This window comes from Pseudomonas sp. KCJK9111 (assembly GCF_046231935.1).
In the GTDB taxonomy this organism is placed as follows: domain Bacteria; phylum Pseudomonadota; class Gammaproteobacteria; order Pseudomonadales; family Pseudomonadaceae; genus Aquipseudomonas; species Aquipseudomonas parafulva_B.
In genome coordinates this window covers 1-54455 of sequence record NZ_JBJJMO010000015.1, presented here as the reverse complement: position 1 = coordinate 54455, position 54455 = coordinate 1, and the positions used below count along the sequence as shown (strand labels likewise).

Here is a 54455-nt window from a genome sequence, read left to right as displayed (position 1 = left end):
AAGCGCTGTCATGCAGGGCGCCAGGCGCTGGACGACATCGCGCTGGATGACCGGACCTTGGCCAGTATCACCGAGCGCTGTTACGCCGCTGGAGTTGATGGACTGCGGGCTGACCTGGTGTGGTTGCGCGCCGCCCGCGCTCACTGCGCATGGCGCGGGGCGGCGGCCATCGAGGCGTCTGACATCGACGCGGTGGAAGATTTCGCCTTGCGCCATCGCAGGCAGTCGCCTGCCCAGGCTACACCGCCCGCAGCCCCCGAACAGCCCCAGGCACAGACCGGCAGCAGCTCGGCCGAGAAAGGCGGGCAGGGGGATTGGGGTGCTTTGGCCCCACAGCCTGTGGCAAGCGGGCCAAGGCGTGAGGTGCCGAGCTGGGCAAAAAAGCCCTGAGCACCCGTCAGCCGGCCAGGACGACGGGTGCGCAAGCAGGCAAGGGCGCGCGCGCAGGTGCAAGCCGCGGTCGGGCCCAGGCTGCCAGTGCTGGCCAGGTCGCCTGGCTGCAGAGCCTGTTGAAGGGCCGGCCCCGGCACCGCGACGACTTGTGCTGGCACACCCGCAGAGGCGCACCGGCTCAGTTATGGCTGATCATCGTCGATGCCTCCGCTTCGACGCGTCGCCATCAGGCGCTCGCGCACACCAAAGGGCTGTTGGCGACATTATTCGACCATGCCTACCGCCAGCGCGCACGGCTGGCTTTGTTGACGGCATGTGGCAGTGCACCGCAATGGCAGCGCCATGGGCTCAAGGCTTCGGCCGCGCTGCAACCTTGGTTGCAGGCGCTGGGGGCGGGAGGGGGCACGCCGTTGCTGCCGGCGCTGGAGCAAGCCAGGCAGTGGCTGGGCAATCGGCGCAAAGCCTATCCGAACGAGGAAGTACGCTGCCTGGTGTTCACTGACGGTCGTCTGCAGCAATGGGACCCTGTCGAGCCCTTGCCGTGCCCCACCTTGCTGGTGGACATGGAGCTGGCCCCGGTCCGGCTGGGCCGTGCTCGCCGGCTGGCGCAGCAACTGGCAGCAGACTATCAACACCTGCTTAGTTTCGAAGCGATGAAGTAATAACGGCGGGGTGCGGCAACAAGTCGCACATTAGCAGAATGAAATACGCAGGGCCGCAAGTACATGTGCGTGGCAGAGCACGCACATGTCAACGCTGTTCATTTACTTGGGCATCGACCACGGCTGCAGGTGGTAGCCTTTTTCACAAAGTTCTGCGCGTACTTCCTCGATCAGGTTAAGCCACTGAGCTTTGTCGGAATAAGTTTGCGAGTTTACCTGTTTGCTGCCGATGCGGGCGCTGGTACGGTCGATGACCGCCAGGCTCAGGTCGCCAGTGCCATTAGGGGCGTCCCAGGCCACGCAGTGGAAGGGTTCGAAGGCGTGGTCGGCGATCAGCAGTGCTTCGTTGACACGGAGCGGGGCATTCATGGTTCGGTCTCTCTGTGGTCCCAAACATTCAAGTGACGTCCGCGTTGCTTCAAGGTCGCCTCATGTATCGCGAATGGCAGCGCGGGGTTATGTGTACTGATGCTCGACAGTCGGCATTGAGTCACATGGGTGCAGCAAAATAATCAACGATTATCCATTTTTGTTTCAACGCGCCCCATGTGAGGACGTTAACCATCGAAAATTCCCTGGCGAAATTAGGAAAAGCAGTATTGGCAGACAGACGGTCATAGGCACCGTCAACTTAATTGCTACTGTTATTCGGGCGCCACAACTTACTGTTTTATCTCAAGAAACCAATACTTGGCGCCAAGGATCGGTCATGCAACAAACCGCAGTGCAACGCCGCCTGCTCATCGTCGATCCTTGTGACGATTGCCACCGTCTGACGCCAGGCTTGGTTCAGGCCGGGTGGGATGTCGCCAGCTGCGCTTTGGCGCAGGCGTTGGAGCATCGTTGCGATGTGGGTGTACTGCGCCTGGATGAAGCGCACCTCAAGCACCCGGACCTGGTCAAGGACATGATCAAGCGCAGCAACACCGAGTGGATCGCGGTGCTGAGTGCTGAACAACTGCGCTCCCCGGCCTTCGGCGATTTCGTCTGTGAATGGTTCTTTGATTTCCATACATTACCCTTCGACGAATCGCGGGTGCAGGTCACACTGGGCCGGGCCTTTGGCATGGCGCGGCTGCGTGGCAAGGGCACGGTCAAGGCATTCGACACCCAGGACGAACTGCTGGGTGAGAGCCGGCCCATTCGAGAATTGCGCAAGTTGTTGGGTAAACTGGCGCCGACCGAGTCGCCTGTGCTGATTCGCGGCGAAAGCGGCACGGGAAAGGAACTGGTGGCCCGTACGCTGCACCGCCAGTCCCAGCGCAGCGCGCATCCTTTCGTGGCGATCAACTGCGGGGCCATCCCCGAGCACCTGATTCAGTCCGAACTGTTCGGGCACGAAAAGGGCGCGTTCACAGGTGCCCACCAACGCAAGATCGGTCGCATCGAAGCCGCTAACGGCGGCACACTGTTTCTCGATGAAATCGGCGACCTGCCACTGGAACTGCAGGCCAATCTGCTGCGCTTTCTTCAGGAAAAGCACATCGAGCGAGTGGGAGGCAGCCAGCCAGTACCGGTGGATGTACGGGTGTTGGCCGCCACTCACGTCGATCTGGAAAAGGCCATTGAGCAGGGCCGCTTCCGGGAAGACTTATACTACCGCCTGAACGTCCTGCAGGTGGTAACCGCCCCGTTACGCGACCGCCATGGCGATCTGTCGATGCTGGCCAATCATTTTGCCCATTTCTACAGCCTGGAAACCGGCAGGCGGCCACGTTCTTTCAGTGAGCATGCGCTGACGGCCATGGGCCAGCACGATTGGCCAGGTAACGTGCGTGAACTGGCCAACCGGGTGCGGCGTGGGCTGGTGCTTGCCGAAGGGCGGCAGATCGAGGCCAAGGACCTGGGTTTGCAGCCGTTTGCACAACAGCCGCCGCTGGGCACGCTGGAGGAGTACAAGCACAAGGCCGAGCGCCAGGCGTTGTGCGATGTGCTGGACCGTCACAGCGACAACCTCAGCGTTGCAGCCAAGGTGCTAGGCATCTCGCGGCCGACCTTCTACCGTCTGTTGCACAAGCACCAGATACGCTGAAACCGCAGGTGTCGCGCGACGCGCCTCAGTGAGGCGCGCGGACGATGGTCTTGAGCAGGTCTTCCGGGCTGATCTGGCCTACGACCTGGGCCACGGCGCTGCCAGGGGTGGGCAGGTCGATGATGTGGTTCTTCATCTTGCCGATCACGTGCATCTCGCAGGGTTTGCAGTCGAACTTCAGGGTCAGTACTTCATCCCCTTGGACCAGCTGCATCGGCGCCACCTTGGTACGCACCCCGGTCACCCCTTTGGCCTGCTTGGGGCACAGGTTGAAGGAGAAGCGCAGGCAGTGCTTGGTGATCATCACCGGCACTTCACCGTGTTCCTCATGGGCTTCATACGCCGCGTCGATCAACTGCACACCATGACGGTGGTAGAAATCCCGGGCTTTCTGATTGTAGACGTTGGCCAGGAACGACAGGTGCGACTCGGGATACACCGGCGGTGGCGAGGTTTCCGGCTTGCGCCGGCCATGGGGGTGCGCCTGTATGCGTTGCTCGGTCAGCGTCTCGATGGCCTGCCGGCGCAGGGCCTTGAGCTGCGAATTGGGAATGAAGAACGCCTGCGGGGCATCCAGTTCGATGCTGTCGGCGTGGTAGAGCGTGGTGCCGAGCTGGCCAAGCAGGTCGTGCAGTTGGTCCAACGCCTGCTCGGGCTTGTTCGCCGGGCCGAATGGGCCATCCAGGGCGACCTGCACCTGCACGCCTTCCTCGCTGGTCACGTGCAAGGTCAAGCGCTCCTGGCGCAGCACCGCCTGCCAGCGTACACCGATGCGGCGTTCGGCCGAGGTACGCTGCAGGGCCTGCTGCCAATTGTGGTCCAGGTTGCGCGAAAGCGGATGGTTTGGCCTTAGCTTGTGCAGCCCGGCAGGCATCTCGTTCGGTTCAACCCGGTAGCGGAAGCGCTTTTGGCCGTCTTCTTCGAACTCGCCCCGTGCCTCGGCAATGTTGGCCCTGAAACCTACCACTTCACGCTTGACCAGCACATTGAGGCCATCCCCGTTGGTCAACGGCACGTCGGTGACGACCTGCAGGTCGCGCTTGCCCACTTTCTCCACCACACCCACTGGCAGGCCGGTGAAGGTAGGGGAGTCGAAAGCGCCGATATCGACCTTGCGGTCAGTCACGAAGTAATCGGTGCTGCCGCGGTGGAACGTCTTGTCCGGGTCCGGTACGAAGAAGTGTGCGGTACGACCGCTGGAGGCACGGGCCAAGACAGGACGGTCTTCCAGGATGGCGTCGAGCTCCTTGCGGTAATGGGCCGTGATGTTCTTCACGTAGCCCATGTCCTTGTAGCGCCCCTCGATCTTGAACGAGCGCACACCGGCATCGACCAGGTCGCGCAGGTTGGCGGTCTGGTTATTGTCCTTCATCGACAGCAGGTGCTTTTCGAACGCCACCACGCGGCCTTGGTCGTCCTTGAGCGTGTAGGGCAGACGACACGCCTGGGAGCAGTCGCCCCGGTTGGCGCTGCGACCGGTCTGGGCGTGGGAGATGTTGCATTGCCCGGAGAACGCCACGCACAACGCGCCATGGATGAAGAACTCGATGGCGGCGTCGGTTTCGGCTGCGATGGCCCGGATCTGCTGCAGGTCCAGCTCGCGTGCAAGTACCAGCTGAGAAAAGCCAGCCTGGTCGAGAAACTTGGCCCGCTCCAGGGTACGAATGTCGGTCTGGGTACTGGCATGCAGCTCGATGGGTGGGATGTCGAGCTCCATGACCCCCAGGTCCTGCACGATCAGCGCATCGACGCCAGCGTCGTACAGCTGGTGAATCAGCGCGCGCGCCGGCTCCAGCTCGTTGTCGTGCAAGATGGTATTGATGGTGGTGAATACGCGTGCATGGTAGCGATGGGCGAACTCGACCAGCGCGGCGATATCGCCGACCTCGTTGCAGGCATTGTGGCGTGCGCCAAAGCTAGGGCCGCCGATATAGATGGCATCGGCGCCATGCAGGATGGCCTCGCGGGCAATGGCCACGTCGCGGGCAGGGCTGAGCAGTTCCAGGTGATGCTTGGGAAGGGACATGTCGTTATGGTTTCGGCTGTCACGGTATAGCCGGGCATTGTACCGACGATTGTGCTGGGCGACACCCTCAGGCTGCGCTGGCCGGATGAATGTCTCCTTTCACGCTGGGCCTGTGTTTCAACGACCTGATATTTAGGGCAGTTGCCTATCTTAGGTGCTCTTGACAGAGTAGGGCTGACTAAATCAGTGATAGTAGGAGGTGTGTAAAACATGGACAGGCCGACATCCGCCTCAAGACGAGACCGCTCAAGCCCTGTTGCGCCTACGGCCTACACCCCGTATGGCTACAGCGCCATCGCACGCTCTTCCCAGACTGGTTACGTCGGCGCAGTACAGGAGGCGCTGCGGGGCTGTTATGGATTTGGCCAGGGCTATCGGTACCTCAACAGTGTCTTGATGCGATTTGAAACACCCGATTCGTTGAGTCCCTTCGAACAAGGTGGCCTTAACGCCTATGCGTATTGCGCAGGCGATCCAGTCAATCGCGTCGACCCGACTGGGCACATGCCCATATTGTTCAAGTTTTTAAGGCGGTTTATACGGCGCAAATCTGCGCCCACGACGGTGGCAGAGCCGGCAACCGAACCTAAATTGACGCAGTCCGCAGAAACAGTCAAGCGCACTGCCGCTTTCATGCTGCGCCCAGAGAACAGTGCTGATATGCGCAGCCTTCTCAGCGCGTGGTTGCGCGATAACTACTACAGAAAATCCGCAGTGCCGGTACTTGGCACCGATGTGCTCGATCGGCTGGAATCCAACCAAAAGGCTTGGGAGACCATCGCCCCCGGTGAATATCGGGAAAGGCCCCTCACCCAAACTCAGGAACGTGATGCTGCCTTACTGAGACGCTACACCGCCGCAGTCGATACCCTTCCCGCCGCTGCGGTCTCACCGCGATCCTTTGATAGGCAGCGCAGAGTTTATCAATATGCTGCAATGGGACAGCTTGACCATTCTGTTTGGCTTGAACTCAGAAACATCAGACAGCAGCTTTAGCTCATGGTCTTGCACTGTTGCTGTCGGCCCAAACAGAGGCCAGCGACTGCGTTGCATCGCGAGCCACTGGTGAGAGCTCAGCGCGATCACTGCCGGCTGCCACCAGTGTGCCGCATCGAGTACGCATCTGCCATCTGCCAGTAGGTGGCTAAGGCGTCAGTTCTTGGCCGCCATCGCCGTCACCTCCACGCGCATACCCTCGAACGCGAGCGCCGCCACGCCTACAGCAGCGCGCACTGGCCAGGGTTTGGCGAAGAAACGCTGGTACACCTGGTTGAAGGCGGCGCGGTCGGCCATGTCGGTCAGGTAGATGGTCAGGTGCAGCACCCGGTCCATACCGCTGCCGGCTTTCTCCAGAGCATCCTTCAAGGCCTGCAGCGTGCATTCGCTTTGCTCGACGATATCTCCCAACGCCAGGCTACCGTCAGGGTGCACCGGGACCTGAGTGGTCACCAGCATCCCGTTGTATTCGGCGACATCGGAGGAAATGGATTCTGGGTCGCTGTCTGGGGTGTAGACGATATCAGCATGTGCCATGAGGTCTGCCTTGCACGTTAGAAAAGCCCCAAGCCTACGCGAGCGGCCTGCGCCGGTCGAGAGGCCGGTTTTTTGCAAAGCGCGGCATTCACGGTCAGAATCGCCGCCATTGCAGAGAGGCTTACCGTGAACGAACACACCTTGTCCATGCGCCTGGAGCGTGTGGCCACCCATGTGCCCCAGGGCGCGCGTCTGGCTGATATCGGTTCTGATCATGGCTACTTGCCCGTAGCGTTGATGCTTCGCGAGCGCATCGAGTACGCAGTGGCCGGGGAGGTGGCCAGCCCCCCTTATGCGGCCGCTCAGCGCAACGTGCGCAAACAGGGGCTCGAGTCGCGCATCGCCGTGCGCCTGGCCGATGGTTTGGCGGCCTTCGTCCCTGAGGACCGCATCACGGCCGTGAGCCTGTGCGGCATGGGCGGCGAGACCTTGTGCGAGATTCTCGAAGCGGGCAGGGCTCGTTTGGCGGGTGTCGAGCGCCTGGTACTGCAACCCAATGGCGCCGAGCCGCAGGTGCGACAGTGGCTGATGAGCAACGGCTACCGTATCGTCGCTGAAGAGGTGCTGCGCGAGCACCGCTTCGACTACGAAATCATCGTGGCAGAACCCGGTCATGCGGCCTACAGTCCTCAGCAGTTGTATTTCGGCCCCCTGTTGATGCGGGACCATGGCCAGGCATTTCACGTGAAGTGGCAGCGCATGCTCGGGCAAAAAAAGCAAACCCTTGCCAATTTCGCCCAGGCCCGCGTCGCAGTGCCGCCGGCCAAGGTCGCCGACTTCGAACAACAGGTGGACTGGATCACTCGTCTGCTGGCCGAACGCCCCCACCTCGAGGACTAGCTTTCATGGACATGCTGCAGGCCATGCGTACCTTCGTCCGGGTGGTGGAGTGCGGCAGCTTCGCCGCGGCGGCCAACGCGCTGGACATCTCTGCCGCGCAGGTCTCGCGCATCGTGGCGGAGCTGGAGAATCAGCTGCAAACCCGATTGTTGCACCGCACCACCCGACGCTTGCGCATGAGCGAGGCGGGGGAGCGTTTTCTTGAGCGCGCACGGCAGATACTGCTATTGACCGACGAGGCAGTGGGGGAGGCACGTGGTGCTCACCTCACGCCCCGTGGCCGGCTGCGCGTGCATTGTCCCCATGGGCTTGGGTTGCTGTTGATGCCATTGGTGGCAGGCTACAACGCGCTTTGTCCCGAAGTGGTCATCGAGCTGACGCTGTCCCAGCGCAACCCCGACCCACTTGCTGAAGGGCATGATGTGGTCATCACCGTCGACCAGGCATTGCCAGACTCACAGCTGATTGCCGTGCCCCTGGGCGCGATTTTCAGCATCGCCTGTGCCGCGCCCGGTTATCTGCATGAAAAAGGCGTGCCTGCACGCCCCGACGACCTGCACCAGCATCGCTGCCTGCGCATGGCCTACCCGCTGTACGAGGGTGACTGGGTGTTCCCGCAGGCAGGTGGCGATTGCGTCATCGCACCCCAGGACAGCTTCATGACCAACGTGGCGGACGCCATGCTGGTCGCCAGCGAGCTGGGCATGGGTATCGGCCTGTTGCCGTTCTACACCGCCAGCCTGGCCATGGAGCAAGGGCGCCTGTGCCGGGTGCTGGCGGACTACCGGCTGCGGGAAAACGCCTTGTATGCGATTTACCCCTCGCGGCATTACCTGGACGCCAAGGTCCGAACCTGGATCGACTACCTCAAAGAGCGGCTGCCGCCGATTTTCGCCGCCCACGCCCGGGTGGTCGAAGACCCCCGTTATTGCCGCTGACGGCCGCGGGGCACAAGCCCCGCCGCCCGTCCAAGCCTGGCCAGGAAGGCCGGGCCTTACAGCGCGTAGTGTTTAAGCTCACGTGCGATCAGCATCCGCTGGATTTCGCTCGACCCTTCATAGATCTGGGTGATGCGCGCATCGCGGTAATGCCGCTCGACCGGATAATCCTCAAGGTAGCCGTAGCCACCATGGACCTGTATGGCCATCGAGCACACCCGCTCGGCCATCTCAGAGGCAAACAGCTTGGCCTGTGACGCTTCGGACAGGCACGGTCTGCCAGCGCTGCGCAGGCGCGCGGCGTGCAGGATTAGCAAGCGCGCCGCATTGATCTGCACCTGCATGTCGGCCAGCAGGTTGGCGATGCTCTGATGTTCGTGGATTGGCTTGCCGAACTGAATACGTTCCCGGGCGTAGCCCAGCGCCGCTTCGAAGGCAGCCCTGGCGATGCCCAGTGCCTGGGCCGCAATGCCGATTCGCCCGCCTTCGAGGTTGGACAGGGCGATCGCCAGCCCCTTACCGCGCTCGCCCAGCAGGTTGGCAGCCGGAATGCGGCATTGCTCGAGCGTCACCGCGCAGGTATCGGAGGCGCGAATACCCATTTTGTGTTCGGTGCGATCGACCTTGAAGCCGGGGTTGTCGGTAGGTACGAGAAACGCCGACAGCCCTTTCTTGCCAAGCTCCGGATCGGTCACGGCGAACACGACGGCCAGCCCGGCGCGACGGGCATTGCTGACGAACTGCTTGCTGCCGTTGATCACCCATTGCCCGTCGATCAATTCGGCGCGCGTGCGCAGGTTATGGGCTTCGGATCCCGCCTGGGGCTCGGTCAGGCAGAAGCAGCCAATGACCTCGCCACTGGCCAGCCGCGGCAACCACTGCTGCTGCTGTTCGGGGCTACCGTAGGCCAGCAATGGGCCGCACCCTACCGAGTTGTGGATGCTCATCAAGGCCCCGGTGGAGCCACACCCGACTGAAATCTCTTCAACCGCCAGTGCATAGGCCACGTAGTCGGTATAGCTGCCGCCGAAGTCCTCGGGGACCACCATGCCCAGCAAGCCAAGTTCACCCATGCTGCGCACGACGGCGTCATCGATCCAGCCAGCCTTTTCCCACGCCTGGGCGTGGGGCGCGATCTCGCCGCGGGCGAAGTCGCGGGCCATGTCGCGGATCATGATCTGCTCTTCGCTCAGTTCCACGTCTTGCATCTGCTGCTCCCAGGCTCAAAGGCCTTCGAAGAATTGGTCGATCCGCTGGCGCTCCAGGCCCTGCAAGGTAGGGGGATTCCACCGCGGTTGCTTGTCCTTGTCGATGATCAAGGCGCGCACGCCCTCGATGATGTCGCCGTGCTGGAACCACTGGCGATCCAGGTGCAACTCCATTGCGAAGCAGTCTTCCAGGCTTAACTGTCGACCGCGGCGCAACATCTGCAACGTCACGGCCATGGCCAGGGGGGATCGGGTTTCCAACAGATCAGCAGTGGCCACGGCCCAGGCATGGCTATCGCCGATGCTGACGGCGCGCAACTGCTCGACGATGGCTGAGATATCGGGCAAGGCGAAGAAATGATCGATCGCTGGACGGAGCGCGGCAAGTGGCGGACCTTCCAGCGTCTGGGTGCCCAGGCGCGCCAACAGGTTCTGCAAGTCCTTGAGCGGATTGTCACTCAGGGATAACTGGTCCAGCTCCCGATCAAGGGCCTCGATCTTGTCGCTCGTTACATACCAGTTGGCCAGGCCGCAATACAGGGCATCGGCCGCCTGGACTTGTGTACCGGTTACGCCGAGGTAGGTCCCCAGCTCGCCCGGCAGGCGTGACAGGAAGTAGCTGCCCCCTACATCGGGGAAATAGCCGATGCCTACCTCTGGCATGCCCAGGCGGCTGCGCTCGGTGACCACGCGCAGGTCGCAGCCCTGTGCCAGGCCCATGCCACCGCCGAGGGTGAAGCCGTCCATGAGCACCAAAATGGGCTTGCGGTAGCGGTGTATCAGTAAGTCCAGGGCATATTCTTCGGCGAAGAAAGCCTCGTGCAGGTCGTCGCCGGCTTTGTAGCTGTCATGCAGCGAGCGGATGTCGCCACCGGCGCAGAAGCCCTTCGGGCCTTCGCCGCGCAAGACGATGGCGCGTACGTTCGGGTCGTTAGCCCAGGCGTCCAGGTGCTTGCGCAAGCTGCGCACCATGTCCAAAGTCAGGGCGTTCAACCCGGCGGGGCGGTTGAGACGCAGGTGGCCGATCTGGTTGCGAACTTCGCTCAGGATGTGTTCGGTAACCGGCGTCTGAATAAGCGCTGTCATTGCGGTCTCCCTGCTTGTTATTGATTTTCCATGTGAAATCTGGAGTTCGCTGGATGATCGCTGGATCCTGGCATGCGAATTTGCCTCGTACAATCGACAATTGTGCAGGGGCATCGTGCATTTTTGCGCCGGTGCCCATGGTGATGTGAGTCCGCGTCGGTTGGAACCAGCCTTGAGGCTTCATAGCCGTTCACTGTAGCTGCGAATCAGGCGCCAAGGGTGCGTTATCGGCGCCACGCTATGGCTATTACAAGTGTTACAAGCGGGGCTCTTGGCTTGAAAGCACCGTGGGAGAGGGTTAGTCTTCGCGGGCTGTTGTAAATCCAGCAGCCGGGTTTGGTCACCCGCAATCATCAAGGCGCATCAGCGCCGCTCAGCGAATCAGTCGGCGTTTTTTTGTGCGCGGCTGTCTCGTGTCATGGCGGCTGTGCGTGGGGCGCCTCCGTGCGCGCCGGTTTCCTTGATTCCCGGTTGACCAACCCGCGTACAGTCGCCACCCATTCGTTTGGTCACGTTGCGTGGCGGCTCCTGATGAATCAAGGAGAACACCATGACAAAAGGGTTACCTGATCCTCCTGCCAGTCTCACAACCGCGCCCACCTCATTCTCTACCTGTGAAAGTAGCCATCCGCCTTTGTTTTCAGTACGTCCGGGCGTAGATCTCGAAGACGCGCTCGTGCACCTGTCCACGCTGTTGCGTGGCGCCTACGCCGCCAATCTGAAGGCCATGGAGTTGGCCAGGGGGACCTGCTTCGACCTGTTGCTGGGTAATGACCATGGGCTGGAATCGGCCACCGCGGTGGTAGAGGCTTTGTTGAATGGGTTGGAGGCTCAGCGGCGGGTACCTGACCGCTAGTTGACGACGGCGGGGTGCCTCTAGCGAGTGGCGGAGTCAATGGCCTCGCTCCGCCCTTGGTTGTTAGTAAACTCCCAGGGTGAAAGCGGTCCTGGTCGATAGAAGGAGCGGCCTGGTGCCACCGGAGCGGTTGCCAGCCTTGCCTCGGCTTACTTGACCAAACCCGCAAGAGGACAATGCAACACCAACTTCGCCCCGCCTAACCGACTTTCACCAATCTCCAACCCAAACCCATGCAAGTCCACGATCGCCGCCACGATGGACAAACCCAAGCCGAAACCCGCATGCCGATGCCCCTCGTCACTGCGATAGAACCGCTTGAGCACCGCCGTACGCTCCTGTTCCGCAATGCCAGGTCCTGTGTCCTCCACAGCCAGGTGCACGCCAGTGTCATCTTGGGAAGCTGTGATCTGCACCTGCCCACCTTCGGGCGTAAACTTGATGGCGTTGCCCACCAGGTTGGCCAGTGCCTCGAACAACAATTCGCGGTCGCCATGCAGCGCGGCCAGTTGCCCTGGTTGGTGCAAGGTCAACTGGATGCCACCGTCCTCCGCCAGTGGCAGGTAGAAATCGTGCAGTTCCACCAACAGGTCACGGGGGGCCAGCTGCGTGAACCCTGCGCGGCGCTGGCGATCTTCCAGTTCGCTGATCCGCAACAGCCCGCGAAAGCGAGCCATCAGCGTATCGGTTTCACCAATGGCTTGATCCAGTGCCTCGGCCTGGGCGGTATCGGCATCGCTTTGCTGGCGTATGCGGTACAGCTGCGCGCGCAGCCGCGTGAGCGGCGTGCGCAGGTCGTGGGCGATGTTGTCGCATACACCTTTTACCTCATGCATCAGGCGCTCGATGCGGTCGAGCATGGCGTTGACGATGTCTGCCAGCATGTCCAACTCATCGCGCCGTGCCGACAGCGGCAAGCGATGGGTAAGGTCGCCCGCCACGATCAGCTCGGCCTGAGCCTGTACCGCGCGGATGCGCTTGAGTGGCCGGCGCCTGAGCAGGTACCAACCTGCGAAACCCGGAATCAGCGTCAGCGAAATGCCCCATAGCAAGGCGTCGAGGATGATACGTGTGACAACGAACAACGAGCCGTTGTCCCGGAACAACACCAACCAGCGGCCATCCTGCACCTTGATCGCCACCGCATCGCAGCTATGGCGCGGCATGTTCGGGTCGTCTGCATTCAGGCAGCGCTTGAGCTCGTGGATCTTGCCGTCCAGCGCCAGCCCAGGGGGCAGGGCACGCACGCTGCCGCCCAGCGGGTTGAGTTGCGCGTCGAACAGGCCATAGGCATCGAAGCTGCGTTCTTCGAAGGCTTGGCTCGCGATCAGGGCGTCGTCCAGTTGCTTGCCGCTCATGTGCGCGAACAGGTGTTGGCGCTGCAGCATCGAATGACGGGTGAGTTTGTTCAGGTAGCTGGAAACCTCGAAGTACAGCACCCCCATGAGGATGCTGCTCCAGGCCACGAACAGGAAGCTGTAGAGCGCCAGCAGCCGGCTCGTGGAAGAACTCCAGCCCTTAGACGGGTTCAGCAATGGCATAACCGGAGCCCCGTACGGTACGGATCAACGGCGACTGGCCAGGCAGGTCGATCTTCTTGCGCAGGCGGCCGATGTGCACGTCAATGAGGTTGGTGCCTGGATCGAAGTGATACCCCCAGACTTCCTCGAAGATCATCATCCGGGTAATCACCTGACCGCTGTGCCGCATCAGGTATTCCAGCAGTTTGTACTCGGTGGGCAGCAAATTGAGCGTGTGCTCGCCGCGTCGGGCTTCATGGGTGATGAGGTCCAGCTCCAGGTCGGCCACCTGCAGGCGAGTCTGCGTCATGGGCACACTGTTACGGCGTAGCAAGACTTCAACGCGCGCTGCCATCTCGTCCGAGGCGAACGGTTTGGTCAGGTAGTCGTCGCCGCCTGCACGCAGGCCTCGGACCCGTTCATCCACGTCTGACAGCGCACTGATCATCAGGATCGGCGTGGCGATCTTGAGGTTGCGCAGGGTGGTGACGATGGTCAGCCCGTCCACCTCCGGCAGCATGCGATCAAGGGTGATCAGGTCATAGCCGCCGGCGATAGCCTTGGCCAGGCCCTCGCGACCATTGTCGGCCCAGTCAACGTCCAAGCCATGGCTGTTGAGTTCAGCGACGATTTCCTGGCCGGTGACGGCGTCGTCTTCGATGGTGAGTACGCGAGGCATGCGGGATCCCGAACATCCAGATGAAAGCCTGATTGTGCCAAAGAACGGCCAGCAGGCGATTTAAGAATAATTCATCTGGCGCCTGTTGCATGGCCTTGCTTGTTTATCGGCATGGGCAGCACATGGGCAAGCAAGTACGACTCGGCTGTGAGAGGATAGGCCGCATCACAGCCAGGACCCGAACACAGCCTGATGAAGACACCCAAGAGAATCGAACCCCTGATCGAGGATGGCCTGGTCGACGAGGTACTGAGGCCGTTGATGAGTGGCAAGGAGGCCGCCGTGTACGTGGTGCGCTGTGGCAACCAGGTGCGCTGCGCCAAAGTGTACAAGGAAGCCAACAAGCGCAGTTTCCGCCAGGCGGCCGAGTATCAGGAAGGGCGCAAGGTGCGTAACAGCCGTCAGGCCCGGGCCATGGCCAAGGGCAGCAAGTACGGGCGCAAGGAAGCCGAGGATGCCTGGCAGAACGCCGAGGTGGCCGCGTTGTTCCGGCTGGCTGGGGCAGGCGTCAGGGTACCCAAGCCCTACGACTTCCAGGATGGCGTGCTGCTCATGGAGCTGGTAACCGATGCCGATGGCAATGCTGCGCCCCGGCTGAACGATGTTCACCTCGAGGCGGACCAGGCGCGGGATTATCACGGGTTCGTGATCAGCCAGATCGTACTGATGCTCTGCTCAGGGCTCGTCCATGGCGACCTCTCGGAATTCAACGTACTCCTGGGGCCGGACGGGCCGGTGATCATCGACTTGCCCCAGGCAGTGGACGCTGCGGCCAACAACCATGCGTTCAGCATGCTGCAGCGCGATGTGTCGAACATGGCGCATTATTTTGGACGCTTTGCCCCTGAGCTGAAAGCCACCCGTTACGCGCAGGAAATGTGGGCCCTCTACGAAGCCGGCGAATTGCGCCCCGACAGCCCACTCACGGGGTTGTTCGCTGAAGATGAGCAGGCAGCGGACGTGGCCGGCGTCATGCGCGAGATCGACGCCGCCCGGCTGGACGATGCCCGCCGCCGCCAAGCGCGAGCCGAGGCCGAGCAAGGGCAACCGCAGGCTGAAGAGCCGACCCCGCCCTGGCTGCGCTGACACAGCCAACCTACCGGTGCGCCCACCCCATACATCAGGCCGCGCCGGCCAGGTTTCGGCCTGCGCGACGGTCATTGCCTTTGACGCAAGACAATATCTCGTCATTTGGCCTTTCCAGTGTCGCGGCTCGGGCTTAAGGTATACGCCGTTCATCTTTCTGGAGCTGTCATGTCCACTCTTTTTCCGTCCGTCCGTCCCCGCCGTCTGCGCAAGAGCCAAGCGCTGCGCAGCGTCTTTCAGGAGACCGAGTTCCGCCTCGATGATCTGATCCTGCCGATCTTCGTGGAGGAGGGTATCGATGACTTCGTGCCGATCAAGAGCATGCCTGGCGTCAATCGCATCCCCGAGAAGCTGTTGGCGCAGGAAATCGAGCGGTACGCCCGTGCCGGCATCCGTTCGGTGATGACCTTTGGGGTCTCCCACCATCTGGACGCCGTGGGCAGCGACACCTGGAATGAAAACGGCCTGGTCGCGCGCATGTCGCGGATCTGCAAGGATGCAGTGCCGGAAATGGTCGTGATGTCCGACACCTGCTTCTGCGAATACACCAGCCACGGCCACTGCGGCGTGTTGCATGACCACGGCGTGGACAACGACGCCACCTTGGCCAACCTCGGCAAGCAGGCCGTGATCGCCGCAGCGGCAGGTGCGGATTTCATCGCGCCTTCGGCGGCCATGGACGGGCAGGTTCAGGCGATACGCAGCGCATTGGACGGCGCGGGCTTCCATGACACGGCGATCATGGCCTATTCCACCAAGTTCGCCTCTTCGTTGTATGGGCCTTTCCGCGAAGCGGGCGGTACGGCGCTCAAGGGCGACCGCAAGAGCTACCAGATGAACCCCATGAACCGCCGCGAGGCGGTGCGCGAATCACTGCTCGACGAGCAGGAAGGCGCCGACGTGCTCATGGTCAAGCCGGCCGGTGCCTATCTGGACGTGATTGCCGACATTCGTAACGCCTCGCGCCTGCCATTGGCGGCCTACCAGGTCAGCGGCGAGTACGCCATGATCAAGTTCGGTGGACTGGCTGGCGCCATCGATGAGGGCCGCGTCATGCGCGAGAGCATCGGGGCGATCAAGCGTGCGGGCGCCGACTTGATCCTGACCTACTTCGCCATGGACCTGGCGCTGGAAGGTATTTGAAAACGCGGTCGCTGGGGCTGCGCAGCCGCCCCAGCGACCCAGCGCCTCAAAGCTCGCATCCCACCTTGTGCCTGCTTTCACAAAAAAACGCTAAGCGCTGAATTATTTAGTGTCCCTTTGTATCTGATCCCTTAGAGCAGTCACCGTCAGGGATAAATAAATGAAATCTCGCAAGAAAAGGGTTCAGCCGATTGGCCTGAAGGACATCACCATCGTCGACGACGCCAAGATGCGCAAGGCCATTACCGCCGCTGCGCTGGGCAACGCGATGGAGTGGTTCGACTTCGGCGTCTATGGCTTCGTCGCCTATGCCCTGGGCAAAGTGTTCTTCCCCAATGCCGACCCCAGCGTTCAAATGATTGCCGCGCTGGCCACCTTCTCCGTGCCGTTCCTGATCCGGCCACTGGGTGGGTTGTTCTTCGGCGCGCTCGGCGACCGCTTCGGGCGACAGAAGATTCTCGCCGCCACCATCGTCATCATGTCCTTGAGCACATTCGCCATTGGCCTGATACCGTCCTATGACAGTATCGGCATATGGGCACCGATCCTGCTGTTGCTGGCCAAGATGGCCCAGGGCTTCTCGGTAGGCGGTGAGTACACCGGCGCGTCGATCTTCGTGGCCGAGTATGCACCTGATCGCAAGCGTGGTTTCCTGGGCAGCTGGTTGGACTTTGGCTCCATCGCCGGCTTCGTCCTGGGCGCCGGCGTGGTGGTGATGATCTCCACCGTGATGGGTGAAGAGAAATTCCTTGAATGGGGCTGGCGCCTGCCGTTCTTCCTGGCTTTGCCGCTGGGTATGATTGGTCTGTACTTGCGTCACGCGCTGGAGGAGACCCCGGCCTTCCAGCAGCATGTCGACAAACTGGAGCAAGGCGACCGTGAAGGCCTGGCTTCCGGGCCGAAGGTGTCGTTCAAGGAAGTGGCGACCAAGCACTGGCGTAGCCTGATCACCTGCATTGGCGTGGTGATCGCGACCAACGTCACGTACTACATGCTGCTCACCTACATGCCCAGCTACCTGTCCCACAACCTGCATTACAGCGAAGATCATGGTGTACTGATCATCATCGCGATCATGGTGGGCATGCTGTTCGTGCAGCCGATAATCGGTCTTCTGAGCGACAAGTTCGGCCGTCGACCCTTCATCATCCTAGGCAGCGTCGGCCTTTTTGCGGCGGCAATTCCTGCCTTCATGCTGATCAACAGCGGTGTGCTGGGCTTCATCTTCGCCGGCCTGCTGCTGATGGCCGTGCTGCTGAACTTCTTCATTGGCGTGATGGCCTCGACCCTGCCAGCGATGTTCCCGACGCATATCCGCTACAGCGCCTTGGCCAGTGCCTTCAACATTTCGGTGCTGATTGCAGGCCTTACCCCGACTCTGGCCGCCTGGCTGGTGGAAAGCTCCGGCAACCTGTACATGCCCGCCTACTACCTGATGGTGATTGCCGTGATTGGTTTCATCACTGGGGTGACCATGAAAGAAACGGCCAACAAGCCGTTGCGTGGGGCGGCGCCAGCAGCGTCTGACATCGACGAGGCTCGCGAGCTGCTTCAGGAGCACCACGACAATATCGAGCAGAAGATCGAAGACATCGATACCCAGATCGCTGAACTGGAAGCCAAGCGCAAGCTGCTGGTGCAGCAGCATCCACGTATCGATTGATCAGCGGGGCATGTAGCCTCGCTGCCAGGCACGAGGGATGAACAGCGACACCAGGGTCAGCAGGCAGGTCAGCACGCAACTGCCGACCATAGCCTGCAGCCCTAGGTGTTTCTGCAACCAAGCGCCACATGCTGCTCCCAGCAGCATGCCCAGCCAAGGCACCAGTTGCACCCGCCAGCCATGACGGCGAGCGCCCAGCATCCAATGGCCCAGGCCACGGCCAAATCGCGAAAGGGCACCGGTGACATAGGTCAGGCCAATCGGCAGACCGTTGACCTGCTCAACCACGGCATTGATCATCCCCATCGCCAGTGTGGCGGCCAACAAGGATATTGAGGTATCCGGCGCTGGCATCATCCCCGCAAACCCAAGCAGCACCGCTACCACCAGCAGTACGGGCCAGGCACGGCGCCGGCACTTGTGCGCCAGCACCACACCCAAGGTATTGCCAGCCACGAAGCCCAGCAGCGCGCCTGCCAGGCGCAGGATCATCGGGCCATCGACGTCGTTGATGGCGACGGCAAGGCGCGTGGTGTTGCCGCTCATGAACGAGACAAAATCGCCCAAGGCCAACAAACCGATGGCATCGGTCATCCCTGCCAGTACCGACAGGCCGGCCACCAGACCGAGCCCTACGCGGCCTCGTAACCGGTGGACACGATGGCGCTTGGACGTAGGTGTGGCTGCGGCGGCAGGTAGCATGTGCAGTCCTCGGGTCTACCGTTGCTCGCGGGCCAGGGTATTGCGAATGGTGCGCTCAACGACATCGACCAGCACCATGGTGTGGTGGTCGACTTCGATATTGAGCAAGTCGCCTTCCTGATAACGGGTAAACGTGGTCTGGCGCAGGGTTTCTGGAATGAGGTTGACAGTGACCACGTTGTCCTCGATGTCGGCGACGGTGAGGCTGCAGCCATTGACGCCAATGAAGCCGCGGGCAAAGACGTACTTGGCCCACTCTGGCGGCATGCGGAACTTGATGTATGCACCGGTGGCAGCGATGGAGATGTCTACGATGTCCGCAGTGGTGGCGATGTGGCCAGCCATGAGGTGGCCGCCCACCTCTGCGTTCATTTTCGCCGAACGCTCGATGTTCACTCCTTGGCCGGCCTGCAAGCAACGCAGGTTAGTGCGCTCCAGCGTTGCCGTCATGGCGTCGAAGCGAACGCGTGTGCCTTCGATCTCGGTGACAGACAGGCAGGTCCCTTCAACGCTGACACTGGCACCGATCTTCAGATCGTCGAGCAGTGCCGGGGTGAGGTCGATGGTGAACTGGTTGTGGCCAGGGTGATGGGCTACATCAAGCAGAGGGCGGACGGCCTGGACGATGCCGGTGTACATTGCGTTGCTCCTGGGCACGGGTAAGTTGACTTGCGCAAACTATGCCCAGGCGCCCGCAAATGCAAGTCACCGCACCTCAGACGTGGCCACTGCTGTTGACGATGCGCAGGCACAACGCCTCATAGGGGTCCAGATTAACCATCAAGCGTCCGTCCTCGGTCAAATCGCCCTCGACCGTTTCGTTGATCATGTCCACCACAGGGCCTGGCGTGAAACCGGTCAGTTGCAGCTCCTCACTGATTTCGTCCTGGCTGAAGTTCAGGGCGGTTATCTGGATACCGCGCCCTGCAGGCAGTTCATGCACCATCACCAGCAGGCCAGGCGAGGTCACGTCGGGCACCAGCAGTTGTCGGCTAGTGGCGATGCCATATGCCTGGCGAACCGCGAGCAGCTTTTTGACCTTGCTGGCGAACGAGTCACTGCGCTCGAGTTGTTCATCAAGGCTGCCGTACAAGGCACGGGCACGCGGCATACCGCGCACTGAGGCCTGGGCCTCTGGGTCCAGACCTGCCAGATCATAACCGCCGCGGTGGATCCAACGTGTGTCGCCGTCGGTCATCCGCTCAGCCACCGCTTCGGCAGGCAAGGGCAGGGCACCCACCAGGTCCCAACCGGATATGGCCACCACACCAGGCTGCATGGCGTTGTACATCACCAGCAGCAGATGCAGCTTCTGAATCGATTCAACCTGCTCGGGGGTGATGTCATCAAGCTCCCGGATTCCCAAGGCAGCGGTGATCAAGCTGGCCGTGGTGCAAGAGATGCCATTGGTGACAAACCGCAGGTTGTAAGGTGCATGTTCACCGGACAGGCGCTCGTAGATCTCCTCCCGGATATGTTCGCGCAAAATGCTGCCTGGCAAGGTCTGGCCCTTGTACAGGTACATGTCATGCGCATGCAGTGTCCAGAAGTGCACCAGCTCGACCGTCAACTCATCATGGTTTTGCAACGCATGAATCAGCGAGGCTGGGTCGATGCCGAAGGCGTGCATTTCCTTGAACATCAAGCGCAGGAATTCGGTATCGCCGGTCAGCAGCGCGTGCTGATAGGCCGGTCGGGTAATGAAGTCGTAGGACAGGTCGGCCCCGCCGCTGGACATCTGGGCGATGTCATCGAGGGTGAGGTTCAGCTCCTGGAAACTGAACCCCCCTGCCTTGCGGATCATGCCACCGATCAACTGGTTACCGACCAGCGACAAGGGGTGGCTTTCCGACCAGGCGGTGCCGCTGGCGCGTGTTTCGACACCCAGGAAACCATTGGCATCCAGGCGCAAACCACGTGCGCCCAGGCAGTCCAGGGCATGCAGGGCATCGCCTATGATCATCTGCTGCGCCGTGAAGGTCGGGTCGAGCCAGTTCAGGGAGGGTTGACCGTCCTTGAAATAATGCAGGTAAACCCACCGGCGGGTCTTGCCATCCACGCCCGTGATTGGCGCCGTGGCGCTCCAGTCGGTCTCCTTGACGCCCGGCTCGAAGAAGATCACCCGTTGCAGCTGACCGACGATGTAGTGGCGTGCCTTGAGCTCGTCGCACTGAGCGGGGAGCAGGTTGACCGAATCGCGGCCCTCGGGCACGTCAGGAAGCAGCCCCCAATCCTCTTCACGGATCTCGACCATGTGGTAGAGGCCTGGGTAGGGCGCCAGCCCCAGCTCGGCCAGGCGGAAGTCGGCGCCTTTGCCGGTGTGCGACGGGATCAGGTCATCGATGGTCACGGCATTGTGGGCGGCGGCCATGCGGCTCATCTGCACCAGTTCCTGCTCGGTCCCGTAGAGCGGGTCGATGTCGAAGCTGATCCGGTCGAAGTTGCCGTCCACGCTCGGCGTAAGCTCGCGCCCGCTGATACCGCCGGAACGCTTGATTGGCCCGGTGTGGACACCTTGAATACCAATTTCTGACAGGCGCTTCCATAGCGCTTCATGGGCCAAAGCGCCCAGCACCGAGCAACCGTCGGGCGCGATGATCGCATCGGGGTAGACCGTCAGCCAGACCGAAGCGATTTCTGTCGCCCGGCGCGGCTGGGCCAGGGCGTAGGGCTGTTGCCACAGTCGCGCTTGCCCGGAGTACAGGCTGGCGCGCTCCTGGGATGCCTTTAGCATGGAGCGTTCTTCAAGCCACTTGACGTATGACGGGTCGGGTTGGGTCATCTCGCGTCCTCTTTGCGTGTCGGCACCGGCTCAGGTTATGACGGCAGGGCACGCGGAACGTTCGGCTCAACACGGGGTTTGTGGCAGGCGCGCTATTCAGGCTTCGACAGTCAACTGTCCAGAGAGGGCTTGTTGATCTGCTTGCCAGCCTGGGCTGCGACTTCCAAGGCCTGGCCGTCCCGCTGCTTGCCTTGGCGTGCCAGCCCCTCGAGTTGAGGGATAAGCATCCCTTCTGGCAAGTGGCGCCAGAAGCGGCCAGGCATGTGCAGGCGCAGGGCATTGGGGTTCAGGCGGGCGGGGTTGAAGGTGTGGCGGTAGTAGGTTCGCCACAATTCGGCGCCAGGGTCTTCTGCGTGCTGCGCCCATTGCCGCCAGAGTTCGGGGCATTGCCGTTGATAGTCGAAGCGGCGGCCGTCATAGCGGATGCCATCGCGTGGCGTCGCGATCAGCCACCGCAGCCGCCCCAGCCTGTCGGCAAAATGCGGGCTGGCGCTTTGCAGAATGTCGTGAGCAGGCTCGTGAAAAGCGACCAAGTCCAGTTGCAAGTGCTCGACCAACGCTTCAGGCAGCGGCACGAACCGCAAAAACGCATGCAGGTGATGGGCTTCGCGGCTGACTTGCTTGATGCGTCGATGCAGCTCGCTGCCCAGCCGATCACCGGCCAGCATCGCCGTGCGGTCGCCGTGAGCAACCCGCCACAGCACTTCGTACAACAGATTCCACCGCTGCTCGCCGTGATAGCGTGCCGCTTCCTCCAGTTGACCGAGCAAGGCCGCCGGCACCTTCGCCCGAAACGGGCCCGTACCGGCCGGCAGCGTGGTGGTGTCGGCCAGCATGTCGGTCATGGGCCCTTGGGACCAGGTGACTTGTGACGGATCGACGCCATGGCTCAGCAAGGCTCTGGCCTGATCCCGCCAGACGCCGAACAGGTCATCGCAATCGAGCGCTATCACCCCCAAAGCCCCATTTGGACCGGTGCCTGTGGTTCACGCAGGCGGGCACGCAGCAGGCTGCTGCGAAGGTCGGCCTGGGCAGGGCGATAATCACTGGTCACGATAAAAGGGCGAGCCTTGTCCAGCACACAACGCAGCTGGATCAGGTCGTCATAGCGGATACGCCGCTCACGGCGCAAGGCGACCAGGCGCTGCACGCTGCGCAGGCCTATGCCTGGAATACGGGCGAGCAGCGCGGGCTCTGCGCGGTTCACATCCAGCGGGAACACTTCGCGATTGGCCAGCGCCCATGCCAGCTTAGGGTCGATATCCAGCGCCAGGTTGCCAGTTTGTCCCAACAGCTCGCCGGCCTTGTACCCGTACCCGCGCAAAAGAAAATCGGCTTGATACAAGCGGTGTTCACGCAGCAGAGGCGGGGCGGCCAGTGGCACGCTGCCAGGGCTGTCGGGGATGGGGCTGAAGGCTGAGTAGTAGACACGTTTGAGGCCGTACCCCTGGTACAGCGATTCGGCATTGCGCAGCAGTGTGCTGTCGTCAGTACTGTCAGCCCCGACGATGACCTGGGTACTTTGACCGGCAGGGGTGAAGCGCGGGGCGCGAGGCTCGTTGGCTACCGCTTGCTGCCCTTGATGAATCACGCCCATGGCTTGACGGATGGTCGATGCTTGCTTTTCCGGTGCCAGGCGCTTGAGGCTGTCGTCGGTAGGCAGTTCGATGTTGACGCTCAAGCGATCGGCCAGACGGCCTGCTTCTTCGATCAACAGCGGATCGGCGTCCGGAATGGTCTTGAGATGGATATAGCCTCGGAAGTTATGTTCTTCGCGCAGCAACCGCGCGACCCTGATCAGCTGCTCCATGGTGTAGTCAGCCGAGCGGATGATGCCCGAGCTCAAAAACAGGCCACTGATGCAGTTGCGTCGGTAGAAGTCCAGGGTCAGGCGCACCACCTCTTCAGGGCTGAACCGTGCGCGGGGCACATTGCTCGAGCGTCGGTTGACGCAGTACTGGCAGTCGTACAGGCAAAAGTTGGTAAGCAGAATCTTCAGCAGAGACACGCAGCGACCATCTGGGGTGTAGCTGTGGCAAATGCCCATGCCGTTGGTAGCGCCCAAACCGTTGCCGCCACGCGAGCTGCGCTTTGGCGCACCACTGCTGGCGCAAGATGCATCGTACTTGGCGGCATCGGCAAGAATGCCCAGTTTGGCGATCAGTTGCATGACTCTTACCTGTCGTACTGAATATTCATACAGTATTGAGGGCTAGGGTCAATTGCAAGTGCTGAACGCCGCCCGGCGAGATATCCGAGCAAATTCGTAGGTTATCCGATGAGTGGTTGATGGCGCGGGCAACTGCTGGGTTTCAGCGATCGTGAAAGACATGGTGGGTTGGTCGATAAAAGAAGAGGGCGCCTCGCAGGCGCCCTCTTGGGTGAATCAGGCTTCAGCGTCCCACGGACGGTCACCTTTTTCGTCCTTCACACGGGTTGGCAGGCCCATCACGTCCAACGCCTTGAGGAACGGCTCGGCAGGCAGTTCCTCGACGTTGACCATGCGCTTGGCATCCCACTCGCCGCGAGCCACCAGCAAGGCAGCGGCTACCGGTGGTACGCCAGCGGTATAGGAAATGCCCTGGCTGTCCGTTTCGGCGTACGCCTCTGCGTGATCAGCCACGTTGTAGATGAACACTTCACGCAATTGCCCGTCCTTGGTGCCCTTGACCAGGTCACCGATGCAGGTCTTGCCGGTGTAGCCAGGCGCCAGGGACGCTGGATCAGGCAGCACGGCCTTGACTACTTTCAGCGGTACCACTTCCAGGCCTTCTGCGGTCTTGACCGGCTGCTCGCTGAGCAGGCCCAGGTTTTTCAGGACCGTGAACACATTGATGTAGTGCTCGCCGAAACTCATCCAGAACCGGACGTTGGGTACGTTCAGGTTCTTGGAGATGGAGTGCACTTCATCGTGACCGGTGAGGTACAGGTTTTGCGAACCCACCACGGGCAGGTCATCGGTACGCTTGACTTCGAACATGGTGTTGCTGGTCCACTGGCTGTTCTGCCAGCTCCACACCTGCCCGGTGAACTCGCGGAAATTGATTTCCGGGTCGAAGTTGGTGGCAAAGTACTTGCCATGCGAGCCTGCATTGACGTCGAGGATGTCGATTGAATCAATGCGGTCGAAATACTGCTGCTGCGCAAGCTTTGCGTAGCTGTTGACCACACCCGGGTCGAAACCGACACCGAGAATGGCCGTGATGTTCTTGGCCTGGCACTCTTCGAGGTGTTTCCACTCGTAGTTTCCGTACCATGGCGGGGTTTCACAGATCTTGCCCGGCTCTTCGTGGATGGCAGTATCCAGGTAGGCAACACCGGTATCGATGCATGCACGCAGCACCGACATGTTCAGGAATGCAGAGCCGACATTGATCACGATTTGCGATTCGGTTTCGCGGATCAATGCCTTGGTCGCCTCGACGTCGAGGGCATTGAGCGAAAAGGCCTGGATGTCGGCGGGTACCTTGAGGCTACCCTTGGCCTTGACGCTGTCGATGATGGCCTGGCATTTGGAGATGTTCCGTGACGCGATGGCAATACGACCCAGTTCGTCGTTATGCTGCGCGCACTTGTGGGCCACCACCTTGGCGACACCTCCTGCACCAATGATAAGAACGTTCTTCTTCAATTTACCTGTTGCTCCTTACAGACGAGGCCTGTCTTACGACAGGCTGGAAACGTAGTCTTCGAAACCGAACTCGCGTACCACCTCGACGCTGCCGTCGAGTTGCTTGACCACGATGGATGGCATCTTCAAACCGTTGAACCAGTTTTTCTTGACCATGGTGTAACCCGCAGCATCCACGAAGGACAGGCGGTCGCCGATCGCCAGTGGGCGTTCGAACTGGTATTCACCGAAAATATCGCCAGCCAGGCACGATTTGCCGCATACCATGTAGGTGTGCTCACCGTCGTTGGGCGTCATCTTGGCATTGAGGCGGTAGATCAGCAGGTCGAGCATGTGCGCTTCGATCGAGCTGTCGACCACGGCCAGGTGCTTACCGTTGTACAGCGTGTCCAGCACCGTCACTTCCAGCGAAGCGCTCTGGGTGATCGCGGCTTCACCTGGCTCCAGGTAAACCTGTACGCCATAGGTTTGCGAGAACGCCTTCAGACGCGCGCAGAAATCGTCCAGCGCATAGCCTTCGCCGGTGAAATGGATGCCGCCGCCCAGGCTTACCCATTTCACTTTGTGCAGCAGGTGGCCGAAACGTTCCTCGATGCGGGTCAGCATCTGGTCGAACAAGGCGAAGTCGCCGTTCTCGCAGTTGTTGTGGAACATGAACCCCGATACCTGGTCGATCACGGTTTCGATCTTGGCAGGGTCCCATTCCCCTAGGCGGCTGAACGGGCGTGCCGGGTCGGCCAGCTGATAGTCCGAGCTGCTGACTTGGGGGTTGACGCGCAAACCCCGGACCTTGCCTTCGGACTGCTCGGCGAAACGTTGCAGCTGGCCGATGGAGTTGAAGATGATCTTGTCGCAGTTCTCGAGCATCTCCTGGACCTCGTCGTCGGCCCACGCCACGCTGTAGGCGTGGGTTTCACCGGCGAACTTCTGGCGGCCGAGCTTGAGCTCGTACAGCGAAGACGACGTGGTGCCGTCCATGTACTGCTGCATCAGGTCGAATACCGACCAGGTGGCGAAGCACTTGAGCGCCAGCAGCGCTTTGGCACCCGAGTGTTCGCGCACATAGGCGATCTTCTGCATGTTGCTCAGCAGCTTGGTCTTGTCGATGAGGTAGTACGGCGTATTGATCATTTAGAGGCCCTCGGCAAGGCCGGCCAAAAAAAGGACACGCATTGTGCCTTCACTCGCCGCAGATCGAAAGGGTGCAATTGCATTTCGTCCGGGCATCGTTGCCGTGACTGAATCTTTTCGTGTTCGGCGTGCTCAGTAGAACAACGACAGATGACACTCTCAATCCTCCCGCGCAGGTTACAAGGAGCAATCGATGAGCAATACCTTCAAGAAAGGTGACAAGGTGCACTGGAATTCCGAGGCCGGGGTCATACACGGCACCGTAGAAAAAGTGCATACCCAGGACGTCGAGTTCATGGGGCGTCAGCGCCATTGCTCAAAAGAGGAGCCACAGTACGAGGTCAAGAGCGACAAGACCGGGCACATGGCCATGCACAAGGAGCAGGCATTGAAGAAGGGCTGAGAACACAGGTTATTGCGTTGGTGCTCAGTTGCCCGTGTGTATCACGGGCTTTTTTATGGGCCGTGTCTATACGTGCAGAGTGCAGCGGGGTTATGCGAGGAGCGGTTCATGACCGCTCCCGGCAGGCTGGTTCATGCCTCGAGCGCTGCACGCCATGCCTGGATCTGCGCCAATGTAGCCGTGGCGCCCCCGCACACGATCACCAGTACATTGCGGTAGTTTGCCAGCGCGCTGGCCTCATATCCCACCGCCAAGGCGGCGCCGCAGGCGGGCTCGACCAGCAGGCGGTGATCCAGCAAAAAGCGCTCGCACGCCTCCAGGGCCTGCCGGTCACTGACCAGCAGGCTTTGCACGGGGTGTCGCTGGGTACAGCGAAACGCGTGTTCGGCTACCTGTTTCGCGCCCAAGGTGGTGGCAATCGTATCCAACCGATCCAAGGTCACCCGTTCGCCGGCTTCGATGGCGGCATGCAGGGAGGCTGCGCCATGGGTTTCCACGGCCAGGATCGGCACATCGGCCCAGCCATTTCGCTGTAGCCCCTGCACGACGCCGCTCAGCAAACCCCCGCCGCCCACCGAAAGCACAACCGCATCGGGCTTGATGCCGGCTTCGGCCACCTCATCGACCAGGCTGGCATGGCCTTCCCACAGCAGCGGGTCGTCGAACGGGTGAATGAACGCGGCATCCTCACCCATCAGGCTCAGCGCCAACGCATTGGCCTCCTGCCAGGACTGACCGTGGACGATGACCTCAGCGTGCTCAAGACGCAGCAATTGCTGGGCACGCACGGTGGTAGTCTCGGGCACGACCACGGTAACGGGAACGCCGAGCTTGCGCCCGACATAGGCGACGGCAAGCCCGGCGTTGCCGCCTGACGAAGACACGAACCGTTTCGCGCCGCGGGCATGGTGGAACTCACAGGCGTGGGCGACGCCGCGCAGCTTGAAGGAGCCGCAGGGCTGCAATGCCTCGAGCTTGAGCCAGACAGTGCAATCGGCAGCCAGCGACAGTGGGCGTGATTCGATGAGGGGGGTACGGATGTGCAAGGTCACTGGGAGGCTCCGCGCAAATGTTCGAGGTAGTTGTAGACGGTATAGCGGGTCACGCCGAGGGCGTTGGCCGCTTTCTCGACGCCGCCCTTGACGATGAACAGCCCGCGTTCCTGCATCACGCGGACCGCTTCGATCTTGGCTTGCCGGGTCATGCGGCCTTGGCCGGTGTCATGCAGCGCCGCCTGGATGATCTCGCTCATCAGCGCCTCCATGTCGGCGGGCTCTGCCGCTGCGGGCGAGTTGCCCATGGGCGCGAAGCTTTGTAGAAAGCCCATGGCAGCGTCCAGGCCGGTGACATCGGTGTTGACGCAAAGGCTGGCGAAGGGGTGGCCAGCGCTGTCGCGAAAGATCGCGGTAGCGCTGCGCAGCGTGCGGCCCTTGATGGCGGTCGGATAGTCGGGCAGCACAACGGGCCCACAGCCTTGCTGATCGGCCGCGGCCTTCATCAAGGCTTGCAGGCCCTGATCCTGCTCCGGCACAGCCAGGATAGGACTGCCCACCTGCCGGCCAGAAAGGTGCCCATTGACGATGGCCACGACGGACCGCTCAGGCTGGTCCAGGTCGTGAAGCAGGATTTCGGTGTTGTGGGTGACGACGCTGCCCAAGGCCTCGATAGAGGCTTTGAGCACGCTCAAGGTCAAGCGGCGTTCATCTTCGGGCAACAGGGCCATGCGAACTCTTCAAATCAACATTTTGTGCATATTTACACATAATGTTGATTTGCGCGAGTCGCCTGGCGCTTACCTGTGCTTTCAGCCCAAGGCTGGGGTGCGTGGTGGAGTGATCCGTCGTGAACCCGTGGCTTCGAACGCTGCGGCAAAGCTCAACAGTGCATTGTCGCTGTAGGCCCGCCCCGCGAAGGTCAGGCCTACCGGCATACCAATGTCGCTCATCACGCCCATGGGCACGGTGACCGTGGGCACGCCCAGGTGGCGTATGGCCAGGTTGCCGTTGGCCACCCACACGCCATTGCTCCAGGCGATGTCGGCCGACACCGGGTTCACATCAGCATCGGCAGGCCCTACATCGGCCACGGTAGGGAACAGCACGGCATCCAGCCCAAGGGTTTGCATCCAGTCTTCCAGGTCGATCTTGCGGGTCTGTTCAAGGCCACGCAGGCCGTCAGGCAGGGTCTCGATCTGATCCCACGTCCTCAAGCCGCGCTTGGCCATGGTGACGTACTCGTCCATGCCAGCGGCCAGATCATCCTCACGGTTAGGCAAAGTGCCGGGGTCGTGTGGGAAGATTTGCGGGCCGTCCACATCCGCCAGCCGGTTCAGATTTGGGTCGTCGTTGGCACGCAGAAAATCGTCGAATGCCCAGCCGGAGAGTTCCCACAGCTCATCGTGCAAGAATGCCTTGCTGACGATGCCACGGTTGTAGACGGTGGGGGCGCCGGGGCGGTCGCCTTCGCAGTTGGAGACCAGCGGGAAGTCGACTTCCACAACCTGCGCACCGGCCTTTTCCAAGGCTTGGCGAGCTTGCTGCCAGAGCGTCATGACGCTTGCCCGCGTCTGGATGCGCTGGCCAGTGGGTCCGCCGATACCCGGCTTTTCCGACGTGCCCGCGTGCTCATCGGCGTTGATGTACATGCGCGGTACGCCAAACTTTTTGCCTTGCAGGGCGGCGGTGCCCGCTGCCAGGTCGAGGTAGCTGGCTGGGCGTACCTGCGAGGGCTTCGGGATCGACACCCAAGGCTGCAGCCGCCACAGGTCACCGCGGGTATCAGGGTCATCGGCCACGACCACGTCGAGAATTTCCAGCAGGTCATGCATGGTGCGGGCGAATGGCACGACCACATCCATCGTCGGCGTGAGGGGCCAGTTACCCCTTACCGAAATGACCCCGCGTGAGGGTGTGTAGGCGCACAGGCCATTGTTCGACGCAGGGCCGCGGCCGCTGGACCAGGTTTCCTCGGCCAGACCAAAAGCGCTGAAGCTCGCAGCTGTCGCGGTACCGGCACCGTTGGAAGAGCCTGAAGCAAAGGGCGCGGTCAGGTATGCCGCATTGTAGGGGCTCTCGGCGCGGCCATAGACGCCGCGCTGCATGCCACCGTTGGCCATGGGCGGCATGTTGGTCTTGCCCAGGCAGATGGCCCCGGCCCCGCGCAGCCGTTCGATGGTGAAGGCGTCGCGTTGGGCTACCAGATGCTTAAAGGCCGGGCTGCCGGACGCTGCGGTCAGGCCTTTTACCAGGTAGCTGTCCTTGGCGGTGTAGGGTATGCCGTCCAATGGCCCGAGCACCTCTCCACGGGCCCGGCGTGCGTCGGAGGCCTCGGCCTCGGCCAGTGCATCAGGATTGCGGACTACCACGGCATTGAGCGCGGTGTCGGTGTCGGCGCCATCATAGGCGTCTATGCGGGCCAGGTAGGCCTTGACCAGTTCGACCGCCGTCGTGCGGCCCGACTCGAGCGCGCTGCGCAGCTCGGCGATGGAAACCTCGGTTACCTCGATCATGCGTTCACCAGAAAATGCAGGTTGGGTAATGCGGTAATGCTGTTCATCCAGGATCGTTGGGGCCGCGCAGCGGCCCTAGAGGTGAACGGCATTAGGCTAATGCGGGGAGTGTACAAGAAGGTTAAAGCGTGCGCAGGTGTGCGCACGGGCAAACGGGTGCATGCATGCGGGCATTGAGCGATGACGCTTAGTTGACGCCTGGGCGGCCCTGCAATGAGGGCCGCCCGACATCAGCGGGCCGTTCAGTCCAGGTCCGCTGCCGAATGCCGCTCCGGTACCTGGCTGGATTCATCTCCCCAGGTCCGGTTGACCCGCGTGCCCCGCTGCACGGCGGGCCGTGCAGCGATCGCCTGGGCCCAGCGCTGAACGTTGGGGTATTCGTGAACCGCGAGAAACTCAGCAGCGTTGTAGAGGTTGCCCAGCACCAGCTGGCCGTACCATGACCACACGGCTATGTCGGCGATGCTGTAATGGCCGCCGGCAAGGTAGGTGGTCTCGCCCAAACGGCGGTCGAGCACGTCCAGCTGGCGCTTGGCTTCCATGGTGAACCGATTGATCGCGTACTCGATCTTTTCAGGGGCATAGACGTAGAAGTGCCCGAACCCACCACCCAAGTACGGCGCCGCGCCCATTTGCCAGAACAGCCAGTTCAGGGCTTCGGTGCGCTCGGCGGCCGTTTGCGGGAGCAGGGCATCGAACTTCTCGGCCAGGTACAGCAGGATGGAGCCTGATTCGAATACCCGCACCGGCGGCTCGACGCTGCGGTCAAGCAATGCGGGGATCTTCGAGTTGGGGTTGACCTGTACGAATCCGCTGGAGAATTGGTCACCCTCGCCAATCCTGATCAGCCAGGCATCGTATTCAGCGCCGGCATGGCCAAGTTCCAGCAGCTCTTCCAAGGCGATGGTGACCTTGACGCCATTGGGTGTTGCCAGCGAATAAAGCTGCAGCGGTTGCTCGCCCACTGGCAGGTCCTTGTCATGGGTAGGCCCGGCGACCGGCCGGTTGATACTGGCGAAGTGGCCCCCCGAGGCCGCCTCGTTGCGCCATACCTTCGGGGGTTGGTAAGCGGGTGTGCTCATGCTCGGCTCTCCACGATTGCGAATGATCGACGACGTCTGATTGACCTGCCTATATGCCATGGGTTCGATGACGCGCACAAACACAAAACGGATCTGCCATGGCGCAGCCGATGTTTCATCGGTTTTTCATTTTTGACGGGAGGGCAGCGATTAAGCTCAAGCTATCCAGTGGCAGATGCGCAGAGCCCCCATGATCCTTTCTCGTTGCTTGCTGGCACTGGCCATGGTCGTTGGCCCGATGGGCGCCGCTGATGCTGCGCCCTGGGTGGCAGGGCTGCATCACATGACCCTGACCGACCCGGTAGACAACCGCCCGATGCAAGCCTTGGCGTTCTATCCCGCCAAGGGGCATGCCCGCGCCAGCCACATCGACGGTTACGCGCTGGAGGTGGCTGAAGAGGCGCCTGTGGCCCAAGGGCGTTTCCCGTTGCTCGTGCTCTCGCATGGCAACACTGGTAGCCCACTGGCCTTGCACTATTTGGCAACCTCACTGGCCAAGCAAGGGTATGTAGTGGTGGCCGTGGTCCACCCAGGCGACAATGCACGCGACCCCAGCCGGCTGGGCACCCTGAGCAATCTGTACGGTCGGCCGCTGCAAGTCAGCGCCGCTATCACCGCAGCGCGCAGCGATGCACTGCTTGGGCCTCGGCTCAATGGCGGGAAAGTCGGATTGATTGGCTATTCGGCTGGCGGCGAAACCGCCTTGATCCTGGCCGGCGCGCGCCCTGACCTTGATCGCCTGCGTGCGTATTGCCTCGAGCGACCGGATGATCACGATGCCTGCAAAACCCACGGTGTATTGATTGCCGACCGCAGCGAACTGTCGCCACAGGCAGACGCGCGCGTCGGCGCAGTGATGCTGATGGCGCCACTGAGCCTGCTGTTCGGACGCCACGCCCTGGTCGATGTGCACCTGCCGGTGCTCATCTACAGCGGCGACAAGGACCAGCTCGTGGCGGTGGATCGCAATGCCCAGGCCCTGGCTCGCAAGTTACCCGTCACACCTGACTACCGCCTGCTGGCAGGCGCCGGTCATTTCGTGTTCATGGCGCATTGCGACGCCGAGCAGGCCCTGCGCATGCCGGCGCTGTGCAAGGATGCCGAGGGTGTGGACCGCCGGCACATCCATCGTTCGCTGCAACGCGAGACGGCTGCGTTCTTCGAGCAGACGCTCAATGCGCCGCAGCCTCAGAGGCGTTCAGCAATTACGCTGAATCAAGCCACCACGCCCTGACTGCGCAGGTATTCGTCGTAGGTGCCGCTGAAGTCCACCACGCCATCGGCTGACAGCTCGATGATGCGGGTCGCAAGCGAGGAGACGAATTCACGGTCGTGGCTGACGAAGAGCAGGGTGCCTGGATAGTTTTCCAGTGCCAGGTTCAACGCTTCGATCGATTCCATGTCCAGGTGGTTGGTCGGTTCGTCCATGACCAACACGTTGGGCTTTTGCAGAATCAGCTTGCCGAACAGCATGCGGCCCTGTTCGCCACCGGAGATGACCTTGACCGACTTGAGGATTTCATCGTTGGAGAACAGCATGCGCCCCAGCGTGCCGCGGATCACCTGCTCACCCGATGTCCACTGGCCCATCCAGTCGAACAGGGTCATGTCGTCTTCGAAATCATGGGCGTGGTCCTGGGCGTAGTAGCCCACTTCCGCGCTGTCGGTCCATTTGACTTCGCCCTTGTCCGGGGTCATCTCGCCCACGAGCGTACGCAGCAAGGTGGTCTTGCCGATGCCGTTGGGCCCGATGATCGCGACGCGCTCTCCGGCTTCGACGGTGAAGCCGAGGTCCTTGAACAGCACCTTGTCGTCGAAGGCCTTGGCCATTTTTTCGACCGTCACAGCCTGGCGGTGCAGTTTCTTGGTCTGCTCAAAGCGGATGAACGGGCTGACCCGGCTCGACGGCTTGACCTCGGCCAGCTGGATCTTGTCGATCTGCTTGGCCCGCGAGGTGGCTTGCTTGGCCTTGGAAGCGTTGGCCGAGAAGCGGCTGACGAAGGTTTGCAGTTCGGCGATCTGGGCTTTCTTCTTGGCGTTGTCCGACAGCAACTGCTCGCGGGCCTGGGTGGCGGCGGTCATGTACTCGTCGTAGTTGCCGGGGAACAGGCGCAGCTCACCGTAGTCCAGGTCAGCCATGTGGGTGCACACGCTGTTGAGGAAGTGGCGGTCGTGGGAAATGATCACCATGGTGCTGTTACGCGCGGTGAGCACGGTTTCCAACCAGCGAATGGTGTTGATGTCCAGGTGGTTGGTCGGCTCGTCGAGCAGCAGTACGTCCGGGTCGGAGAACAACGCCTGGGCCAGTAGCACGCGCAGTTTCCAGCCTGGCGCCACTTCGCTCATGGGGCCGAAATGCTGCTCCAGGGGGATACCCAGGCCCAGCAGCAATTCGCCTGCGCGCGACTCGGCGGTATAGCCATCCATTTCGGCGAACTCGGTTTCCAGCTCGGCGACAGCCATGCCGTCTTCTTCGGACATTTCAGGCAGCGAATAGATACGGTCACGCTCGGCCTTGACCTTCCAGAGATGCCCGTGGCCCATGATCACGGTATCGATCACGGTGAATTCTTCGTAGGCGAACTGGTCCTGGCGCAGCTTGCCCAGGCGCGTGTTCGGCTCGAGCATCACCTGGCCGCCAGAAGGCTCCAGGTCGCCGCCCAGGATCTTCATGAAGGTCGACTTGCCGCAGCCATTGGCGCCGATCAGGCCATAGCGGTTGCCGTTGTTGAATTTGACCGAAACGTTTTCGAACAGCGGCTTGGAGCCGAATTGCATGGTGATGTTTGCTGTGGAGATCAAGTGCTTGTCCTGCGGGGGTTCCAGAGGTGTATTTAGCCCCTTGCGTCACGGTTGGACCAGGCATGGGCCAATCTGACGCGGGGCGGCAGCTTCTCCAGCTCCCTCCAGTCCGAGGAGGAGCTGATCCATTTCGCTTAGGTCGAGAGCAACATCTCAACGCTATGGCCGAGCTGGTTTGCAATGAACGTAGGGTTCATCCCAGGCATCAAGCACATGGTTGCGTAGGTGTGGCGGGTGTCGTACTGCCGGCGGTCACGGATGTTCAGCGCCTTGGGCGCTGATTTGAAGTGGCGGATTGTAACACTTGCCTCGTCGATCCACAGCCCACCTTTGTTCGGCTGGACTATCAAGGGGTCTTGCTGGTGCGTCAACCTGGATGTCATGCAGCGAAGTGCCGCCGCTGACGGCGGCCGCCCCAGGGGCCGTGTGGAATCTCATGACGTCGGAAAAGCTGCCGAGCTGCAAAACAGCGGCATGCTGCATTACCTCACTTAAGCGCACATAATGCAGCACACAGGACGCACGACGGGGTGCGGCTCGAGGCACGGAAGGACGACCAATGACCGAAAAGGAGGAGCTGGAGCTTGAGAAGCTTCAGGCTGAGATTCACAAGCTCACTGCCGAGGCGCGAAAATTGATCGCCGAGGCCAACAAAATGAAGCGCGAGACGCTGTTTTACCCATTTGTCGCGGTGGGAGGGCTAGTCACCGTCATCGTTACCGCTGCTGCCTTCATTCAAAAACTCTAGCCTGCCCACTGAGAAAACAGGCTTGCGCCGAGCGGTCTTGAGCTTTACGCCGATTCGGTCGACACTAGCGCCATAGGGTCTTGCGACAGGCGTGACCTGGCATCCCAAGCGAGGACGACCATGAGCCATGATCAAGTTATCAAGCAGATGAAAGAGAACCTGGCACAGCTGGGCAGCGAGGTCCGCGAGGGCACGCAGCACCAGGCGCGCAGCATCTTTCTGTCGGCTGCTGCGGGCGCAGTGTTCGCCCTGGCGACGAGCTGGGTAGCGTTCAAGCTCTTTTCCTGATCATTTGGGGCAGCCACCGGCAGCCCCCGATAGCCTGCTCAATTTCTTGAGACCAATCCAGGCCTGCCTGGATTTCCACGTTCTGCTTTGCGAAACCGACTAGAGCCGCTCCGATATCTCTATCAAGTTGAGGTCCGGGTCGCGCACATAAATGGATCGGATAGGTCCTGTGGCGCCGGTACGTTGAACGGGGCCTTCAATGATTGGCCACTGCTGTACTTTCAGATGGGCCACGACTTCCTCAAGGCTGACCGAGGCGATGAAGCACAGGTCCAGTGCGCCCGGTACCGGCAAGTGAGCTTTGGGTTCGAATTCGTGGCCGCGCACGTGCACGTTGATCTTTTGCTCACCGAAGCGCATAGCCAAGCGCCCAGCACCGAAGTTTTCCAGCTTCATGCCCATGATGCGGGTGTAGAAATCCTTGCATGCCTCGACATCGATGGTTGTCAAAACGAGGTGATCAAGATGGTCGATCATTTCTCTGCCTCTCTAGGTGAGCAGTTGGGGTCCGATGAGCTTTTCGTCCTGACCAACGAGCGAAACAGAGCGCTCCCTGACTGCAGTGCTAGCCAGGCAAGCTCAGGTGCAGCAAGGGGAAGGGGCGACCCTCGCCATCCAGAGGGGAGCGGCCTGTTTGGATAAAACCATGATGCAGATAGAACCCAACCGCTTCCGGATTTTGCTCATTCACATCAACACTCATTTGACCGCGCGAACTGCGGGCATGATCCAATAGCGCGCGGCCGATGCCTTCACCTCGCCGATCGGGTTCGATAAACAGCATTTCTACGTGGCTTTCATTAAGCCCGATGAACCCAAGCGGACCGTCCTTGGGCTCTTCCGCAATCCATAATTCGACAGCGGGCAGGTAGACATCGCGCAGTTGAACAAGCAATGCCTCAATATCAGCTTGCTGCAAGAAATGGTGGGTAGCGCGCACAGCGCGCAGCCAAATGTCCAGCAGCTGCGGATGGTCGACATTAGTAGCCTGGCGAATGATCATGGCATCATCCTTGACAGTTAATAGTTGGAAAGGGGCGCTGTAGGAGTGATAGGAAGCCTACGCGTCATCAGTATCGCGGCCGAGCGTGCAGTGCCTTGAGCGCGGATTTGACGAGGCCGATTGTAATGCATGGCTCATCATCTTTATTAGACCTGACAGGACCTGATGAAAAACTATCAATGCCTACTTATGGCCACTGTCATGCTTTCAAGCTGTACTGCGCAACCTGCACGGCCAGTGATGGAGGAGGCTCAGTACAAGGGCTTTGCGCTGTCATCCATTACCGGGGAGCAGTGCGCGATCACCGGAATGCTGGATGTCGACCTGGCTGCTGCCAATAGTGTGATGCTTCAAGAGCGTGCTGCAGCATTTCAGTATGACCCCGCAAGGATGGAGATTGAGCGCCGGCAAGCGGCTATCGACATCAAGCATGGGGATGGCGTATCGGAGCCTGCCTGTAACGCGCTTGCTTATGAGGTATTGAGAACACTGGCGGTGCGTAGGATCGAAGATCAGTCAGCGCTGCAGCACAGGCGGATGGCCTTGCAGGAAATGAAGCAGGCGGGCGGTGCTGTTCCCTGACCTGCCTATAAACGGGACACGCATGCAGATGGCCGCAGAGTTCCGGTACACGTCAACTCATGCAGATACAAGGCGCGTTGACTCAGCGCGACGGCTGAGACTGCGTTCGTCAAAGTGCAAGGTGGGTGGTGATAACGTGCAGCACAGGCATAAGCGTTTTCAGAGATGGTTTACACCAGCACGCAAGCGGTGGGCTGGGGCATCATTGATCGTTATCGGGCTGGTCGGTATGGCAATGAATCCGGCAAGCAGATGGCCGTGGGTGCTCGCGACAGGTGTGATATGGCTGATCGCGACCTGGTTACCCAGACGGTGACGGGTGGTCAGTCGCAACTGCTGGAGCTCGATCCGCTGTCGGCAGAATGGCTATCACTCGATAGGTCGCTGTTGCTGACGTGATGGCCGTCATAGTGTCGCCCCGAGCAGGTAATGGGCGCTGGCTCGTCGTGGTTCGTGAAGGGAACGGAGCCGGCAGAGCTGATCTGGCTGGAGTCGGTTGAACGCTTGAGTCCAGCCTGCCCTGGCTTATCTTTGCGGTTCAACAAGCGAGTCAAGAAAGTAGGCATGACTAGTCCTTTTCGAAAAGCCTGTTGAGAAGCCCCTCTTGATGCACATTGTCATAGCACCCAGGCTGGTTGGGTGGTGTGGCGTCGCAGGGGATGTTTCGCTGATCCCAGCGACTGCCATAAGGGCTGTTGAAATAATGATTGCATCCCGAAAGTAGGATCGCCACCAGCCCGATCAGCAGGCTTTTATTCATATTGCGACCTCCCTGATCGCGTGTTTGCGTTGGGACAACATTGCTATTGTACGTCGGTAGAAATGATGATCAGGCGATAGATCACTCCCACGTCTGTATCCCAGATCGATAAGTACGCGATCCCGTGCAGAGGCGCAATGGTAATTGTGAACCTCAACTAGTACATCGATCTCGGGTTTTGCAGCGAGCCCAGGTACCGCAGTACTACCCACGTGGTAGATGGCCATCAGTTCCTCGCCAAACGCTGAAGCGATGGACGGTTTGTCTGCTTTGAAGCGAGCGGGCCACTCGGTGTCGTAGGGCGTAATGTGGCTTGTCAGTGCCATTTCCTTTCCTTAGGAGAGTTTGATACCTGAGCAAGTGATGATATGGCCTTTGTGGCTGACTCACTCAACCAATTGGAGCCACGGCCACCGCGCCTGATAGCTGGCGGCTTTTTGCCGGAATAAATCGGGGCGGGGATTGAGCTCATTGATACTGAGTCTGTCGTTCTCCAAGTCCCCTAAGCCGTAGGTGCTGTAAAGCCTGCATGTGGGGGTGTCGAGGCCGAGACAAGTTGAACGTATCAAATAGCGATCTATTCCGTCCGTCACCCGTTTCAATGGAGGGTAAGTGCCACCGAACTTATGCTCGTACCACAGGTGCACGCGGGCCTGATTCCGGATCTCGACGTTGACGCCCAAGTGCGCGGAGGCCTCCTGTACCTGCTGAATGACCCGGTCTTCTGCCTCCCAGGACAGGTCGGGGTCGTAGTAGGCAATGTCATAATCCTTGATGCCCCATTCGGCAGGGCGTGCGCAACGGTGGTTCCAGTACGTCTGAAATAAAGCACCTGCTACCAATAAGGTGCGTGGAATATCAAGACTCGGAAGAATTTCGAGTAAGGCTCTGTTTACCCGGTTCTCGAGGATGATCTGCACTAGGCCTTCGTCGTTGAGTCTAGGCACGCGTGGAGTCCTTGCTGGCGTTCGGGAGCGTTAGCATACCTGATGGCTTGCCGTTGAGCGTGTGACTGTGGCCGTTGCCCGACCGAGTTTTTACATTATGGCACTGACGTTTTCCGCTCGTCTGATCGATAACACTCGATGCCATATTTTGCTAGTAGCCCAAGCGGCGGGCAGCTAATGTCCCCCGTAGTGGCCATTAGACTAAAGTATTAGGAGGCGCGATGCGGATGCGCGGCAGTGTGTTCTGGTCCTGGGCTGACCCTACGTTGCACCACCGCGCGCACGAAGAGACGTTGATCGACAGAACGTCGATCAACGTTCAGGTTCGCTTGTCGCGAAACGGCCGGGTTCAATTGTTCATCGGTGTTTATGCCCCGGGCGGCATGCCTGTCTATGAGGAGGCGTTCGACGACCGCACGAAGGAGTCCATGTCCCGGGCATTGGCCTGGGGCGTCATGAAGGCCCGTGAAGTAGCTTCGTGCAATTCCCTGGGCATCCCCAAGCGTGATCATGGAACGTGACGGCTGCCGATACGTCTGAACTGCCGGGCGCGACCAATGCCTAACGCATGACACGTTGAGGAGCTTGAGCATGACTGATCAGCAGCATGAACCCAAGAAAGACGAGGTACCGGCTCACGCCACCGAGGAGGAAAAAGCGCGCCTCAAGGACAAGAACAAAGATGGGATACCGCCCGGCGTTGCCTGATAGTGCTCACTGGGCGTGAACTTCTGAATGTCATTGCTTATCTGACTTACGCGCCGGCTCGCCCGGCCGTGGACAGTCGTTTTTCGAGCGGATAGTTGCGTATGTTTTCAGAAGATTTCTACGGTATCTACCTCGTTGTGGAAGCGGTGGTGGCCTTCGTTGTATTGGCGATCGCCGCTCACTGGAGTCAGGGTACCTGATGGAGCGAGGCGGCACGGGTCACCCCGTGCCGCTGCATCTTTGGTGATCGATCGCAGCCAATCGTCGACTCAGCCCCTGATCACCGCCAGCCGTGCTCGGCCTGCTTCGGTAATCGCGTTTTCGCCTTCGTCACTGATGCGGTACCGCCCCGAGGGCATCTTGTGGATCGAGAATCGCACCAGTCCGCTGCGGGCCAGCGCTTGCCCGGCTTCATAACTCATTGCACTTTCAAGATCGAATACCTTGATTTCACCAATTTTGAAACGTGAAAACGCGATGAGTGCTGAATCAATGACGTCTTGGCTGACTGAATGAACGTGTTCCATTTGACTTCCCAGTTCGTGAGTGGCCCGGTCCGTGGGCAATAGCAACGGACCATGGCAGTTCGTCGAAAGGCGAACGCTACTACGCGGGGTACGGAACGTGTACTGGGTTTGCATCCACGCTGGATGCAAACCCAGCAGCAGTGACTGCGCTCTGGAAGTGACAGATGCCTTTACTCAAGAGGCCAACTGTACGCTCGAGTAGCAGCCTGGCGGGTAGAGGCGTCATGGGTGCTTTGCTTTTGACGAACCCAACCGCAATACTTCGCTTATTAAATCGGAGGAATGTGCGTGGAAACAAGAAGTGCTGTAGCTGAAATGTTCATTGGTATCCCAACACATTTCTGGATATTGCCCGTAGCAGGGCTGATCGCGTACTACGGCGTCAAATGGTCAGCCAAGCCTTCACCACGCGCGCAATGGATCAGAAGGGCAACCTACTTGCTGCTGATCGCCTTGGCTCTGATCCCGAATGCCTTCTATGTGCTCATGCCGCCTACCCCCGGCCCTGAGCAGCTCATCGATAACCACCCAATGCCCAATTATGCCGGCCGCTTGTACTTGGACCTGTTCTACGTGTTCAGCGGGTGGGCTTTGAGCAAGGTGGTCAAGCTCAGGTTTCGTTGAGGCGATCTTCAGTACGTGGGGATCGAACACAATGCGTTATCTGTTAGGCACCGTAGGGCAAAGCGAGCTCTGCATCTTGGTTGCTACCTCGCGCAGGGCTTCGGTTACCTGTGCAAGGGCTTCAATGTGTGCGTCCACGTCAATCTGATCAGGATGGGCACCCCGCGTCTGTATGAAGCGCGCATGACCATTTAGGGCTTTGCCAAGCGCTTCTAGATGATCTGCGGTTTTGACCAAATCCGATTTGATGCAATCGAGTGATTCCATGAAAACGTTGACTCGCTGGAAGATGAGTCAACGTTAGCATGTTCGCGTCCGCTGCGCCTGGCGACGCTTGCGGCAACGGCGCAGGGCGATGAAGCGCCTGGACGCACTCTGTATCTTCACCTGGCCGCGCGCCCTATCAGGACGGTGCCTGGTCTTCGGATTGCACCATCAGCACCGATCCTTGAGCGTCCGTGCCCAGTAGGGCAGGGCCGCCATCAGCACGGGCTTCTGCAAGCGCTGTATCAGGGGTGCGAAAAATCTGCTGACGCTGCTCGGGGCTTACAAGGGTCACCAGCTTATTGCTCTGGTAAAACAACCGCGTTTGTTTGGACGGCTCTTTCATGGTTCGGCATCCTTAGGTAAGGCGTTCTTGTGCCGGGATTGGCCTGATGACATTGCCAGTCTCTACCTGCCCATGCTACTGGCAGAACTATCAGGCGACAGCGTGCGCAGCGCCGGCTACTCTATCAAGCGTTCCGGATTGAAGAAAAAAGATGCGATCAGAACCGCAGCGATAACCCCGGTGGCGTCAGCCAGGAACAACGACAGTGAGTGTCTGTTGCCCACTGATGCGCCCAGCCCTGTAGCAAAATTCACCCCGTGCGGGAATGCAGCGACCATCAGTAGAACACTGGCCAGCAGACAAGCGAGCAGCTTCATGTAAAGCCTGCCGAACGCCAATCCATAGGTCCAGAACACCAGGATGCACACCATGGCCAGACCAGTCGATGTTGCAAACTGTGCAAGCACTTCAAGCCACCACACCATGTAGGACTCCACGAATAGCCAAATTAGATCAGTCAAACAGTGCCACATCACCGTGGCTGTGCATGATTGCTCATCAGAAACAACACAGGCTGCATTCGTTCCGCAGGTAGTTCAATAAAGGGCAACCGCGATGTTTCCAGCATTCGACGATGGTCCATTACTCGTTCCTGCTCTGCTTGCTAAAATGCCCGCGACTGATCGAGGCCAATGAAATGCCTAACTACCTTTATGTCGTGCCGGCGCTGTGCGTAGCGCTTGTGGGCTGCGCTTCACCCGGCAAGCCCACTGCCAGCAAACTCACATCCAAAACGCCCCAGCAATATGCAGCCTGCGTCATGCCGCAGTGGCAGGTACTGGCACCCAATTCAACGCAGAAATCCATACCCCATGGCGTACGCATGACAGCGCCAAGTGCAGTGACGACCGATGATGTGTTGGAGGTGATCGAATCGGGCGAGGGTAGCCGTGCAACGTTCTACAAAGGCAGCTTTCTGTCGGGCGACAAGCTAAGGGTGGCGGCACGCGAATGCCTTGATTGACACCAGCGGTAGGCGGGTTTGCTTACGTAGGTGATTGCAGGAAAAAGGGCGGTCCTTCGCCTATTGAAGTGTGTGGTGGTTTCGCCCGCCGTTCATTGGAGCAGTGCAGGCTTGCGTGCGGTTTTACGGCGTACTACATTGCATACCCAGCGCTTGCCGCACCGGTAAGGCGCGCGGATGAACGTCAGGTCAGCGATCAACCTGGCCCCTTGTGCCTTCAGGGCTTGTGCGAGTTGTGCGAGCGTCTCAGCTTCGATAGTCATGATTCACCTCGTCAGTTTCTTGCAGCGTTCACAAGTGTTGACCGGTGTTAATTTGCAGTAATTCAGTTCCATTACGGTTAGTCGCTTTGTCATAAGCACCCCGTCGCAAGCTGCCCTTTGAATCCCGAGTCGCGATATGCCCAGCTTGTACACCCTCATGCCATCGCCAGTTGGCACGCTGACCCTCGTCTCTCAGGATCAAAGGCTGATCGCCGTGCTGTGGGAGCATGAACGAGAGAACAGGGTACGCCTTGGCCCGCTGCAGCGTGACGACCGCTGCCCTGTTCTGATCGAAACCGCACATCAACTGGGCGAATACTTTGCCGGTAAACGTCGTCGTTTCGATCTGGCCTTGGCATTCACTGGAACGGCGTTCCAGCGTCAGGTGTGGGACGCGTTGCTGAGCATCCCCTTCGGTGAAACCCGCACGTACGGTCAGATCGCCCAGCAAATCGGCAACCCCAGTGCGGTGCGGGCGGTGGGGGCTGCCAATGGGCGCAATCCGATTTCGATCATCGCACCCTGTCATCGCGTCATAGGGGCTAGCGGCGGGCTTACCGGCTTTGCCGGTGGGCTGGCAGCCAAGCAGTTGCTACTGGCCCTAGAAGGCCGGCAAACGTTGCCATTGGACTTGCAGCTTCAGCCTAGCCAATAAACGCCGGCGCACGATGTCGCCGTCAGGACCGTACCTACCATGAGCGAGTACTCCCAGCGAACCCGGCGCCACCGTTGCTCAACGGCGCGCAGGTATTGACCTGGGGTCGGGGCATCGGTGCGATGGCGCATACCCTCGGCGATGTCAGCCACCTGGCCATCGAGTAGCAATCCGACCACGTAGTAGCTTAGCCCGTAGCTCGCCAGAGCCATTACCAGGTAGATCACGCTGGCGCGTCCATCGGCATGATGCTGGCAGTGCCAGCCTCGGTGTCCAATAGCAGCATGCCTTCGCTGTGAGGGTCCAGGCAACCCAGCAAGCGCCCCTCACTGTCCCATGCCGCAGAACCACCGGCCGCCACGAAATGGTCGGCAGGTCCAACGCAGTTGGCCATCAGCACGATCAAGCCCAGTTCTCGCGCCACCTGTGGATAATGCGCGTGTCCTTCCCCTACGCCTTTTGCCGTCTTGGCCACACTGACCAGATAGATGTCTGCCCCTCGTTCTTTGGCCGATGCAGCGTGGGCCATGAACATGGATTCATAGCAGATGGCCGGCGCGATTCGGTGCTGCGCCGCCTGGATCAGCGAGGTGCTCCCCCCAGCATGGAAGTAGGGCAGTTCATCTTCGTGCAGGCGCTGTTTAGCATAGGCTTGGCGCGGGGCGCTCGGGGTAAAGATCGGCATGCCGATCTGGATGCCCTTCGGGGTTAGCAATGGTAATCCCGCCGCAACGATGATGCCCAGGCGGTCACTTGCCGCTTGCAGCGGGTCCAGATGTGGGGAGCCCAGGGGCAGCGCAGCCTGACGGGCAATGCTGGCTTCGTAACCGGTCAACGACAACTCGGGAAAGACGATCACGGCAGCGCCCACGTTCGCGGCCTTTTCGATGCAGGCCAGATGACGCCTGACGTTAGCAGCCACATCGCCCTTGAGTGAACCCAGTTGCGCAGCGCACAGCTTCATGACACTTCCTTCCCTGGTACGTGATCGCCGAGCATACTCCCGACCAGACGCTTGTGCCATGCTGTCCAGGCAAGGGCCTAGCGTGTTTGCCTACTTGCAAAGGAATCAGGTCATGCAGCGTTTCCAGGTTGTTGGCGCCAATGTTCTGGGTCGAGACCTGGCCGTGGGAGACATACACGGCCATTTCGACCGGTTGCAGCAAAGCCTGGACGCCGTTGGTTTCAATACGGGCAAGGATCGGCTGTTCAGCGTTGGCGACCTGGTTGATCGCGGCCCAATGAGCCGGGCAGCCCTGCACTGGCTGGAGCAGCCATGGTTTTACGCGGTCCAGGGCAACCACGAGTCGCTGGCGATCAACCTGGTGCGGGGCGGCCGGCTGGACCTGGCCATGTACCGTGCGGCCGGGGGTGGATGGTTCATCGATTCAGCGGCCGCTGAACAGCTGCGCATCGTCGAGCGTTTCGAACAGATGCCGATCGCCTTGCAGGTTGAGTCGGCAAGCGGCCCGGTGGGCCTGCTGCATGCCGACAGCCCGTTCGATGACTGGTCGACCCTGCGTACCTGGCTCGAACTGGGCGATGATCCAGACGCGCTTGAGACCTGCCTGTGGTCAAGGCGACGTTTGAAGCAGGGCGATACCACGCCCATAAATGGGCTGCGTGCCCTGCTGGTCGGCCATACCACCGTCCAGTCTGTCAGGCAACTGGGCAATGTGTGGCATCTGGATACCGGGGGATGGACCAGTGGGCATTTCAGTCTGATGGACCTGCGTACGCTGACGCTGGTCAACGCCAGGCCAGCGTGATCAGCAAACCCATGCCGAGCAGCAGCAACACGAGGCCCGACAACCGTTCGAGCAAGGGCAGGGCAGCGCTGAATCGCCGCAGCACCCGCGGGTGGCCTATGCCGACGGCGACCAGCAAGTCCCAGGCAAGCACCGCGCAGAACATCCAGACTCCGTACGACACCTTCCACACCGTGGAACTGCCCGCTATCAGGCTGGCCAGGCTTGCATAAAACAAGGCATTTTTAGGATTGAGCAGACCTGACAGCAGGCCCATCTGCAGGTTGCGCCACCAAGTGGGCGATGTGCTGCCCGAAGTCGCGCAGACGCTGGTACTGCCGGCATGACGCACAAAGGCAATACCCAGATAGATGAGATAAACCGCACCTGCCAGTTGCAACAGGTCGAACAGCACGCTGCCCTCGTGCAGTATGGATACTCCGGTGAATGCCAGCACGATGAATACCCCGTTGCCCAAGGCAATGCCCAGGCATGCACCGCTGGCCACGCGCCAGCCGCTGGTAATGGCAGTTCGGGCAATCAGGAAGAAATCCGGCCCTGGCGACAGCAGCGCCAGGAAGTGGGCGAGGGCAATCAGGATAAACGCTTGCATGGTCGCAGGTTACTCGGCGCTTGAGGTCAGGTGCCCGAGTGTGCGGGTGCATGCACCCCGCGTATTGAACAATATTGCAGGTGATGACCGCGCAGCCTTACTTCGTGGTCTGACCCTTGAGGTATAGCCCGGGTGTGATCCCGACATGCGCCTTGAATACCCGCTGGAAATGGCTTTGATCAGCGAATCCCAGGTCGTGGGCGACTTGCACCAATCGGTGACCCTGCCGGAGCAGTCGACGACTCTGGTTGATCCTGGCGTTGAGCACGTAGGCGTGCGGAGTCAGGCCTGTGGCAGCGCGGAACGCGCGAATCAATTGATAACGGCCAAGGCCGGCCTCACGGGCAAGTGACTCCACGCTCAGGCGAGCCGGGTCCTGTTCGCGCAGGTCCGTCAGCAAGCCCTGCAGCGCCGGGGCTTGAAGGACGGGTGCTGCGGCCAAGGGCGAGAAGGTGTCGAAATCCATGTCGCACAGAAAAGCGATCAACTCGGCCTCCTTTTGCACCGGGGTCGCCTCGGAAAACAGCACGGCATTGAGTTGGCAGAACCGGCGGTACGCCTCGGCATCCCGGCTGACACGCGCCGGTTGCTCGGGGGCGCCGCAGGGCAGGCCGGACTCAGTGCGCAGCTCGGCCAGCCAGCTCGCATCGACATGCACCATCTGGTAGCTCCAGGGCTGGTCTGCCTCGGGGTTGCAGGCATGGACCCGGTGCGCGGGGACCGCCACCAGCGTACCGGGGGTGAGCCGCTCGGTACCGCAGCCTGCACCCGTGAACAGGCTGGAACCTGCGTCCACGGCACCGATGGAGAATGTCGGATGGCTATGGGGCTTGTAGCAGGCTCGGCTGTTGCAGGCGCGGCGGCTCTCGACCTGCGGCAAGCGCGGGTCTCGCCACAGGGTGGTAGTGGAATGGGGCATCGAAGGGTCCTTGTGATGACCGGCAGCTTAAACAGACGCTGCTCGCCCGTACAGTTGTGGCGCGTGGCTGTACCTTGACGTTGCGGCCCGGTACCTGCGATACAGCCCGTGAATTCAGAGGAGAGTGAGAGATGGACCTTGCCAGCCTGATGCTTTTCATACCGGCCTGCTTTGCCCTGAACATGGCACCAGGCCCCAACAACCTGTTGTCGCTTCACAACGCCAGTTGCTATGGCTTGCGTACCGCGTGCCTTGCAGGGGTAGGCCGCCTGCTGGCCTTCAGCGGCATGATAGGCCTTGCGGCCATAGGCCTGGCCGTGGTCCTGCATACCAGCGAAACCCTGTTCCTGGCGATAAAGGTGGTGGGGGCGGGGTATCTGTTCTACCTGGCGTGGCAACTGTGGCGTGCCCCAGTGGCCGCGGCCGTCGAGGCTGGGTACCCGCCATGCAGTAGTTGGCGTCTGGCGCGTCAGGAGTTCATGGTTGCAGCAGGCAATCCGAAAGCCATCTTGATATTCACGGCTTTTCTGCCTCAGTTCGTATCGGTCGCCAGCCCCGTCCCTGTAGGTCAACAGTTCCTGCTACTGGGCGCTCTGTTCCTGCTGCTGGAGTGGGCAGCTATCGCGCTCTACGCCGCAGTCGGCGCTTATTTGTCGCGATGGTTCTCAAGGCCGCGGCCGCGTAAGTTGTTCAATCGCACCAGTGCCGCATTGCTGGCAAGCGCTGGAGCAGGGCTGTTGGTCGTCCGGCGTTAAAGAAGGCCAGGGCGCGTATTACCCGCGCGCCCCTCTTGCGTGTCAGAACTGCCAGCGCACACCCAGGTTGACGCCGCTAGCCTCCTGTTCACGGCTGTCCAGGTGCGTCGTGTACTGAACCCCGCCGTGCACGCTCAATGAGGTGTTGAGTTGCGCTGCAACACCTGCCTCGGCTTGCAGGGCGGTATAGCGGTAATCGGTCTTTACCTTGTCCGTGTTGTCGAACACCAGCGTGTCCCGCCCGCCGTCTCCATGCCACAGGTTCACTTGCGCGTAGGGCTGCAGCAGCCGGGTGCCGTTGGGCTTGAATCGCCCCTCGAAGCGTAGCCCAACGCGGCCAGTGAGCTCGACCTGCGCGTCATGATCGATGCGCGAAACACGATCGCTGGCGGTATCGAACCTGGTTTTCTGGGCGATGACCTGGGCCTGGGGCTCGACTGCCCAGTGCGATGACAAGGCTATGGGTACGCCGGCTTCCAGCGAAGCGGCCCAGGCGTCCCCGTCTAGGTCCAGCTTGTCGCCGCGGTCCGAGCGCGCCCGCCCATCCAGACGGGTGTATTGCAAAACGCCATCCACATAGCCACCGTCTGCACCTACCCAGCTCCAGTACGCACCTGCACTCTTGCCATCCAGGCGCAGCTCACCGACGCTGCGGTCCTCCTGTGCCAATGCAAAGCCCTTGACACCGGCCGTCAAGCGAGACTGGCTCACGTACACCCCTGCGTGTTGACGGGCGCCGGTATCACTCACATGAGCGTACACGTCCTGACCAACCTTGAAGCCATACAGGTCGCCATCGAGGCTGGGACTGACAGTACCGCTCCACTGTTGACGGAGCGCGCCGCCGTACGCTTGACCCCAAGCAGCAGGCAATGCGCCCTGACCCTCCAGCAGCTGCTGGTCACCCTGACGCTGATGGAAAGTGCCCAGTGCCTGGCGCACCACGACAGCAGCCCCCCTGGGGGCGGCGGCGTAGACCGCGACCTCGGGACGATACAGCGGCAGGCTCGGGTGGCCTGCGATCGGGGCGGGCAAGTCCAGTTGCCCTGGGGCCGGAGCGGCAACCGGCGGGGTGATCGCCGGCTGCGGAGCAGCCGGTTGCTCGGGTTCCGGCTCGGCAGGCGCCTCGGGCTCAACCGGCGTGGCTACCACCGGTGGCGCTACCAGCGTCGAGCGCAGGTACCAGTTGTTCTCGCTGCCGGCGGTGACGCCGCCTTTGAACAATCGGTAGTCGTAAGCGCCCGCTGAAAGGGTTTGCGTTTGCACGAAGGCGGTGGCCGTACTGGTGGCACCGTCGCGTGCCTCCACCACCTGAATACCGTTCTGGGGTGTCGGTGCGCCGGCTCCCCCCAGGTTGTTGACGATCAGGCCGGTCGTCCCCGTTATGGACCCGGCGCTGACCACCAGGCGATCGGAGGGCGCATTGTCGCCGGCCAGTACGCTGTTCACGCGCATAAGGCCGTTTTCGCCGACATAGTCGCCCTGGAGAGTAAGACGGCCCAGGGCATCGCCACCCTCGGTGAGGTTGAGCGTTCCGGCGTTGCTCACCGATACGCGTTGCCCTGGGCCAAACGCTGTGATCACACCCTCGCTGGAGGCAAGGACGCTGTTGCTGTCGAGCGTGAGCCTGCCGGTTCCGGTCCCGGCGTCTCCAAGCACCAGGGTGTCGTTGAGCGCCAGCTGGCTGAGATTGGTCAACGCCACCGTCTCCCAATTGAGGTAACGAGCACCGCCCACTGCGCGGCTATTATCGAACGTGAGCGCATCGTTGCCTTCGCCGCCATCGATCGTGATGATCAGCGTTTCCGGGTTGAGACCGGATAGCAGCGCAGTGTCATCGCCCGGCCCGGCATCGACTTTTCCGCCGATCGTCCCGCCATCCCAGACAAAGCGATCGTTACCCGTGCTGAGCAACACATCCCCCCCGACACTGCCGCCATGAATCAAAACGCTGTCGTCGCCACCGCTGACACTGATATTGCCGCCAATAGTGCCGTCGAAGACTTCGATGTAATCGGTGTCGAACGCGGCGATGACGTTCCTGTCAACGCTGCCACCGCGCATGATGAAGGTATTCTTGTCCAGGCGCAGGTTGACGTTCCCGATCCGCCCGCCATCCATTTCGGCGTAGTCGCCGCTGTCGAAGGTGCCCTTGATCCAGCCGCCGGACATGTAGAAGGTGTCCAGTCCGTCACCTTGGTTGACGTTGCCCTCGATCACGCCGCTGCTCATGACGAAGTCATCGATGCCGCCGCCCTGATTGACGTTGCCGGCGATCGTGCCGGAGGCCATGTCGATGCTGTCCCGGCCTGGACCGAAGGTGACATCGCCTTCGATGGCGCCGGTGCCATTCGCCGGAAACACCAGGCGGTTGTCGCCCTCGGTATCGACGAGCGAAGGCGATGACCCGCTGTCGCAGACATACGTGTCGTTACCGGCGCCCGGGGAAAAAGTGCAAGCTGCCTGAGCCGATGGCAGGGCTGCGCCCAGCAGACTCAGTGAGCCCACAATCAGTCGTACACGCATAGTAAAGCCTCCGTTTGAAGCGAGCGCGCATCGTCGATTGCGCGGGTTCAGGCACTTTTTACAGAGGCAGGCTTGCGGGAGACAACTGGCAGAACTGCTAGGTGATGAGCATGAATCGGCAGTGTAGAGACTCAGTCGCGGTAGAACGTCTGCACTAGGTGATACCCGAACTTGCTCTTCACGGGCCCATGCACCACGCGCAGGGGCTTCTTGAAGATGACCTGGTCGATCGCACCGACCAGCTGCCCAGGTCGAATCTCCCCGAGATCACCGCCACGTTTGCCCGAGGGGCAGAGGGAGAACTTCCTGGCGAGCACATCGAACGCCTCACCCTTGGCGATGCGCTGCTTGAGCTTTTCGGCTTCGTCAGCAGTCTTGACCAGGATATGGCGGGCTTGGGCTTTCATGATCTACCTGTGCATGCAGCGAGAGAAAGCAGGCATTATGCCCGACGCACCGCTAGCCGCGCGAATCGGCATGGCTTATTGCGCCAGCCATCCACCGTCCATGTTCCAGGCTGCACCGCGTACCTGGCTGCCAGCCTCGCTGCACAGAAACAGCACGAGTTCGCCCAGGTGCTCAGGGGTTACGAACGCCTGCGAAGGCTGTTTTTCCGCGAGCAGGTCCCGCTGTGCCTGCAGGGGATCGATGCCGGTTGCTGCACGTGCGTCGATCTGCTGCTGCACCAGCGGCGTCAACACCCAGCCTGGGCACAGGGCATTGCAGGTCACGCCGCTCATGGCCGTTTCCAGCCCTACGACCTTCGTCAGGCCAATCACCCCATGCTTGGCGGCGACGTACGCAGCTTTGCCTGTGGAGCCGACAAGCCCATGAACCGAGGCGATGTTGATGATGCGCCCCCAGTTGCGGGCGCGCATGCCTGGCAACACCAGGCGAGTGCCGTGGAAGACCGCAGACAGGTTCAAGGCAATGATCTTGTCCCAGCTGTCCACCGGAAAATGCTCGACGGGTGCCACATGCTGGATGCCTGCATTGTTGACCAGGATGTCCACGGCACCGAATGCCTGTTCGGCAAAGGCCAGCAGGGCCTCGATCTGAGCAGCATCGGCAAGGTCAGCGGGGTGATGCCGCACCTGCACCCCTAACTGTTCAAGGCTGGCGATAGCCGGTGAAGGATCACCAAAGCCGTTGAGCACGATGCTGGCCCCCGCTCGCGCCAGCACATGGGCAATGCCCAGGCCAATGCCGCTGGTGGAACCTGTGATCACTGCTGTCTTGCCTTTGAGGGTCATGCAAAGCTCCCTAGCAGCGCGCCGGCGCTGACTGGAACGAAGAAAGCCATTGGGCATCGCCCGGGATGGGCTGAGCGTAGGAGCGGAGCGGCTGATCAAAGGTTCCGTGGGGACCTTCGCATGGCGCCAATGCAGCGGCTTTGAGCCACTCCCTCCTACCGGGCTTGCTTCGCAGGATTTAGTCCTGGCGGCTGGTCACTTCCAGCAGGTGGTAGCCGAACTGGGTCTTGACCGGACCCTGTACGGTGTTGACCGGAGCGCTGAAGACGACAGTATCGAATTCCTTGACCATCTGGCCTGGACCGAACGAGCCCAGGTCACCACCCTGGCGGCTGGACGGGCAGGTGGAATTGGCCTTGGCGATTTCACCGAAGTCAGCACCCGCTTCGATCTGGGCCTTGAGTTCGTTGCACTTATCTTCGCTGTTGACCAGGATGTGACGGGCGGTTGCACGTGCCATGGGGTACTGCTCCTTGGGAGGGTAAAGAGGCAAAGCCTAACGCACTTCAACCGGTTGTGTCTCGCAGGGTTCGGCCTGCCGCTCACCCAGACGTCGTGCCGCATTGTGCAACAGCGTTTCGGTGGTGCTCCAGCCAAGGCAGCCATCGGTGATGGACACGCCGTATTTCAGCGCCCCTTTGCCGAGCGCCTGACAACCCTCGAACAGGTGCCCTTCGATCATCATGCCCACGATCGAGGCGTCGCCACTCAACCGCTGTTGCAACACCTCGTTGAACACAGCCGGTTGCCGGGCCGGGTCCTTGCCGCTGTTGGCATGGCTGCAATCGACCATGATGCGCGCAGGCAGACCCGCTTTGGCGAGCCCCTGGCGGGCCAGGGCGACGCTGTGGGCGTCGTAGTTCGGGCCCTGATGGCCACCGCGCAGCACCAGGTGAGTGTGCGCATTGCCCAGGGTTTCGACGATCGCAGGGTAGCCCTGGGCATCCATGCCGAAATGCCGGTGGGCATGGGCAGCGCTGCGCATGGCGTCAGTCGCGATAGCCACGCCGCCATCGGTGCCGTTCTTGAAGCCCACCGGCAGCGCCAGCCCGCTGACCATTTCTCGATGAATCTGTGATTCGGTGGTACGGGCGCCGATGGCAGCCCAGGCCAGCACATCGTCGAAGTAGCCAGCAGCCATGGGTTGCAGCAATTCGGTCGCGACCGGCAGGCCCCGTTCGATCATGCCCAGCATCAGCCCCCGCGACAGGGCCAGGCCGGCGTGCATGTCGTCGCTGCCATCGAGGTGAGGATCGTAGGCCAGGCCCTTCCAGCCCACTGTCGTGCGCGGCTTTTCCACGTAGGCACGCATCACCAGCAGCAGGCGATCATCGACCTGGCGGCTCAACGCGGCCAGGCGATCGGCGTATTCCAGCGCCGAGCGCGGATCATGCAGCGAGCACGGCCCTACGATCACCAGCAGGCGGTGGTCGCGCCCTTCGAGAATGTCGCAAATGGCTTGGCGGTGCGCCTGGACTTGATGAGCGAGCGAGGCAGAGAGCGGCATCTGCTGTTTGAGCAGGTGCGGACTGGGAAGACGGCGGCTGACAGCGGTATTGGCAGCTTGAGGTTGGGTCAGAGGCAGGGCGAGGCTGGATGCTTGCATGGGGGTTTTCCTTGGGCGGACGGCAGGCGCTAGAGCCTGCGCGGTCGGCCCTATCGAGGTGTTCGACAGATCGGTGATTGGCTAGTGGTTGGGGCAGTGCCACCTGTGCAGAACCGATCGGAGGCGGCAGGCTGGCCCGAGCGGACGTGGCTAAATCGCCAGGTGGAGGTGCCAGCTACGTAATAGGTGTCGTATTTCATGAATCTGTCCTCTGAGTGGTTTGGGTGTAGGCCTGAAAAAACAAAACCCCCGGTCGGGAGGCCGACCGGGGGTTTGAGTATTCTCATGTTCGGCGGCCCCTCGAAGGTGGACGCCGTGGGGGTATCGGCGCCTAGTGGCTAAACCAATACCCGAAGTAATAGGAGGCAGGTGCACTCACGCACACGGTCACGGCCGCTACTGGGCGCGAAGCGCGGCCAGTGGCAGGGACGAGTGTGTGGATGGTTGCTTGCATGCTGCTCTCCAGTGAATGAGCCCGAGCTTACTGCACATTGCGCGGGCCATTCAATGGAAAAATGCTATGAGCGTAATCGATGGGATGATTACGTTAGAGGGTCACGAGACCGTGGTCTTAGTGACTGTCTTGATCTTCAGCTTGCCCACCGGTGGCACCTGCGCCGGAGCCTGTGGCTTCGCCGGTGCTGTTGGAGCCGCCTGCCGCACCGTCATGGGCACCTGCTGCGCCGGCATTGCTGCTGTCATTGTCACGGCTGCTGCCTGGGGTGTTCACGCTGCTGCCTTCACCTGCGGTCTTGCCGCCCATCTGGTCGGTTTTCGGGTGCATGTCGGTGTTGGTGGTGTCAGTAGCGGCCTGACTGGTACCGGCCAGGGTGGCCAAGGCGAAAGCAACGGACAGCGAAAGGCTACGGATGCGAATCATGGCGAAGCTCCTGTGCATGGAATCTGTCATTGCTTTGGCAAAGACCTGCACAAGAGGTGCCATGAGGGCGACGGATGGTCGTTTACGGCACGCTTACCTCAACAGGCCTCGCCATGATGCGATGGCTTGGGTTCGGCCGTTTCCATCGGAGGATGCTCCTGCGCAGCATGCATCAGGTCCTCGGTAACCCGCAGTTCAGCGCCGGTAGGCGAGAAGGTGGTGGAGGCGGTGAACGGGGCAGGGTGTTCCGCGGCCGGACGCTTGCCGCGCCGCCACAGGAAAAAGCCCACCATCAACAGGTTGACCACGGCAAAGGCCCAGAAAAGCCCGGCTTCGCCAAACTCGGTCATGACGGGCGAGATCGCCATCGGCGCCATCGCCGAGCCCAGCGAGTTGATCAGCAGCAGCCCTTGGATCATGGGCACCAGGGCATCCGATGGGGCACGGTCGGCCGCATGGCTGACCGCCACCGGGTACAGGGTGAACACCCCGCCGCCCAGCAGAAACAGCATCGCCGGTAGCAGGAACGCATCCGAGGGCAGGAATACAGTGACCAGCGCCAGCGCAGCGCACACCGCAGCCAGGGCAATCAGCACGTCCTGGCGGTCCTTGCGGTCCGACCAACGCCCCACGGGGTATTGCAGCAGCATGGCCCCGAGGATGACCCAGGCCATCATATTGCCCACTTCGCCGACATCCAGCCCGATACGTTGGAGGTACAGCGGCAGCAACGTGTAGATCCCGGCTATGACCACGCCGGAACCAAAACATCCCACCAGCCCCGAGGGTGCCACGCCCAGCAGCTGCCGCGGCTTGAGCGGCTCGACCTGGTCCAGCAGTGGCGAGACCCGTGGCAGGATCACGATCGGCAACACCGACAGCGCGGTGAGCACACCCGCCAGCATGAAGGGCGCCGTCTCGCCCAGGCGGGTAATCTCGCCAAGCCCTGCCTGGGCCAGCACCCCGGCGCCATAGAAAGCGATCATGTACAAGGCCAGCAGGCGACCGCGAATCTTGGCGTCCCCGGCCAGCAGCAACCAGCTTTCGATCACCAGAAACACACCCACGGCCGCCCAGCCATTGATCAGGCGCAGCACCGACCACCAGGTCACGTCATAGAACAGGCCTTGCAGCAGGATGGTGACGCCGATCAGCGATGCAAAGCTGGTGTAGGCGCGGATATGGCCGATGCGCAGGATGAGCCGATCATTGAAGATCGCGCCCAGGGTCAGGCCGATGAAGTAGGTGGACGAGACGATGCCGATGGTGGTGGCAGACTCGCCAGCCTCGCCGAGTCGCAGGGTGGTCAGAGAAGACATGAAGCCGTTGCCCAGGGCAATGATGAACAGCCCGAGCAGCGGCGCCAGCGCCATGGCCAGCAAACGCGCAGACATAGGTACCTCAAGTTGGATATGCGAAGGTTGGCCTTTTCGAGCGCGCACGCCGAGCGACCCGGATAGGGTAGAGGCTGCACGGATGCGACCTGGGCAAGACTCAACCGCTTGGCCATGCGAGAAGACGGCCGGGCGGGGAGGGTTGAGCCTATTTCACATGAGCGTTCATGGGGTCAGGCGCGGACTCGGTCTTGGTTGCCGGTTGCCACCGTTCAAGGCGACGGGCGAAAAGGAAGCGCGATTCTACGGGCTTGCAGGGTTTTGCCAAGGGTTGACTGCCTGCGGCGCGATGCCGCAGTCTCGGAAAGACATGCCAATGTCTTTCCCAGGCAAATCTCCCGCTCCCGCTCCCGCTGTTGCTGTTGCTGTTGCTGTT

General features: G+C 61.0%; 60 protein-coding genes and 2 pseudogenes (1 of these 62 running past the window's edge). 22 read left to right on the top strand and 40 right to left on the bottom strand.

All coding sequences use genetic code 11. From position 1 onward, the window contains the following. Positions 1-390: the end of an ATP-binding protein gene (locus tag ACK59L_RS08380; protein ID WP_409272952.1), read on the top strand. The gene continues 621 nt to the left of window position 1, outside the view; 390 of the gene's 1011 nt are visible here — the last part of the coding sequence; the start codon falls outside the window, past its left edge; the stop codon is at positions 388-390. 119 nt (positions 391-509) lie between these two features. Continuing rightward, positions 510-1055, top strand: coding sequence for a vWA domain-containing protein (locus ACK59L_RS08375; protein ID WP_409272950.1), 546 nt, complete (start codon positions 510-512; stop codon positions 1053-1055). Between the two features lie 102 nt (positions 1056-1157). Here ACK59L_RS08375 and ACK59L_RS08370 read toward each other — a convergent pair whose 3' ends face one another. Continuing rightward, complete coding sequence (locus tag ACK59L_RS08370; RefSeq protein WP_058605438.1) at positions 1158-1424, bottom strand: hypothetical protein; 267 nt, start codon at positions 1422-1424, stop codon at positions 1158-1160. A 340-nt stretch (positions 1425-1764) separates the two neighbouring features. On the opposite strand from ACK59L_RS08370, the gene ACK59L_RS08365 reads away from it, so the two are divergent. After that, the gene (locus ACK59L_RS08365; RefSeq protein WP_409272948.1) at positions 1765-3087 is read left to right on the top strand and encodes a sigma 54-interacting transcriptional regulator; all 1323 of its coding nucleotides are present in this window, start codon (positions 1765-1767) and stop codon (positions 3085-3087) included. A 25-nt stretch (positions 3088-3112) separates the two neighbouring features. On the opposite strand, the gene ACK59L_RS08360 is transcribed toward ACK59L_RS08365, so the two are convergent. Further along, entirely contained in the window at positions 3113-5113 is a 2001-nt protein-coding gene (locus tag ACK59L_RS08360) for a peptidase U32 family protein (RefSeq protein ID WP_409272946.1), read from the bottom strand. A gap of 210 nt (positions 5114-5323) precedes the next feature. Here ACK59L_RS08360 and ACK59L_RS08355 point away from each other — a divergent pair, with 210 nt between their 5' ends. Beyond that, positions 5324-6109 (top strand): RHS repeat-associated core domain-containing protein, encoded by a 786-nt coding sequence (locus ACK59L_RS08355; RefSeq protein ID WP_409272944.1) that lies wholly within the window; start codon positions 5324-5326, stop codon positions 6107-6109. A 156-nt stretch (positions 6110-6265) separates the two neighbouring features. Here the strand turns inward: ACK59L_RS08355 and ACK59L_RS08350 are convergent, their stop codons facing one another. After that, positions 6266-6646, bottom strand: coding sequence for a RidA family protein (locus tag ACK59L_RS08350; RefSeq protein WP_196126662.1), 381 nt, complete (start codon positions 6644-6646; stop codon positions 6266-6268). Between the two features lie 126 nt (positions 6647-6772). On the opposite strand from ACK59L_RS08350, the gene ACK59L_RS08345 reads away from it, so the two are divergent. Then, on the top strand, positions 6773-7486 hold the full coding sequence (locus ACK59L_RS08345) for a tRNA (adenine(22)-N(1))-methyltransferase (RefSeq protein ID WP_409272942.1): 714 nt from the start codon (positions 6773-6775) through the stop codon (positions 7484-7486). A 5-nt stretch (positions 7487-7491) separates the two neighbouring features. Beyond that, positions 7492-8424, top strand: coding sequence for a LysR family transcriptional regulator (locus ACK59L_RS08340; protein ID WP_058605443.1), 933 nt, complete (start codon positions 7492-7494; stop codon positions 8422-8424). Between the two features lie 56 nt (positions 8425-8480). Here the strand turns inward: ACK59L_RS08340 and ACK59L_RS08335 are convergent, their stop codons facing one another. After that, positions 8481-9632 (bottom strand): acyl-CoA dehydrogenase family protein, encoded by a 1152-nt coding sequence (locus tag ACK59L_RS08335; protein ID WP_409272940.1) that lies wholly within the window; start codon positions 9630-9632, stop codon positions 8481-8483. A 15-nt stretch (positions 9633-9647) separates the two neighbouring features. Then, positions 9648-10718: an enoyl-CoA hydratase/isomerase family protein gene (locus ACK59L_RS08330; RefSeq protein ID WP_196126665.1), complete on the bottom strand. Its 1071-nt coding sequence runs from the start codon at positions 10716-10718 to the stop codon at positions 9648-9650. A 550-nt stretch (positions 10719-11268) separates the two neighbouring features. Here ACK59L_RS08330 and ACK59L_RS08325 point away from each other — a divergent pair. Beyond that, positions 11269-11574, top strand: a complete 306-nt coding sequence (locus tag ACK59L_RS08325) for a DUF3077 domain-containing protein (RefSeq protein ID WP_182139896.1) — start codon at positions 11269-11271, stop codon at positions 11572-11574. 149 nt (positions 11575-11723) lie between these two features. On the opposite strand, the gene ACK59L_RS08320 is transcribed toward ACK59L_RS08325, so the two are convergent. Both ACK59L_RS08320 and ACK59L_RS08315 read right to left on the bottom strand, forming a co-directional pair. After that, positions 11724-13115: a HAMP domain-containing sensor histidine kinase gene (locus ACK59L_RS08320; RefSeq protein ID WP_196136491.1), complete on the bottom strand. Its 1392-nt coding sequence runs from the start codon at positions 13113-13115 to the stop codon at positions 11724-11726. Then, positions 13093-13773, bottom strand: coding sequence for a response regulator transcription factor (locus ACK59L_RS08315; protein WP_058605448.1), 681 nt, complete (start codon positions 13771-13773; stop codon positions 13093-13095). Before ACK59L_RS08315 ends, ACK59L_RS08320 begins: the two co-directional genes overlap by 23 nt. Before the next feature lie 192 nt (positions 13774-13965). On the opposite strand from ACK59L_RS08315, the gene ACK59L_RS08310 reads away from it, so the two are divergent. The 3 genes from ACK59L_RS08310 (at position 13966) to proP (ending at position 17665) form a co-directional block, all read left to right on the top strand. Continuing rightward, a complete protein-coding gene (locus ACK59L_RS08310; protein WP_409272937.1) occupies positions 13966-14859 on the top strand; it encodes a PA4780 family RIO1-like protein kinase in 894 nt (297 codons plus the stop codon). A gap of 168 nt (positions 14860-15027) precedes the next feature. After that, positions 15028-16002, top strand: coding sequence for a porphobilinogen synthase (gene hemB / locus ACK59L_RS08305; protein WP_027916474.1), 975 nt, complete (start codon positions 15028-15030; stop codon positions 16000-16002). A 160-nt stretch (positions 16003-16162) separates the two neighbouring features. Continuing rightward, positions 16163-17665, top strand: a complete 1503-nt coding sequence (gene proP / locus ACK59L_RS08300) for a glycine betaine/L-proline transporter ProP (RefSeq protein WP_058605451.1) — start codon at positions 16163-16165, stop codon at positions 17663-17665. Here the strand turns inward: proP and ACK59L_RS08295 are convergent, their stop codons facing one another. From ACK59L_RS08295 to nspC, 7 genes are all read right to left on the bottom strand, one after another. Then, positions 17666-18367, bottom strand: a complete 702-nt coding sequence (locus ACK59L_RS08295) for a YoaK family protein (RefSeq protein WP_409272934.1) — start codon at positions 18365-18367, stop codon at positions 17666-17668. 15 nt (positions 18368-18382) lie between these two features. Then, entirely contained in the window at positions 18383-19006 is a 624-nt protein-coding gene (locus ACK59L_RS08290; RefSeq protein WP_409272932.1) for a riboflavin synthase subunit alpha, read from the bottom strand. A 76-nt stretch (positions 19007-19082) separates the two neighbouring features. Continuing rightward, positions 19083-21149: a maltose alpha-D-glucosyltransferase gene (gene treS / locus ACK59L_RS08285; protein WP_196136495.1), complete on the bottom strand. Its 2067-nt coding sequence runs from the start codon at positions 21147-21149 to the stop codon at positions 19083-19085. Positions 21150-21259: 110 nt separating this feature from the next. Continuing rightward, a complete protein-coding gene (locus ACK59L_RS08280) occupies positions 21260-22108 on the bottom strand; it encodes a TIGR03915 family putative DNA repair protein (protein WP_058605455.1) in 849 nt (282 codons plus the stop codon). After that, positions 22099-23319 carry a putative DNA modification/repair radical SAM protein gene (locus ACK59L_RS08275; RefSeq protein WP_023533877.1) on the bottom strand — a complete coding sequence of 407 codons (1221 nt, stop codon included), beginning with the start codon at positions 23317-23319 and terminating at the stop codon, positions 22099-22101. The genes ACK59L_RS08280 and ACK59L_RS08275 overlap by 10 nt, the downstream gene beginning before the upstream one ends. 216 nt (positions 23320-23535) lie before the next feature. Continuing rightward, positions 23536-24780 carry a saccharopine dehydrogenase family protein gene (locus ACK59L_RS08270; RefSeq protein WP_409272930.1) on the bottom strand — a complete coding sequence of 415 codons (1245 nt, stop codon included), beginning with the start codon at positions 24778-24780 and terminating at the stop codon, positions 23536-23538. Between the two features lie 33 nt (positions 24781-24813). Continuing rightward, on the bottom strand, positions 24814-25911 hold the full coding sequence (nspC, locus tag ACK59L_RS08265; protein WP_409272928.1) for a carboxynorspermidine decarboxylase: 1098 nt from the start codon (positions 25909-25911) through the stop codon (positions 24814-24816). A gap of 193 nt (positions 25912-26104) precedes the next feature. On the opposite strand from nspC, the gene ACK59L_RS08260 reads away from it, so the two are divergent. Next, positions 26105-26314: a DUF2945 domain-containing protein gene (locus ACK59L_RS08260; protein ID WP_058605459.1), complete on the top strand. Its 210-nt coding sequence runs from the start codon at positions 26105-26107 to the stop codon at positions 26312-26314. A 131-nt stretch (positions 26315-26445) separates the two neighbouring features. On the opposite strand, the gene ACK59L_RS08255 is transcribed toward ACK59L_RS08260, so the two are convergent. The 4 genes from ACK59L_RS08255 to yghU all read right to left on the bottom strand — a co-directional run bounded on the left by ACK59L_RS08255 (position 26446) and on the right by yghU (position 30904). After that, entirely contained in the window at positions 26446-27366 is a 921-nt protein-coding gene (locus ACK59L_RS08255; protein ID WP_409272926.1) for a pyridoxal-phosphate dependent enzyme, read from the bottom strand. Continuing rightward, the gene (locus ACK59L_RS08250) at positions 27363-28037 is read right to left on the bottom strand and encodes a transcriptional regulator (RefSeq protein WP_409272924.1); all 675 of its coding nucleotides are present in this window, start codon (positions 28035-28037) and stop codon (positions 27363-27365) included. Before ACK59L_RS08250 ends, ACK59L_RS08255 begins: the two co-directional genes overlap by 4 nt. Before the next feature lie 81 nt (positions 28038-28118). After that, entirely contained in the window at positions 28119-29822 is a 1704-nt protein-coding gene (locus tag ACK59L_RS08245; protein ID WP_409272922.1) for an amidase, read from the bottom strand. A 242-nt stretch (positions 29823-30064) separates the two neighbouring features. Further along, on the bottom strand, positions 30065-30904 hold the full coding sequence (yghU, locus tag ACK59L_RS08240; protein ID WP_409272920.1) for a glutathione-dependent disulfide-bond oxidoreductase: 840 nt from the start codon (positions 30902-30904) through the stop codon (positions 30065-30067). Positions 30905-31094: 190 nt separating this feature from the next. Between yghU and ACK59L_RS08235 the strand changes: the two genes are divergently transcribed. Next, positions 31095-32138, top strand: coding sequence for an alpha/beta hydrolase family protein (locus tag ACK59L_RS08235; RefSeq protein ID WP_409272918.1), 1044 nt, complete (start codon positions 31095-31097; stop codon positions 32136-32138). Here ACK59L_RS08235 and ACK59L_RS08230 read toward each other — a convergent pair. Then, a complete protein-coding gene (locus ACK59L_RS08230) occupies positions 32120-33706 on the bottom strand; it encodes an ABC-F family ATPase (RefSeq protein ID WP_023533837.1) in 1587 nt (528 codons plus the stop codon). The two genes, ACK59L_RS08235 and ACK59L_RS08230, sit on opposite strands and share 19 nt — an antisense overlap. 32 nt (positions 33707-33738) lie before the next feature. Beyond that, a pseudogene (locus tag ACK59L_RS08225) lies at positions 33739-34089 on the bottom strand (integrase). Between the two features lie 176 nt (positions 34090-34265). Here ACK59L_RS08225 and ACK59L_RS08220 point away from each other — a divergent pair. Both ACK59L_RS08220 and ACK59L_RS08215 read left to right on the top strand, forming a co-directional pair. After that, positions 34266-34454 (top strand): hypothetical protein, encoded by a 189-nt coding sequence (locus ACK59L_RS08220; RefSeq protein ID WP_027916391.1) that lies wholly within the window; start codon positions 34266-34268, stop codon positions 34452-34454. Positions 34455-34574: 120 nt separating this feature from the next. Continuing rightward, positions 34575-34742 carry a hypothetical protein gene (locus ACK59L_RS08215; protein ID WP_165919287.1) on the top strand — a complete coding sequence of 56 codons (168 nt, stop codon included), beginning with the start codon at positions 34575-34577 and terminating at the stop codon, positions 34740-34742. 99 nt (positions 34743-34841) lie between these two features. On the opposite strand, the gene ACK59L_RS08210 is transcribed toward ACK59L_RS08215, so the two are convergent. Together ACK59L_RS08210 and ACK59L_RS08205 are read right to left on the bottom strand one after the other, a co-directional pair. After that, complete coding sequence (locus tag ACK59L_RS08210; protein WP_182139905.1) at positions 34842-35219, bottom strand: VOC family protein; 378 nt, start codon at positions 35217-35219, stop codon at positions 34842-34844. Between the two features lie 88 nt (positions 35220-35307). Beyond that, a complete protein-coding gene (locus ACK59L_RS08205; protein WP_409272915.1) occupies positions 35308-35745 on the bottom strand; it encodes an acetyltransferase in 438 nt (145 codons plus the stop codon). 165 nt (positions 35746-35910) lie between these two features. On the opposite strand from ACK59L_RS08205, the gene ACK59L_RS08200 reads away from it, so the two are divergent. Together ACK59L_RS08200 and ACK59L_RS08195 are read left to right on the top strand one after the other, a co-directional pair. After that, on the top strand, positions 35911-36327 hold the full coding sequence (locus ACK59L_RS08200) for a hypothetical protein (RefSeq protein ID WP_409272913.1): 417 nt from the start codon (positions 35911-35913) through the stop codon (positions 36325-36327). Between the two features lie 165 nt (positions 36328-36492). Then, entirely contained in the window at positions 36493-36726 is a 234-nt protein-coding gene (locus ACK59L_RS08195) for a hypothetical protein (RefSeq protein ID WP_409272911.1), read from the top strand. 169 nt (positions 36727-36895) lie between these two features. Here ACK59L_RS08195 and ACK59L_RS08190 read toward each other — a convergent pair whose 3' ends face one another. The 3 genes and pseudogenes from ACK59L_RS08190 to ACK59L_RS08180 form a co-directional block, all read right to left on the bottom strand. Then, positions 36896-37087, bottom strand: coding sequence for a hypothetical protein (locus ACK59L_RS08190; protein WP_409272909.1), 192 nt, complete (start codon positions 37085-37087; stop codon positions 36896-36898). Between the two features lie 44 nt (positions 37088-37131). Continuing rightward, positions 37132-37413 (bottom strand): annotated as a pseudogene (locus tag ACK59L_RS08185) (GrpB family protein); the annotation flags it as partial. Positions 37414-37473: 60 nt separating this feature from the next. Beyond that, entirely contained in the window at positions 37474-38034 is a 561-nt protein-coding gene (locus ACK59L_RS08180; protein ID WP_409272907.1) for a nucleotidyltransferase family protein, read from the bottom strand. Between the two features lie 221 nt (positions 38035-38255). On the opposite strand from ACK59L_RS08180, the gene ACK59L_RS08175 reads away from it, so the two are divergent. After that, positions 38256-38555, top strand: a complete 300-nt coding sequence (locus tag ACK59L_RS08175) for a hypothetical protein (RefSeq protein WP_409272905.1) — start codon at positions 38256-38258, stop codon at positions 38553-38555. 456 nt (positions 38556-39011) lie between these two features. Here the strand turns inward: ACK59L_RS08175 and ACK59L_RS08170 are convergent, their stop codons facing one another. Continuing rightward, complete coding sequence (locus ACK59L_RS08170) at positions 39012-39269, bottom strand: hypothetical protein (protein ID WP_196136562.1); 258 nt, start codon at positions 39267-39269, stop codon at positions 39012-39014. A gap of 315 nt (positions 39270-39584) precedes the next feature. On the opposite strand from ACK59L_RS08170, the gene ACK59L_RS08165 reads away from it, so the two are divergent. After that, the gene (locus ACK59L_RS08165) at positions 39585-39893 is read left to right on the top strand and encodes a hypothetical protein (protein ID WP_409272967.1); all 309 of its coding nucleotides are present in this window, start codon (positions 39585-39587) and stop codon (positions 39891-39893) included. 403 nt (positions 39894-40296) lie between these two features. Here the strand turns inward: ACK59L_RS08165 and ACK59L_RS08160 are convergent, their stop codons facing one another. Together ACK59L_RS08160 and ACK59L_RS08155 are read right to left on the bottom strand one after the other, a co-directional pair. Further along, the gene (locus tag ACK59L_RS08160) at positions 40297-40503 is read right to left on the bottom strand and encodes a hypothetical protein (protein WP_196136564.1); all 207 of its coding nucleotides are present in this window, start codon (positions 40501-40503) and stop codon (positions 40297-40299) included. A gap of 116 nt (positions 40504-40619) precedes the next feature. Beyond that, positions 40620-40928, bottom strand: coding sequence for a hypothetical protein (locus ACK59L_RS08155; RefSeq protein WP_196136565.1), 309 nt, complete (start codon positions 40926-40928; stop codon positions 40620-40622). A gap of 212 nt (positions 40929-41140) precedes the next feature. On the opposite strand from ACK59L_RS08155, the gene ACK59L_RS08150 reads away from it, so the two are divergent. Then, complete coding sequence (locus ACK59L_RS08150; protein WP_409272902.1) at positions 41141-41467, top strand: hypothetical protein; 327 nt, start codon at positions 41141-41143, stop codon at positions 41465-41467. 92 nt (positions 41468-41559) lie between these two features. Here the strand turns inward: ACK59L_RS08150 and ACK59L_RS08145 are convergent, their stop codons facing one another. Continuing rightward, positions 41560-41730 (bottom strand): hypothetical protein, encoded by a 171-nt coding sequence (locus tag ACK59L_RS08145; RefSeq protein ID WP_023533860.1) that lies wholly within the window; start codon positions 41728-41730, stop codon positions 41560-41562. A 136-nt stretch (positions 41731-41866) separates the two neighbouring features. On the opposite strand from ACK59L_RS08145, the gene ACK59L_RS08140 reads away from it, so the two are divergent. Further along, the gene (locus ACK59L_RS08140) at positions 41867-42385 is read left to right on the top strand and encodes a methylated-DNA--[protein]-cysteine S-methyltransferase (RefSeq protein ID WP_196136566.1); all 519 of its coding nucleotides are present in this window, start codon (positions 41867-41869) and stop codon (positions 42383-42385) included. On the opposite strand, the gene ACK59L_RS08135 is transcribed toward ACK59L_RS08140, so the two are convergent. Together ACK59L_RS08135 and ACK59L_RS08130 are read right to left on the bottom strand one after the other, a co-directional pair. Next, positions 42370-42612, bottom strand: coding sequence for a hypothetical protein (locus ACK59L_RS08135; RefSeq protein ID WP_196136567.1), 243 nt, complete (start codon positions 42610-42612; stop codon positions 42370-42372). The genes ACK59L_RS08140 and ACK59L_RS08135 overlap by 16 nt on opposite strands. Next, complete coding sequence (locus tag ACK59L_RS08130; protein WP_409272899.1) at positions 42609-43349, bottom strand: carbon-nitrogen hydrolase family protein; 741 nt, start codon at positions 43347-43349, stop codon at positions 42609-42611. The genes ACK59L_RS08135 and ACK59L_RS08130 overlap by 4 nt, the downstream gene beginning before the upstream one ends. Before the next feature lie 112 nt (positions 43350-43461). On the opposite strand from ACK59L_RS08130, the gene ACK59L_RS08125 reads away from it, so the two are divergent. Next, positions 43462-44154 (top strand): metallophosphoesterase, encoded by a 693-nt coding sequence (locus ACK59L_RS08125; RefSeq protein WP_409272897.1) that lies wholly within the window; start codon positions 43462-43464, stop codon positions 44152-44154. On the opposite strand, the gene ACK59L_RS08120 is transcribed toward ACK59L_RS08125, so the two are convergent. Next, complete coding sequence (locus tag ACK59L_RS08120) at positions 44135-44746, bottom strand: LysE family translocator (protein WP_409272895.1); 612 nt, start codon at positions 44744-44746, stop codon at positions 44135-44137. The two genes, ACK59L_RS08125 and ACK59L_RS08120, sit on opposite strands and share 20 nt — an antisense overlap. 97 nt (positions 44747-44843) lie before the next feature. After that, positions 44844-45665 (bottom strand): AraC family transcriptional regulator, encoded by an 822-nt coding sequence (locus ACK59L_RS08115; protein WP_409272893.1) that lies wholly within the window; start codon positions 45663-45665, stop codon positions 44844-44846. Positions 45666-45796: 131 nt separating this feature from the next. On the opposite strand from ACK59L_RS08115, the gene ACK59L_RS08110 reads away from it, so the two are divergent. Continuing rightward, entirely contained in the window at positions 45797-46420 is a 624-nt protein-coding gene (locus tag ACK59L_RS08110) for a LysE family translocator (protein ID WP_409272891.1), read from the top strand. Between the two features lie 42 nt (positions 46421-46462). Here the strand turns inward: ACK59L_RS08110 and ACK59L_RS08105 are convergent, their stop codons facing one another. From ACK59L_RS08105 to ACK59L_RS08075, 7 genes are all read right to left on the bottom strand, one after another. Further along, on the bottom strand, positions 46463-48946 hold the full coding sequence (locus tag ACK59L_RS08105; RefSeq protein ID WP_409272889.1) for an autotransporter outer membrane beta-barrel domain-containing protein: 2484 nt from the start codon (positions 48944-48946) through the stop codon (positions 46463-46465). Positions 48947-49077: 131 nt separating this feature from the next. After that, positions 49078-49353: a peptidylprolyl isomerase gene (locus tag ACK59L_RS08100; protein ID WP_182139921.1), complete on the bottom strand. Its 276-nt coding sequence runs from the start codon at positions 49351-49353 to the stop codon at positions 49078-49080. Positions 49354-49428: 75 nt separating this feature from the next. Further along, the gene (gene hbdH, locus ACK59L_RS08095; protein WP_409272887.1) at positions 49429-50199 is read right to left on the bottom strand and encodes a 3-hydroxybutyrate dehydrogenase; all 771 of its coding nucleotides are present in this window, start codon (positions 50197-50199) and stop codon (positions 49429-49431) included. Between the two features lie 178 nt (positions 50200-50377). Beyond that, a complete protein-coding gene (locus ACK59L_RS08090) occupies positions 50378-50659 on the bottom strand; it encodes a peptidylprolyl isomerase (RefSeq protein WP_058604152.1) in 282 nt (93 codons plus the stop codon). A gap of 36 nt (positions 50660-50695) precedes the next feature. Continuing rightward, a complete protein-coding gene (locus tag ACK59L_RS08085; protein ID WP_409272885.1) occupies positions 50696-51805 on the bottom strand; it encodes a 3-deoxy-7-phosphoheptulonate synthase in 1110 nt (369 codons plus the stop codon). Between the two features lie 571 nt (positions 51806-52376). Then, complete coding sequence (locus ACK59L_RS08080) at positions 52377-52685, bottom strand: hypothetical protein (RefSeq protein WP_027916365.1); 309 nt, start codon at positions 52683-52685, stop codon at positions 52377-52379. A 98-nt stretch (positions 52686-52783) separates the two neighbouring features. After that, positions 52784-54079 carry an MFS transporter gene (locus tag ACK59L_RS08075; RefSeq protein ID WP_409272883.1) on the bottom strand — a complete coding sequence of 432 codons (1296 nt, stop codon included), beginning with the start codon at positions 54077-54079 and terminating at the stop codon, positions 52784-52786. Positions 54080-54455 lie beyond the last annotated feature (376 nt).

Excerpts from the sequence above, each read along its gene's own strand:
- ACK59L_RS08370 (WP_058605438.1), bottom strand. The coding sequence starts at position 1,424 with ATGAATGCCCCGCTCCGTGTCAACGAAGCACTGCTGATCGCCGACCAC.
- ACK59L_RS08365 (WP_409272948.1), top strand. The coding sequence starts at position 1,765 with ATGCAACAAACCGCAGTGCAACGCCGCCTGCTCATCGTCGATCCTTGT.
- ACK59L_RS08360 (WP_409272946.1), bottom strand. The coding sequence starts at position 5,113 with ATGTCCCTTCCCAAGCATCACCTGGAACTGCTCAGCCCTGCCCGCGAC.
- ACK59L_RS08355 (WP_409272944.1), top strand. The coding sequence starts at position 5,324 with ATGGACAGGCCGACATCCGCCTCAAGACGAGACCGCTCAAGCCCTGTT.
- ACK59L_RS08350 (WP_196126662.1), bottom strand. The coding sequence starts at position 6,646 with ATGGCACATGCTGATATCGTCTACACCCCAGACAGCGACCCAGAATCC.
- ACK59L_RS08340 (WP_058605443.1), top strand. The coding sequence starts at position 7,492 with ATGGACATGCTGCAGGCCATGCGTACCTTCGTCCGGGTGGTGGAGTGC.
- ACK59L_RS08335 (WP_409272940.1), bottom strand. The coding sequence starts at position 9,632 with ATGCAAGACGTGGAACTGAGCGAAGAGCAGATCATGATCCGCGACATG.
- ACK59L_RS08330 (WP_196126665.1), bottom strand. The coding sequence starts at position 10,718 with ATGACAGCGCTTATTCAGACGCCGGTTACCGAACACATCCTGAGCGAA.
- ACK59L_RS08325 (WP_182139896.1), top strand. The coding sequence starts at position 11,269 with ATGACAAAAGGGTTACCTGATCCTCCTGCCAGTCTCACAACCGCGCCC.
- ACK59L_RS08320 (WP_196136491.1), bottom strand. The coding sequence starts at position 13,115 with ATGCCATTGCTGAACCCGTCTAAGGGCTGGAGTTCTTCCACGAGCCGG.
- ACK59L_RS08315 (WP_058605448.1), bottom strand. The coding sequence starts at position 13,773 with ATGCCTCGCGTACTCACCATCGAAGACGACGCCGTCACCGGCCAGGAA.
- ACK59L_RS08310 (WP_409272937.1), top strand. The coding sequence starts at position 13,966 with ATGAAGACACCCAAGAGAATCGAACCCCTGATCGAGGATGGCCTGGTC.
- hemB (WP_027916474.1), top strand. The coding sequence starts at position 15,028 with ATGTCCACTCTTTTTCCGTCCGTCCGTCCCCGCCGTCTGCGCAAGAGC.
- proP (WP_058605451.1), top strand. The coding sequence starts at position 16,163 with ATGAAATCTCGCAAGAAAAGGGTTCAGCCGATTGGCCTGAAGGACATC.
- ACK59L_RS08295 (WP_409272934.1), bottom strand. The coding sequence starts at position 18,367 with ATGCTACCTGCCGCCGCAGCCACACCTACGTCCAAGCGCCATCGTGTC.
- ACK59L_RS08290 (WP_409272932.1), bottom strand. The coding sequence starts at position 19,006 with ATGTACACCGGCATCGTCCAGGCCGTCCGCCCTCTGCTTGATGTAGCC.
- treS (WP_196136495.1), bottom strand. The coding sequence starts at position 21,149 with ATGACCCAACCCGACCCGTCATACGTCAAGTGGCTTGAAGAACGCTCC.
- ACK59L_RS08275 (WP_023533877.1), bottom strand. The coding sequence starts at position 23,319 with ATGCAACTGATCGCCAAACTGGGCATTCTTGCCGATGCCGCCAAGTAC.
- nspC (WP_409272928.1), bottom strand. The coding sequence starts at position 25,911 with ATGATCAATACGCCGTACTACCTCATCGACAAGACCAAGCTGCTGAGC.
- ACK59L_RS08260 (WP_058605459.1), top strand. The coding sequence starts at position 26,105 with ATGAGCAATACCTTCAAGAAAGGTGACAAGGTGCACTGGAATTCCGAG.
- ACK59L_RS08250 (WP_409272924.1), bottom strand. The coding sequence starts at position 28,037 with ATGGCCCTGTTGCCCGAAGATGAACGCCGCTTGACCTTGAGCGTGCTC.
- ACK59L_RS08245 (WP_409272922.1), bottom strand. The coding sequence starts at position 29,822 with ATGATCGAGGTAACCGAGGTTTCCATCGCCGAGCTGCGCAGCGCGCTC.
- yghU (WP_409272920.1), bottom strand. The coding sequence starts at position 30,904 with ATGAGCACACCCGCTTACCAACCCCCGAAGGTATGGCGCAACGAGGCG.
- ACK59L_RS08235 (WP_409272918.1), top strand. The coding sequence starts at position 31,095 with ATGATCCTTTCTCGTTGCTTGCTGGCACTGGCCATGGTCGTTGGCCCG.
- ACK59L_RS08220 (WP_027916391.1), top strand. The coding sequence starts at position 34,266 with ATGACCGAAAAGGAGGAGCTGGAGCTTGAGAAGCTTCAGGCTGAGATT.
- ACK59L_RS08215 (WP_165919287.1), top strand. The coding sequence starts at position 34,575 with ATGAGCCATGATCAAGTTATCAAGCAGATGAAAGAGAACCTGGCACAG.
- ACK59L_RS08210 (WP_182139905.1), bottom strand. The coding sequence starts at position 35,219 with ATGATCGACCATCTTGATCACCTCGTTTTGACAACCATCGATGTCGAG.
- ACK59L_RS08205 (WP_409272915.1), bottom strand. The coding sequence starts at position 35,745 with ATGATCATTCGCCAGGCTACTAATGTCGACCATCCGCAGCTGCTGGAC.
- ACK59L_RS08200 (WP_409272913.1), top strand. The coding sequence starts at position 35,911 with ATGAAAAACTATCAATGCCTACTTATGGCCACTGTCATGCTTTCAAGC.
- ACK59L_RS08195 (WP_409272911.1), top strand. The coding sequence starts at position 36,493 with ATGGTTTACACCAGCACGCAAGCGGTGGGCTGGGGCATCATTGATCGT.
- ACK59L_RS08190 (WP_409272909.1), bottom strand. The coding sequence starts at position 37,087 with ATGAATAAAAGCCTGCTGATCGGGCTGGTGGCGATCCTACTTTCGGGA.
- ACK59L_RS08175 (WP_409272905.1), top strand. The coding sequence starts at position 38,256 with ATGCGGATGCGCGGCAGTGTGTTCTGGTCCTGGGCTGACCCTACGTTG.
- ACK59L_RS08170 (WP_196136562.1), bottom strand. The coding sequence starts at position 39,269 with ATGGAACACGTTCATTCAGTCAGCCAAGACGTCATTGATTCAGCACTC.
- ACK59L_RS08165 (WP_409272967.1), top strand. The coding sequence starts at position 39,585 with ATGTTCATTGGTATCCCAACACATTTCTGGATATTGCCCGTAGCAGGG.
- ACK59L_RS08160 (WP_196136564.1), bottom strand. The coding sequence starts at position 40,503 with ATGAAAGAGCCGTCCAAACAAACGCGGTTGTTTTACCAGAGCAATAAG.
- ACK59L_RS08155 (WP_196136565.1), bottom strand. The coding sequence starts at position 40,928 with ATGGTGTGGTGGCTTGAAGTGCTTGCACAGTTTGCAACATCGACTGGT.
- ACK59L_RS08150 (WP_409272902.1), top strand. The coding sequence starts at position 41,141 with ATGCCTAACTACCTTTATGTCGTGCCGGCGCTGTGCGTAGCGCTTGTG.
- ACK59L_RS08145 (WP_023533860.1), bottom strand. The coding sequence starts at position 41,730 with ATGACTATCGAAGCTGAGACGCTCGCACAACTCGCACAAGCCCTGAAG.
- ACK59L_RS08140 (WP_196136566.1), top strand. The coding sequence starts at position 41,867 with ATGCCCAGCTTGTACACCCTCATGCCATCGCCAGTTGGCACGCTGACC.
- ACK59L_RS08130 (WP_409272899.1), bottom strand. The coding sequence starts at position 43,349 with ATGAAGCTGTGCGCTGCGCAACTGGGTTCACTCAAGGGCGATGTGGCT.
- ACK59L_RS08125 (WP_409272897.1), top strand. The coding sequence starts at position 43,462 with ATGCAGCGTTTCCAGGTTGTTGGCGCCAATGTTCTGGGTCGAGACCTG.
- ACK59L_RS08120 (WP_409272895.1), bottom strand. The coding sequence starts at position 44,746 with ATGCAAGCGTTTATCCTGATTGCCCTCGCCCACTTCCTGGCGCTGCTG.
- ACK59L_RS08115 (WP_409272893.1), bottom strand. The coding sequence starts at position 45,665 with ATGCCCCATTCCACTACCACCCTGTGGCGAGACCCGCGCTTGCCGCAG.
- ACK59L_RS08110 (WP_409272891.1), top strand. The coding sequence starts at position 45,797 with ATGGACCTTGCCAGCCTGATGCTTTTCATACCGGCCTGCTTTGCCCTG.
- ACK59L_RS08105 (WP_409272889.1), bottom strand. The coding sequence starts at position 48,946 with ATGCGTGTACGACTGATTGTGGGCTCACTGAGTCTGCTGGGCGCAGCC.
- ACK59L_RS08100 (WP_182139921.1), bottom strand. The coding sequence starts at position 49,353 with ATGAAAGCCCAAGCCCGCCATATCCTGGTCAAGACTGCTGACGAAGCC.
- hbdH (WP_409272887.1), bottom strand. The coding sequence starts at position 50,199 with ATGACCCTCAAAGGCAAGACAGCAGTGATCACAGGTTCCACCAGCGGC.
- ACK59L_RS08090 (WP_058604152.1), bottom strand. The coding sequence starts at position 50,659 with ATGGCACGTGCAACCGCCCGTCACATCCTGGTCAACAGCGAAGATAAG.
- ACK59L_RS08085 (WP_409272885.1), bottom strand. The coding sequence starts at position 51,805 with ATGCAAGCATCCAGCCTCGCCCTGCCTCTGACCCAACCTCAAGCTGCC.
- ACK59L_RS08080 (WP_027916365.1), bottom strand. The coding sequence starts at position 52,685 with ATGATTCGCATCCGTAGCCTTTCGCTGTCCGTTGCTTTCGCCTTGGCC.
- ACK59L_RS08075 (WP_409272883.1), bottom strand. The coding sequence starts at position 54,079 with ATGTCTGCGCGTTTGCTGGCCATGGCGCTGGCGCCGCTGCTCGGGCTG.